The organism is Allobosea vaviloviae (assembly GCF_001298265.1).
GTDB lineage: Bacteria > Pseudomonadota > Alphaproteobacteria > Rhizobiales > Beijerinckiaceae > Allobosea > Allobosea vaviloviae_B.
Genome location: NZ_LGSZ01000031.1, coordinates 167,890 through 213,612, shown reverse-complemented (window position 1 = coordinate 213,612; position 45,723 = coordinate 167,890). Strand labels below are relative to the sequence as shown.

General features: G+C 66.9%; 49 protein-coding genes, 1 tRNA gene and 2 pseudogenes. 35 read left to right on the top strand and 17 right to left on the bottom strand.

Annotation, left to right across the window (positions count from 1 at the left end):
- Positions 1–804: tripartite tricarboxylate transporter substrate-binding protein (locus tag AE618_RS09850; protein WP_082365147.1), on the top strand; the 804-nt coding region annotated here is incomplete at its 5' end.
- Positions 805–820: 16 nt separating this feature from the next.
- On the opposite strand, the gene AE618_RS09845 is transcribed toward AE618_RS09850, so the two are convergent.
- The gene (locus AE618_RS09845) at positions 821–1,240 is read right to left on the bottom strand and encodes a BLUF domain-containing protein (protein WP_054208867.1); all 420 of its coding nucleotides are present in this window, start codon (positions 1,238–1,240) and stop codon (positions 821–823) included.
- Between the two features lie 156 nt (positions 1,241–1,396).
- On the opposite strand from AE618_RS09845, the gene AE618_RS09840 reads away from it, so the two are divergent.
- From AE618_RS09840 to AE618_RS09830, 3 genes are all read left to right on the top strand, one after another.
- Complete coding sequence (locus tag AE618_RS09840; RefSeq protein WP_054208901.1) at positions 1,397–2,815, top strand: DegQ family serine endoprotease; 1,419 nt, start codon at positions 1,397–1,399, stop codon at positions 2,813–2,815.
- Between the two features lie 154 nt (positions 2,816–2,969).
- A complete protein-coding gene (locus tag AE618_RS09835) occupies positions 2,970–4,280 on the top strand; it encodes a replication-associated recombination protein A (protein WP_054208866.1) in 1,311 nt (436 codons plus the stop codon).
- A 99-nt stretch (positions 4,281–4,379) separates the two neighbouring features.
- Complete coding sequence (locus AE618_RS09830) at positions 4,380–4,562, top strand: hypothetical protein (RefSeq protein ID WP_054208865.1); 183 nt, start codon at positions 4,380–4,382, stop codon at positions 4,560–4,562.
- Positions 4,563–4,585: 23 nt separating this feature from the next.
- On the opposite strand, the gene AE618_RS09825 is transcribed toward AE618_RS09830, so the two are convergent.
- Positions 4,586–5,851: a hypothetical protein gene (locus tag AE618_RS09825; RefSeq protein ID WP_156330193.1), complete on the bottom strand. Its 1,266-nt coding sequence runs from the start codon at positions 5,849–5,851 to the stop codon at positions 4,586–4,588.
- 164 nt (positions 5,852–6,015) lie between these two features.
- On the opposite strand from AE618_RS09825, the gene crcB reads away from it, so the two are divergent.
- From crcB to AE618_RS09780, 9 genes are all read left to right on the top strand, one after another.
- Complete coding sequence (gene crcB / locus AE618_RS09820) at positions 6,016–6,399, top strand: fluoride efflux transporter CrcB (RefSeq protein ID WP_082365137.1); 384 nt, start codon at positions 6,016–6,018, stop codon at positions 6,397–6,399.
- Complete coding sequence (locus AE618_RS09815) at positions 6,396–7,796, top strand: RluA family pseudouridine synthase (protein ID WP_054208863.1); 1,401 nt, start codon at positions 6,396–6,398, stop codon at positions 7,794–7,796. Before crcB ends, AE618_RS09815 begins: the two co-directional genes overlap by 4 nt.
- Before the next feature lie 152 nt (positions 7,797–7,948).
- Positions 7,949–8,431 carry a hypothetical protein gene (locus AE618_RS09810; RefSeq protein WP_054208862.1) on the top strand — a complete coding sequence of 161 codons (483 nt, stop codon included), beginning with the start codon at positions 7,949–7,951 and terminating at the stop codon, positions 8,429–8,431.
- 49 nt (positions 8,432–8,480) lie between these two features.
- On the top strand, positions 8,481–9,206 hold the full coding sequence (locus AE618_RS09805) for an HAD-IA family hydrolase (protein ID WP_156330192.1): 726 nt from the start codon (positions 8,481–8,483) through the stop codon (positions 9,204–9,206).
- A gap of 334 nt (positions 9,207–9,540) precedes the next feature.
- Positions 9,541–9,939 carry a hypothetical protein gene (locus AE618_RS09800; protein ID WP_156330191.1) on the top strand — a complete coding sequence of 133 codons (399 nt, stop codon included), beginning with the start codon at positions 9,541–9,543 and terminating at the stop codon, positions 9,937–9,939.
- Between the two features lie 274 nt (positions 9,940–10,213).
- Entirely contained in the window at positions 10,214–12,214 is a 2,001-nt protein-coding gene (locus AE618_RS09795; RefSeq protein ID WP_054208860.1) for an acetyl-CoA carboxylase biotin carboxylase subunit, read from the top strand.
- A gap of 82 nt (positions 12,215–12,296) precedes the next feature.
- Positions 12,297–12,917 (top strand): glutathione S-transferase family protein, encoded by a 621-nt coding sequence (locus AE618_RS09790; protein WP_054208859.1) that lies wholly within the window; start codon positions 12,297–12,299, stop codon positions 12,915–12,917.
- Between the two features lie 43 nt (positions 12,918–12,960).
- The gene (locus tag AE618_RS09785; protein ID WP_156330190.1) at positions 12,961–13,482 is read left to right on the top strand and encodes a hypothetical protein; all 522 of its coding nucleotides are present in this window, start codon (positions 12,961–12,963) and stop codon (positions 13,480–13,482) included.
- Between the two features lie 75 nt (positions 13,483–13,557).
- Positions 13,558–14,346: a YdcF family protein gene (locus tag AE618_RS09780; protein WP_054208857.1), complete on the top strand. Its 789-nt coding sequence runs from the start codon at positions 13,558–13,560 to the stop codon at positions 14,344–14,346.
- 15 nt (positions 14,347–14,361) lie between these two features.
- On the opposite strand, the gene AE618_RS09775 is transcribed toward AE618_RS09780, so the two are convergent.
- Entirely contained in the window at positions 14,362–14,631 is a 270-nt protein-coding gene (locus AE618_RS09775; protein WP_054208856.1) for a DUF3253 domain-containing protein, read from the bottom strand.
- Positions 14,628–15,347: a DUF599 domain-containing protein gene (locus tag AE618_RS09770; RefSeq protein WP_432704496.1), complete on the bottom strand. Its 720-nt coding sequence runs from the start codon at positions 15,345–15,347 to the stop codon at positions 14,628–14,630. The genes AE618_RS09775 and AE618_RS09770 overlap by 4 nt, the downstream gene beginning before the upstream one ends.
- A 165-nt stretch (positions 15,348–15,512) precedes the next feature.
- On the opposite strand from AE618_RS09770, the gene AE618_RS27915 reads away from it, so the two are divergent.
- Together AE618_RS27915 and AE618_RS09765 are read left to right on the top strand one after the other, a co-directional pair.
- Complete coding sequence (locus AE618_RS27915; protein WP_156330189.1) at positions 15,513–15,686, top strand: hypothetical protein; 174 nt, start codon at positions 15,513–15,515, stop codon at positions 15,684–15,686.
- Between the two features lie 353 nt (positions 15,687–16,039).
- Positions 16,040–17,836 (top strand): ABC transporter ATP-binding protein, encoded by a 1,797-nt coding sequence (locus AE618_RS09765; protein ID WP_054208855.1) that lies wholly within the window; start codon positions 16,040–16,042, stop codon positions 17,834–17,836.
- A gap of 122 nt (positions 17,837–17,958) precedes the next feature.
- Here the strand turns inward: AE618_RS09765 and AE618_RS09760 are convergent, their stop codons facing one another.
- Positions 17,959–18,474: a gamma-glutamylcyclotransferase family protein gene (locus AE618_RS09760; RefSeq protein WP_082365146.1), complete on the bottom strand. Its 516-nt coding sequence runs from the start codon at positions 18,472–18,474 to the stop codon at positions 17,959–17,961.
- 163 nt (positions 18,475–18,637) lie between these two features.
- Positions 18,638–19,810, bottom strand: coding sequence for an isovaleryl-CoA dehydrogenase (locus AE618_RS09755; protein WP_054208854.1), 1,173 nt, complete (start codon positions 19,808–19,810; stop codon positions 18,638–18,640).
- 279 nt (positions 19,811–20,089) lie between these two features.
- Between AE618_RS09755 and AE618_RS09750 the strand changes: the two genes are divergently transcribed.
- Together AE618_RS09750 and AE618_RS09745 are read left to right on the top strand one after the other, a co-directional pair.
- Positions 20,090–20,344, top strand: a complete 255-nt coding sequence (locus AE618_RS09750; RefSeq protein ID WP_248310810.1) for a metal-sensing transcriptional repressor — start codon at positions 20,090–20,092, stop codon at positions 20,342–20,344.
- A gap of 7 nt (positions 20,345–20,351) precedes the next feature.
- Positions 20,352–21,269 carry a nickel/cobalt efflux transporter gene (locus AE618_RS09745; protein ID WP_054208852.1) on the top strand — a complete coding sequence of 306 codons (918 nt, stop codon included), beginning with the start codon at positions 20,352–20,354 and terminating at the stop codon, positions 21,267–21,269.
- 6 nt (positions 21,270–21,275) lie between these two features.
- Here AE618_RS09745 and AE618_RS09740 read toward each other — a convergent pair whose 3' ends face one another.
- The 6 genes from AE618_RS09740 to AE618_RS09715 all read right to left on the bottom strand — a co-directional run bounded on the left by AE618_RS09740 (position 21,276) and on the right by AE618_RS09715 (position 26,536).
- Positions 21,276–22,286, bottom strand: a complete 1,011-nt coding sequence (locus AE618_RS09740; protein ID WP_082365136.1) for a CorA family divalent cation transporter — start codon at positions 22,284–22,286, stop codon at positions 21,276–21,278.
- A gap of 84 nt (positions 22,287–22,370) precedes the next feature.
- Positions 22,371–23,315, bottom strand: coding sequence for a glycoside hydrolase family 25 protein (locus tag AE618_RS09735; protein ID WP_248310809.1), 945 nt, complete (start codon positions 23,313–23,315; stop codon positions 22,371–22,373).
- A gap of 134 nt (positions 23,316–23,449) precedes the next feature.
- Complete coding sequence (locus AE618_RS09730) at positions 23,450–24,394, bottom strand: glycoside hydrolase family 25 protein (protein ID WP_082365135.1); 945 nt, start codon at positions 24,392–24,394, stop codon at positions 23,450–23,452.
- Positions 24,395–24,485: 91 nt separating this feature from the next.
- Positions 24,486–25,892, bottom strand: a complete 1,407-nt coding sequence (mgtE, locus tag AE618_RS09725) for a magnesium transporter (RefSeq protein WP_054208849.1) — start codon at positions 25,890–25,892, stop codon at positions 24,486–24,488.
- 189 nt (positions 25,893–26,081) lie between these two features.
- Positions 26,082–26,166: transfer RNA gene (locus tag AE618_RS09720), tRNA-Leu, on the bottom strand.
- 100 nt (positions 26,167–26,266) lie between these two features.
- The gene (locus AE618_RS09715; protein ID WP_054208848.1) at positions 26,267–26,536 is read right to left on the bottom strand and encodes a FliM/FliN family flagellar motor switch protein; all 270 of its coding nucleotides are present in this window, start codon (positions 26,534–26,536) and stop codon (positions 26,267–26,269) included.
- Positions 26,537–26,658: 122 nt separating this feature from the next.
- Between AE618_RS09715 and lipB the strand changes: the two genes are divergently transcribed.
- From lipB to AE618_RS09700, 3 genes are all read left to right on the top strand, one after another.
- Positions 26,659–27,375 (top strand): lipoyl(octanoyl) transferase LipB, encoded by a 717-nt coding sequence (gene lipB / locus AE618_RS09710; RefSeq protein WP_054208847.1) that lies wholly within the window; start codon positions 26,659–26,661, stop codon positions 27,373–27,375.
- A gap of 86 nt (positions 27,376–27,461) precedes the next feature.
- On the top strand, positions 27,462–27,662 hold the full coding sequence (locus AE618_RS09705; RefSeq protein ID WP_054208846.1) for a hypothetical protein: 201 nt from the start codon (positions 27,462–27,464) through the stop codon (positions 27,660–27,662).
- 115 nt (positions 27,663–27,777) lie between these two features.
- On the top strand, positions 27,778–29,385 hold the full coding sequence (locus tag AE618_RS09700) for a carboxyl transferase domain-containing protein (protein WP_054208845.1): 1,608 nt from the start codon (positions 27,778–27,780) through the stop codon (positions 29,383–29,385).
- 56 nt (positions 29,386–29,441) lie between these two features.
- On the opposite strand, the gene AE618_RS09695 is transcribed toward AE618_RS09700, so the two are convergent.
- Positions 29,442–29,846, bottom strand: a complete 405-nt coding sequence (locus AE618_RS09695; RefSeq protein ID WP_054208844.1) for a DUF2177 family protein — start codon at positions 29,844–29,846, stop codon at positions 29,442–29,444.
- Positions 29,847–29,976: 130 nt separating this feature from the next.
- Here AE618_RS09695 and AE618_RS09690 point away from each other — a divergent pair, with 130 nt between their 5' ends.
- The 4 genes from AE618_RS09690 to AE618_RS27270 all read left to right on the top strand — a co-directional run bounded on the left by AE618_RS09690 (position 29,977) and on the right by AE618_RS27270 (position 33,768).
- A complete protein-coding gene (locus AE618_RS09690) occupies positions 29,977–30,399 on the top strand; it encodes a DUF2147 domain-containing protein (protein WP_082365133.1) in 423 nt (140 codons plus the stop codon).
- A 528-nt stretch (positions 30,400–30,927) separates the two neighbouring features.
- Entirely contained in the window at positions 30,928–31,719 is a 792-nt protein-coding gene (locus tag AE618_RS09685; protein ID WP_054208843.1) for a helix-turn-helix domain-containing protein, read from the top strand.
- A complete protein-coding gene (locus AE618_RS09680; protein WP_054208842.1) occupies positions 31,694–33,229 on the top strand; it encodes a GNAT family N-acetyltransferase in 1,536 nt (511 codons plus the stop codon). Before AE618_RS09685 ends, AE618_RS09680 begins: the two co-directional genes overlap by 26 nt.
- Entirely contained in the window at positions 33,226–33,768 is a 543-nt protein-coding gene (locus tag AE618_RS27270; RefSeq protein WP_197280736.1) for an ATP-binding protein, read from the top strand. The genes AE618_RS09680 and AE618_RS27270 overlap by 4 nt, the downstream gene beginning before the upstream one ends.
- A 117-nt stretch (positions 33,769–33,885) precedes the next feature.
- Here the strand turns inward: AE618_RS27270 and AE618_RS27265 are convergent.
- A pseudogene (locus tag AE618_RS27265) lies at positions 33,886–34,307 on the bottom strand (excinuclease ABC subunit UvrA); the annotation flags it as partial.
- A 143-nt stretch (positions 34,308–34,450) separates the two neighbouring features.
- Here AE618_RS27265 and AE618_RS09665 point away from each other — a divergent pair.
- From AE618_RS09665 to AE618_RS27260, 4 genes are all read left to right on the top strand, one after another.
- Positions 34,451–35,227 carry an SDR family oxidoreductase gene (locus tag AE618_RS09665; protein ID WP_054208839.1) on the top strand — a complete coding sequence of 259 codons (777 nt, stop codon included), beginning with the start codon at positions 34,451–34,453 and terminating at the stop codon, positions 35,225–35,227.
- Between the two features lie 111 nt (positions 35,228–35,338).
- On the top strand, positions 35,339–35,986 hold the full coding sequence (locus AE618_RS09660) for a cation transporter (RefSeq protein WP_054208838.1): 648 nt from the start codon (positions 35,339–35,341) through the stop codon (positions 35,984–35,986).
- Positions 35,987–36,015: 29 nt separating this feature from the next.
- On the top strand, positions 36,016–38,001 hold the full coding sequence (locus AE618_RS09655) for an acetyl/propionyl/methylcrotonyl-CoA carboxylase subunit alpha (protein WP_054208837.1): 1,986 nt from the start codon (positions 36,016–36,018) through the stop codon (positions 37,999–38,001).
- Between the two features lie 3 nt (positions 38,002–38,004).
- Positions 38,005–38,463, top strand: a complete 459-nt coding sequence (locus AE618_RS27260) for a DUF4279 domain-containing protein (RefSeq protein ID WP_082365131.1) — start codon at positions 38,005–38,007, stop codon at positions 38,461–38,463.
- On the opposite strand, the gene AE618_RS09645 is transcribed toward AE618_RS27260, so the two are convergent.
- Positions 38,464–39,231: an SDR family NAD(P)-dependent oxidoreductase gene (locus tag AE618_RS09645; RefSeq protein WP_054208835.1), complete on the bottom strand. Its 768-nt coding sequence runs from the start codon at positions 39,229–39,231 to the stop codon at positions 38,464–38,466.
- Between the two features lie 33 nt (positions 39,232–39,264).
- On the opposite strand from AE618_RS09645, the gene AE618_RS09640 reads away from it, so the two are divergent.
- The 4 genes and pseudogenes from AE618_RS09640 to AE618_RS27255 all read left to right on the top strand — a co-directional run bounded on the left by AE618_RS09640 (position 39,265) and on the right by AE618_RS27255 (position 40,728).
- Positions 39,265–39,618, top strand: coding sequence for a VOC family protein (locus tag AE618_RS09640; protein WP_054208834.1), 354 nt, complete (start codon positions 39,265–39,267; stop codon positions 39,616–39,618).
- 69 nt (positions 39,619–39,687) lie between these two features.
- On the top strand, positions 39,688–40,125 hold the full coding sequence (locus AE618_RS09635; RefSeq protein WP_054208833.1) for a DUF1489 family protein: 438 nt from the start codon (positions 39,688–39,690) through the stop codon (positions 40,123–40,125).
- A gap of 72 nt (positions 40,126–40,197) precedes the next feature.
- Entirely contained in the window at positions 40,198–40,440 is a 243-nt protein-coding gene (locus AE618_RS09630; protein WP_054208832.1) for a type II toxin-antitoxin system ParD family antitoxin, read from the top strand.
- Positions 40,400–40,728: pseudogene (locus tag AE618_RS27255) on the top strand (type II toxin-antitoxin system RelE/ParE family toxin). Before AE618_RS09630 ends, AE618_RS27255 begins: the two are co-directional and overlap by 41 nt.
- Positions 40,729–40,740: 12 nt before the next feature.
- Here AE618_RS27255 and panC read toward each other — a convergent pair.
- Positions 40,741–41,589: a pantoate--beta-alanine ligase gene (panC, locus tag AE618_RS09625; protein ID WP_054208831.1), complete on the bottom strand. Its 849-nt coding sequence runs from the start codon at positions 41,587–41,589 to the stop codon at positions 40,741–40,743.
- Positions 41,590–41,786: 197 nt separating this feature from the next.
- Between panC and AE618_RS09620 the strand changes: the two genes are divergently transcribed.
- Both AE618_RS09620 and AE618_RS09615 read left to right on the top strand, forming a co-directional pair.
- A complete protein-coding gene (locus tag AE618_RS09620) occupies positions 41,787–42,548 on the top strand; it encodes a hypothetical protein (RefSeq protein ID WP_082365130.1) in 762 nt (253 codons plus the stop codon).
- Complete coding sequence (locus tag AE618_RS09615) at positions 42,545–43,258, top strand: DnaJ domain-containing protein (protein WP_054208830.1); 714 nt, start codon at positions 42,545–42,547, stop codon at positions 43,256–43,258. The genes AE618_RS09620 and AE618_RS09615 overlap by 4 nt, the downstream gene beginning before the upstream one ends.
- 63 nt (positions 43,259–43,321) lie before the next feature.
- Here AE618_RS09615 and AE618_RS09610 read toward each other — a convergent pair whose 3' ends face one another.
- On the bottom strand, positions 43,322–44,956 hold the full coding sequence (locus AE618_RS09610; RefSeq protein ID WP_082365144.1) for an SPOR domain-containing protein: 1,635 nt from the start codon (positions 44,954–44,956) through the stop codon (positions 43,322–43,324).
- Between the two features lie 361 nt (positions 44,957–45,317).
- On the opposite strand from AE618_RS09610, the gene AE618_RS09605 reads away from it, so the two are divergent.
- Positions 45,318–45,659: a phasin family protein gene (locus AE618_RS09605; protein ID WP_054208828.1), complete on the top strand. Its 342-nt coding sequence runs from the start codon at positions 45,318–45,320 to the stop codon at positions 45,657–45,659.
- The last annotated feature ends 64 nt before the right edge of the window (positions 45,660–45,723 follow it).

The window sequence follows — 45,723 nt, the reverse complement described above, 5'->3', positions numbered from 1 at the left end:
GGGGGGGGGGGGCACGGGCGGCGCGCCGGGGGGGCGACCGGGGGCGGGGCGGGCGGGGCCACCGCGCTGTCGCGGGCCGCCAAGGCGGAGCCCGACGGCTACACCATCGTGATCGGCAACAGCGGCACGAATGCCGCCTCCTACTCGATCTATCCCGACCTGAAATACACCAACGCCGATTTCGCGCCGGTCGGGCTTGTCGCCAAGACCTCGCCGATGATCGCGCTGAAGCTCGATTTCCCGGCCAAGACGCTGATGGAGTTCGTCGCCTATGCCAAGGCCAATCCGGGCAAGGTCAGCCTCGGCCATGCCGGTGTCGGCTCGTCGAACTATCTGATCTGCCGGACTTTCATCAAGGCGGCTGGCGTGGATGTCGCGCTGGTGAGCTATCGCGGCGCGGGACCGGCGCTGAACGACCTGATGGGGGGGCAGATCGACGGCGTTTGTGACGCGGCGACCTCGTTATCGGGCGCGGTGATGGGCGAGAAGGTCAAACCGCTCGCCGTCGCCACGCCGTCGCGGCTGGCGAGCCTGCCGGAAATCCCGACCTCGACGGAGGCCGGGTTGCCGGGCTTCCAGGCACAGGGTTGGAACGCGATCTTCGTGCCGAAGAACACGCCCGAGCCGATCGTCGCCAAGCTGAACGCGGCGCTGAAGACAGCGCTGGCGAGCCAGAATCTGCAGGGCCGGTTCAAGGACCTGTCATCGGTGGTGCCGACGCCCGAAGAGATGACACCGGCCTTCGTCGCGGCGATGGTTCCCAAAGAGATCGAGAAGTATCGCGTCCTGCTCAGCGACAAGTGATCGACGGCGAAAGCCGTCAGGCGCGCTGGCGCGAGAGCTCGCCGGCCAGATCGACGAGATCCTCGGCCGCGTGCCGGGGCAGGTCGTCCTCGGGCGTCACGCCATAGAGTCCGAAGATGAACATCGTGGTCTCGTCGCGCTCGGCGAGGCCCATCGACCACTGCGGAAATCCGCGCCGGTCGATCGGGTTTTCCGCCAGCAGCCGGACCTGCTCATGGCGGGGATCGGTCACGATCCGGCCATAGGTCTCCGCGACGGTCGCGCGATCACCTTCCAGCACCTGTGCGAAGGCGCTGGTGGTGGCGAGAAGGAAGCCGGTGATGCCGTCGCGGCCGTTGAGGCGGCGGGCGCTTTCGATGATCCTGTCCAACTCGGCTTGACGATTGGCCTCGACGAGCCGGCTTTGGCTGGCATAGACAAGTCGGATCAAGCTCATGGGCCGTCCTTTCGACGCCAGTGACCGGTGATCTTGGGCTGAACCAGACCCTCGGCAGGGAACGGCGACGGGTGGCGTCCATGGATCGATCGTGGAGTTGAAACGTTGCCCCCACGCCTTTGTTTCATCGCGAGGACAGGAATGATCAAACGTTTCATGCGATTCCGGCCCCCCTCGGCCGCCTGCGCCCTCGCGCTGGCGTTTGTGCTCGGGCTTGCTGCAGGCCCTGCGGGTGCGCAGCTCAAGCAGGTGCCCGAGTCGCGCCAGGAGATCTCGCTGTCCTTCTCCCGCGTCGTGAAGAAGAGCGCGGGCGCCGTGGTGAACGTCTATGGCGCGCGGGTCGAGAAGCAGCCGCGCAATCCCTTCATGGACGACCCGTTCTTCCGCCGCTTCTTCGGTGATGGCGGCTTCGGCGTGCCGCAGGAGCGGGTGCAGCGCTCGCTCGGTTCGGGCGTGGTTGTCGATGCGAGCGGGCTCGTCGTCACCAACAACCACGTCATCGAGGGCATGAGCGAGGTCAAGGTCGCCTTCGCCGACAAGCGCGAGGTCGAGGCGACAATCCTGCTGCGCGACCCGCGCACCGATCTCGCGGTGCTCAAGATCAAGCCTGTCAATGATCTGACCGCGATCGAGCTTGCCGATTCCGACAAGGTCGAGATCGGCGACATCGTGCTGGCGATCGGCAACCCCTTCGGCGTCGGCCAGACGGTGACGCAGGGCATCGTCTCGGCGCTCGCCCGCACGCAGATCGGGGTCGGCGACGCACAGTCCTTCATCCAGACTGATGCCGCGATCAATCCCGGCAATTCCGGCGGCGCGCTCGTCGACATGCAGGGCCGTGTCGTCGGCATCAACACCGCGATCTTCTCGCGCTCGGGCGGCAGCGTCGGCATCGGCTTCGCGATTCCATCATCAATGGTGCGCGTCGTGCTGGAAAGCGCCAAGGCCGGCGCCAAGACGGTGCGCAGGCCCTGGTTCGGGGCGCGTCTCCAGGCCCTGACGGCCGACGTCGCCGACGGGCTCGGGCTCGACCGCCCGGCCGGCTCGGTCGTGGCCAGCGTCGTCGAGAAGGGACCTGCGGCCGAAGGTGGCCTGCAGCGCTCCGACGTAATCCTGGCTGTCGACGGTATCGGCGTCGATGATCCAGAATCCTTCGGCTATCGCTTCGCGACCCGGCCTCTGGGCGGCGTGACCACGCTCGGCGTCCTGCGTGGAGGCAAGCGGATTGTCATCCCCGTGAGGCTGATCCCGGCTCCCGAATTGCGGCCGCGCGAGCCGGTGACGCTGTCGGGCCGCTCGCCTCTGGCGGGTCTCACCGTGATGAACCTGTCGCCGGCGCTGGCCGAGGAGCTGTCGATCGATGCCGGCACGGATGGCGTCGTGGTCGCCGAGATCGAGGAGGGCAGCACGGCCGCCCGCGTCGGCTTCCAGAAGGGCGACATCATCCAGGCCCTGAACGGCGAGCGCATGGTCCGGTCGCGCGATGTCGAGGCGGCAATGAAGGAGCGCAAGCGCTCCTGGGAGGTGACGATCTCGCGCGGCGGCCAGAGCGTGACCTCGGTCTTCCCGGGATGAGCAATGATGCTCTGTCATTCCGGGGCTTCGCGCGGCGAAGAACCCGGAACCCACGACCGGGTGAGAGGTGTCGGCGGGCGTTGCCACGGTGTCGCCCGGTCGTGGGTTCCGGGTTCGGACCTTCGGCCCGCCCCGGAATGACAGGCGAGTTGCCATGAGCGATCTCTTCGCCGCCTCGGGGCTGGACAAGTCCGGCCCGCGCCCGCTCGCCGACCGCCTGCGCCCGACGACGCTGGCCGAGGTCGCAGGCCAGGACCATCTGACCGGGCTGGACGGCGCGCTGACGCGGCTGGTGCATTCCGGCTCGCTCGGCAGCCTGATCTTCTGGGGGCCGCCCGGCACCGGCAAGACGACGGTGGCGCGGCTGTTGGCGGGGCAGGTCGATCTCGGTTTCGAACAGATCAGCGCGATCTTCTCCGGCATCGCCGATCTCAAGAAGGTCTTCGAATCGGCGCGCGGGCGCAGGCTCGGCGGCAAGGGCACGCTGCTCTTCGTCGACGAGATCCACCGCTTCAACCGCGCCCAGCTCGACGCTTTCCTCCCCGTGATGGAGGACGGCACGATCACACTGGTGGGCGCCACCACCGAGAATCCGTCCTTCGCGCTGAATGCCGCGCTCCTGTCGCGCGCCCGCGTGCTGACCTTCAAGTCGCTCGACGAGGGCTCGCTTTTGTTCCTGCTCGGCCGTGCCGAATTGCTGGAGAAGCGCGAGCTGCCGCTGACGCCGGAGGCGAGGCTGGCGCTCGCGCGATTCGCCGATGGTGACGGACGCGCCGTGCTGACGCTGGCCGAGGAGCTTTGGCGCGCCGCCAAGCCCGACGAAATCTTCGACGAGGCGGGGCTGGCCGAGGTGATCCAGCGTCGCGCACCGATCTACGACAAGGCGCAGGACGGCCACTACAACCTGATCTCGGCCCTGCACAAGACGATCCGCGGCTCCGATCCCGATGCCGCGCTCTACTACTTCGCCCGCATGCTCGATGCTGGCGAGGATCCGCGTTTCCTGGCACGGCGTCTGGTGCGGATGGCGGTCGAGGATATCGGGCTGGCCGATCCGCAGGCGCTGGTGCATGCGCGCGCCGCCACCGAGACCTATGAGCAGCTCGGCTCGCCGGAAGGCGAACTCGCTCTCGCCAACACCGTGATCTATCTGGCGACCGCGCCGAAATCGAACGCGGCCTACAAGGCCTACAAGGCGGCGCGCAAGGTCGCGGCCGAGCGCGGCTCGCTGATGCCGCCAAAAACCATCCTGAACGCGCCGACCAAGCTGATGAAGCAGGAAGGCTACGGCGCGGACTACTCCTACGACCACGACGCGCCCGACGCCTTCTCCGGCCAGGACTACTGGCCCGACGCGCTCGGCCGCCAGCACTTCTACGACCCGCCCGAGCGCGGCTTCGAACGCGAGATCCGCAAGCGGCTGGAGTACTGGGAGAAGCTGAGGCTGGAGCGGGGGGAGGGCTGAGCGCTCTCCCGCGAGGCTTGATCGATCGCAAAGCGGCGTGATGGCCGCAGCCTAGCTTATGCAGCAGCGTCAGCTACGGGCGCCTCGACCGGAGCGACCATGATCTCCCTCATTGCGCGCCTTCTCCTGATCGTTCCCTCGCTGATCGCGGGCTGGTTCGTGGCCAAAGACGATCCCGCCTATTGGGTCGTCGCCTTTGTGATCGCGCTCGTCTTCATCGTGCTGACCATCGTCTTCGAGCTCTATGTGGCTGCGCTGTTGAGGCGCGGGCCGAAGCCGTAGCCTGCTGACGCGGGCGCCGCCCCTCAGAACGCCCGCTCGATGAAGAGCTGGGCCGAGAGCAGGCGCCCGCCCAGCGACGCCGGCACGACGCGGCTGGCGAGCGCGACGTTGGTCTGGGCGATCGACCCCTCGAGCCCGGCCTTGAAGCCGTCCACCGGCGTCCAGACGAGGTTGGCGGCGATGCGATCGATCCTGAGCTTGCCCTTGCTCTGATCGACGAAGGGCACAGAGATCTGATAGCGGCTGAGATAGATGTTGCTGGCCCATTCGTCGGTCCATTCGCGGCGCGCGGCAATGACGGCCGAAAATCCGCGGGTCGAATCGGCGGGCACGAGGATTTGCCGCGCGATCGCGGCATCGAGGGACGAGCCGATATAGGCCGCGCCCTCGATGGCGCCCGCGATCTGCGCGGTGAGGCTGCCCGGACTGCCGCCGACCTCGACCTCGTAGGTGACGCCGACGATCCCGGCGCGGCCGAAGCCGGAGGCCGAGGCGGGCACGTCGCGCAGCGCGCCAGCGAGATGCAGCGTCAGAGGCCCGTTCACATAGGTGAGGCGGGCGATGCCATCGGGGACGCGGCCGTTCACGGTCGGGATCGTCGCCGTCGTCGCCAGCGTCGGGTCCTCGAGGGAGAGCGCCAGGTTCCAGCGCTCGGTGAGGTCGCGCTCCCAGGCGATCAGGCCGACATTGCGGCCGGGGAGGCGGGCGCTGAAGGCGAATTCGTCGCCGGTCCAGAAACTGAAGCGGGAATCCGCCAGTCCGAAGGTCATCGTCCCGACCGTGACCGTCGCCTCCGAGATCGTCACCGTATCGGGTGCATCCTTGCTCGGAGCCAGCATCATCTCGAACGCGGTGCCGACGCGCAGGCCCGAGGCCAGGTCCTGCGAGGTCGCGATCCGAAAGGAGGCGCTGGTCGGCCATGAATAGGCCGGCCTCGGCGCCGCATCGCCAGCCTTGGGAATGCGGTAGCTGTCATACTGCAATCCGGCATTGACCGTGCCGGAGATCGCCAGGCAGGTCGCCGAGCCCGGCAGCACGAGGCCCGGCACGGCCTCGTCGCCGTCATCCTCATCGTCGTCGTCATCCCCCGCGTCCTTGCTGTCGTCCGTGCCGGCGGTCTCGGGGGCTTCGGCGGATGGGAAGAGCGGGCTGACGTCGGGAGGCTTGATGACGCAGCTGCGGGCCAGCGCGGGAGCCCTTGCGGGCTGCGGCCTCGGCGAGGCGGCCTGTGCGTCCTCCAGCGCCAGCGGGGCTCCCGCCAGGGCCAGAATCAGGGCAAGGCGAGACAAGAGGGGCCGTTGATCGGCCGCGTCGCTTACCCCCTCCCGCATCGTCATCTTCGCCCCCCGGCCCGGATGTCATGAAGCGGGTTTCGAGCGGCGCGAGTCAATCGCGGCCCGGCAACAGGCCGAATTCGTTTGTGCGGAACAAGCGCGCTGGCTATTGCAGAGCCATGATCTCCACTTGTCTCGTTTTTCTGGGCGCCGGTATCGGCGGCACGCTGCGGCATGGCGTCAATCTCCTGGCGCCGCGCTGGTTCGGCATCGGCTTTCCTGCCGGGACGCTGCTGATCAACGTGCTGGGGTCCGCCCTGATGGGGCTGATCGCCGGTTGGCTCGCCTTCAAGACGCAAGCCGGCTGGTCGCAGCATGTCCGGCTGTTCCTGACCACGGGCATCCTCGGTGGCTTCACCACCTTCTCGGCCTTCTCGCTCGATGCAGTGCTCCTGTGGGAGCGCGGCGAGGCCGGGCTGGCCTCGCTCTACGTCATCGGTTCCGTCGTCCTCTCGCTGGTGGCGCTGTGTGCCGGCCTCGCACTCGTCCGGAGCCTGTCATGAGAACTGGTGGCAAGGGCGTGGGCGGCAACGGGGCTGGCGGGAAGGGGCCAGGCGGCAGGAGCGCTGGCCCGAAGCGTGGCGGCAGGCCAGCGGCAGCAGGCGCGCCCCGCGGCCCTGGTGGCAAGGCCAAGCGGCCGAGCCACGATGCGCGCCGCTCGGCGCGAGCTGTTGCGCGGCCGCGTCCGGAGCGCGAGGAGGCCGAGATCCGCACCGAGCCGACGCGCAATCCGGCGCCGCACCATCCCGTCCCGCGCGCTGCCGGGCCGAGAAAGCCTGCAGCCCAGCCGGCAACGCCGTCCGCATCGAAACCTTCAGCCAGGTCCGCGCCCACGCGCAAGGCGCCGGTGAGCGACGCGCCGACGCGTGCCGAGGTCAAGGCCGAAACCGCGCAGGTGCTCGCCACCGGTGTGCAGCAGCTCGTCGTCACCGCCGACGAGAACGAGATGCGGATCGACCGCTTCCTCGAAAGCCGCTTCCCGCAGCTCTCCTTCAGCCATATCCAGCGCATCGTCCGCAAGGGCGAACTGCGCGTCAACGGCAAGCGCGCCGACAGCAAGGACCGGCTCGAAGAGGGCCAGACGGTGCGCATCCCGCCGCTCAAGCTCGAGCCGCAGGAGAGCCGGCCGCGCTCGCTCAAGGCCGATGACGACACGCTCGGCTTCCTGCGCTCGATCACCCTCTACGAGGACGACGACGTCATCGTCCTCAACAAGCCGGCGGGGTTGGCGGTGCAGGGCGGCTCGGGCACGACGCGCCATGTCGACCAGATGCTCGACGTGCTGACCGACAAGAGCGGGCAGAAGCCGCGCCTCGTCCACCGGCTCGACAAGGATACGGCAGGCTGCCTCGTCATCGCCAAATCGCGCTTTGCGGCTGCGACGCTCGCCAAGACCTTCCGCTCGCGCTCCGCCCGCAAGGTCTATTGGGCGCTGGTGGCGGGCGTGCCCCGCGTGCGCCAGGGGCGGGTCTCGACCTATCTCGCCCGCGAGGAGGCCTATGACGGCGACCAGCGCATGGCGGTCGCCCAGCATGGCGACGACGGAGCGATGCATGCCGTGACCTATTACGCCGTGGTCGAGACCGCGGCGCAGAAGCTCGCCTGGCTGTCGCTGAAGCCGGTCACTGGGCGCACGCATCAGCTGCGCGCCCATGCCGCCCATATCGGCCATCCGATCGTCGGCGATCCCAAGTATTTCAACATCAAGAACTGGGAATTGCCTGGCGGCATCCAGAACAAGCTGCACCTGCTGGCACGTCGCATCGTGCTGCCGCATCCGCGCGGCAAGGGCACGATCGACGTCAGCGCGCCGCTGCCGCCGCATATGCGCCAGTCCTGGAACCTGCTCGGCTTCGAGGACGCGCCTTACGATCCGATCGTGGACGCGCCGGACGAGTGATGTCGCGTCATGCTCGGGCTTGCCCGGGCCTCTCCTGATCGCGATTCTCGGATCTGCGCTTCGCGTCGTCCGAGAATCGCGAAGAGAACGATTGCGGAACAAACGAGATTATGTTCTCATTGTGTTCCCATCAATCTGACGCAGGTGTTCCGATGATCCGTTTCGCCTTCCTGCTTGCCGGCCTCGTTCTCACCGCCTCCTTTCCCGCCGTCGCGCAAAGCCCCGCCGCGCCTGCTGCTGCCTCCGCTGACGAGCCCGTGCCGCGTGCCGAGCGAGCCAAGGCCCGGCAGGATTGTCTGGCCGAGCATGTCGCGCTGTCCGGTGAAGATCTGCGCGCGGCCATGCGCGACTGTATCCAGGCGAAGTTCCCCGGCGTGCAGCTCTATGCCCGCGACGGCGTGACCCGCGACGGCAAGCCGACTGCGGTGGCGACGCGCGCCGCCTGCAAGGAGGAGGTCGACGGCCGCAATCTTACGGGCTCGACCCGCACAGCCGCGCTCGTGGCCTGTTTCAATGCGAAGCGTCCCGACCTCGCCCAGCGGGCCGAATGCCGCAAAGAGGCGCGCGGCAAGGGCCTCGATGGCGACGATCTGCGCAAGGCGATCGATGCCTGCGCCCGCGAAGCGCGCTCGTGAGTGAGCGTTGCCGCCGGGCCTGAGGAGGGTGTGCCATGACCGCTGCGCAGTGGATCGCACCGGCGATCCGGGCTACAGCGCCGCCATGGACCTCATCATCTTCGATCTCGACGGCACGCTGATCAACTCGGAGGCGATCCTCCTTGCAGCGCAGGTTGAGACCTTCGGACGGCATGGACTCGTCCATCCCGGTCGCGAGGCCGGGCTGGGCGTCGTCGGATTGACGCTGAACGTCGCGCTGATGCGGCTTGCCGGTCTCGACCAGCCTGACGAAATTCTGACCGAGACTTATCGCGAGGTCTTCGGCGCGATGCGGCGGCAGGCCGAGACGGATGCCGCGCTGGACGAGCCGCTGTTTGCCGGCGTCGCGGAGACGCTGGCGCTGCTGGCGCGGAGGCAGGGGCTCTCGCTCGGCATCGCGACGGGGAAATCCCGCCGTGGCGCCGACTACATCATCGAGCGTCATGGCTGGCAGGGCCTGTTCGCCACGATCCAGACGGCCGATGACGCGCCCTCGAAGCCGCATCCCGGCATGATCCTGCGGGCGATGGCGGAGACGGGTGCCGCACCGGAGCGCACCGCGATGGTCGGCGACAGTTCCTTCGACATCGAGATGGCGGTCGCTGCCGGCGTCGCGCCGGTCGCGGTCTCCTGGGGGTTCCAGCCGGTCGGGAGCCTGGTCGCGCTGGGCGCGCGGCATGTGCTCGACGACTTCGCAGCGCTGCCGGGCGTGCTGGGTCTGCAGAATTCCGTCGCTGTTGGTGAGCCGGTCTGACGTGCGACGTCATGCTCGGGCTTGACCCGAGCATCTCGGAAACCAGTGTTCTTCTGTCATGAGATTCTCGGGTCTGCGCTTCTCTGCGCCCGAGAATGACGGCTCCACGTCGCGGGCCGGTACCGGCTTGGGCTGCCCGAATAGTAACGTCCTCGCAACCACGTCCGCTCAGGCCCGTTTAACCTGAACACGCGTTCAGATTTGGCCGTTAACCACCTGATGGCGAGCGTCGATCCATGGTGTTCCTACAGCAGGAACGTACCGGCACAAAACAACGCCGGACAGGGGTCGAACAATGATTGGTCATGAGCTTCGTGAATTCGTCGATCGCGTGATGGATTGTCGCGCGATCGACGATGAAGACGTCAAGTTTCTTCAGCGCGATATTCTGGTCGACGGCGCGTTGACGCGCGATGAGGTCGATGTGCTGGTCGCGCTCGACCGGGCGGTGCCGGAGCGCTGCGCAGCGTTCGGTGACTATCTGGTGGCGCTGGTCGTCGATTTCGCGGTCTGGCAGAACCGTCCGACTGGCGTCATTGAGCGCGACAAGGCGCACTGGCTCGTGACGACGCTCTCGGCCGGCGAGGGGCCGACGGAAACGGCGCGGCGCATCGCCTTCGAGATCGTCCGCGAGGCCGAGCGCTGCGACGAGGCCCTGATCGGCTTCGCGCTCAGCAAGGGGCTGGCCACGCCGGCCCGCTTCTGCCCCGAGCGCGTGTTGCTGGCGAGCTGATCGCCCGCGCCGTATCCGTACGAGCGCTCGGCCGATAGCCGACTTTCGCATCAGTGGACGCCGCGCGCGGCGTCCCATAAACCCAGTCCCGGACCGACGTGCCAGCCGGGCGCGGCGGTCCGGATTTTGCTGTTGGGGCTGTGCGAAAAACCGGTAGCCGGTTTTGTCCGACATGCTCTAACTGAGCATCCAGAGCATGTCGCCGGAAAGTGGGTACCGGTTTTCGGACGACGACATGCTCCGGGCTGATCAACGGCCGGGGGAGACGCCACGCATGTTCACGAAGATCCTGATCGCGAACCGTGGCGAGATCGCCTGCCGGGTCATCAAGACGGCGCGGCGCATGGGCATCAAGACCGTCGCGGTCTATTCGGATGCGGACCGCGACGCGCTGCATGTCGAGATGGCGGACGAGGCGGTGCATATCGGGCCGCCCGAGGCGTCGAAGTCATATCTCGTGATCGAGAAGATCATCGACGCCTGCAAGGCGACGGGCGCGCAGGCCGTTCATCCAGGCTACGGTTTCCTGTCCGAGCGCGAGGCCTTCGCCCAGGCGTTGAAGGACAACGGCATCGTTTTCATCGGCCCCAATCCCGGCGCCATCGCGGCGATGGGCGACAAGATCGAATCGAAGAAGGCCGCAGCCGCGGCCAATGTCTCGACCGTTCCCGGCCATCTCGGCATCATCGAGAGCCCCGAGCACGCGGTCACCATCGCCGATGCGATCGGCTATCCGGTGATGATCAAGGCCTCGGCCGGCGGCGGCGGCAAGGGCATGCGCATCGCCCATTCCGCCGGGGAGGTCGCCGAGGGCTTCGCGCGGGCGAAGTCGGAAGCCGCCTCGTCCTTCGGCGACGACCGCGTCTTCGTCGAGAAGTTCATCGTCGATCCCCGCCATATCGAGATCCAGGTGCTGGGCGACAAGCACGGCAACGTCATCTATCTCGGCGAGCGCGAATGCTCGATCCAGCGCCGCAACCAGAAGGTCGTCGAGGAGGCGCCGTCGCCGCTGCTCGACGAGGCGACGCGCCGCAAGATGGGCGAGCAGGCCGTCGCGCTGGCCAAGGCGGTGAACTACGACTCGGCCGGCACGGTCGAATTCGTCGCGGGCCAGGACAAGTCGTTCTATTTTCTCGAGATGAACACGCGGCTCCAGGTCGAGCATCCGGTCACCGAGATGATCACCGGGATCGATCTGGTCGAGCAGATGATCCGCGTCGCTTATGGCGAGAAGCTCGCCCTGACCCAGGATGAGGTGAAGCTGAACGGCTGGGCGGTCGAATCCCGCGTCTATGCCGAGGACCCGACGCGCGGCTTCCTGCCCTCGACGGGGCGGCTGGTGACTTATCGGCCTCCCGTGGAGGGGCCCGATGGCGACGCGATGGTGCGCAACGATACAGGCGTGTTCGAGGGCGGCGAGATCTCGATCTATTACGACCCGATGATCGCCAAGCTGGTGACGCATGCGCCGACGCGCGAAGCCGCGATCGAGGCGCAGGCTCGCGCGCTCGACGCCTTCGCGATCGAGGGCATCCGCCACAACATTCCCTTCGTCTCGGCGCTGATGCATCATCCGCGCTGGATCGCGGGCGAACTCTCGACCGGCTTCATCGCCGAGGAATTCCCCGAGGGCTTCTCTTTGCCGGCGCCGGCTGGCGAGATCGCGTTGCGGATGGCTGCGATCGCCATTGCCTGCGACCACAAGCTCAACCAGCGCAAGCGCCATGTCAGCGCGCAGATGGAGGGCTGGCGCAAAGTCGCCTTCGAACGCACGCGCGTCGTCGTGCTGGGTGGGGAGCGGTTCGAGGGGCAGGTGAGCGAGCAGGGCGAGGCGGTGGTGATCGGCTTCGGTTCCCGCAGCCTCGCTGTTGTCAGCGACTGGCGTCCGGGCGAGCCTGTCTGGCGCGGCACGCTCGACGGCGTCGCGGTGGCGGCGCAGGTGCGCTCGATCCTGAACGGTTTTTCGCTCGGCCATGCCGGCGCTTACGCCAATGCCCATGTCCACACCCCGCGGGAGGCGCAGCTCGCGGCGCTGATGCCGACGAAGGTGGCGGCCGATACCGGCAAATTCCTGCTCTGTCCGATGCCCGGTGTGGTCAAGGCGATCTCGGTGACAGTCGGCCAGGAGGTCAAGGCCGGCGAGGCCCTGTGCATGGTCGAGGCGATGAAGATGGAAAACGTGCTGCTGGCCGAGAAAGATGCCACCATCGCCAAAATCCTGGCGAAGCAGGGCGATTCGCTTGCCGTGGATGCCGTTATCATCGAGTTCAAGTAAGCGCGAGAACATCGATGCCGCCTTGCCAAATGAGCGGGGCGCGGGGACAAGTCAGACGACGATCACGAGGGTCACGCCGCGCATGTTGACGATCTGGGGGCGGATCAGCTCCATCAATGTCCAGAAGGCCGTCTGGGCGGCCGGTGAGGTCGGGCAGAGTTTCGAGCGCATCGATTGCGGCGGCGCTTTCGGCGGCCTGCGGGAGCCCGTGTTCCTGGCCAAGAATCCCAACGCCCAGATTCCGGTGCTCGAGGATGGCGAGGTCTGTATCTGGGAGTCGAACAGCATCGTGCGCTATCTCGCGGCGCGCTACGGTTCGGGCTGGATCTGGGAGGAGGACCCGGCGCTGCGTGCCGATGCCGATCGGTGGATGGACTGGATACAGTCGGAGCTGCAGCCGGCGCTGACACCGGTGCTCTGGGGCGTGGTGCGCAAGGTGCCCGGATATGTCGATCCGGAGAGGATCGCGGCCAGCGCAGCCAAGGCCGAGAAGCTGATGGGGATCCTGGACGCGCATCTGGCGACGCGCAGCTTCCTCGCCGGCGAGCGCTTCGGCATGGCCGATATCACAGTGGGGTGTGGCGCCCATCGCTGGCTGAACATGCCCGTCGAGCAGGCCGACCACCCGCATGTCCGGCGCTGGTACGATACGATCTCCACCCGCCCGGCCGCCAAGCCGGCGCTGCTCTTGCCTGTTGCCTGAGGTGACGCCCTCGCGCCCCGATCCAACCGCGATGGGCGTGGGGATGGCCGCCGCACTCTTCGTCGCAATCTTGGGCGGGCTCGCCCTGTCGTCGCTGGCATTGGGCACGTCGCCCGCTCTGGCCCAGGCGAGCGCGACGCTCGGCACGGACCGGGCACAACTCGCGGCCTGCCTGCGCGAGAACCGGTCAGCCGCGCCGTCCTGCATCGGCGCCATTGCCGTCGGCTGTCTGGGCTCCGCCGGTACCGACCGGCGCGCGGCCGAGGTCAGTTGCGCGCGGCGCGAGGAGACGGTTTGGCGCGAGCGCCTGACGCAGGCGCTGCAGGTGAGCGGCCGCACGCTCGATGCCGGGCAGCGCAGCCGCCTTGCGGCGTTGCATCTGAGCTGGGAGGGCTTCATCGCCCAGAAATGCGCCTTTTACGGCTCGATCCAGCGCGAGGGCTGGCAGCTCGGCCGACAGGCGGGCTGCGAACTGCGCGAAGTCGCCCTGCGCGCGCTGGAGCTCGAACGCGCCGCGCCGTCGCAGACGCGCCGTCCGCAATCGCCGCCGCAAATCTTCCGCTGAGCTCAGGCATCATCGCCCTGTCAGCTTTCGCAGGCTAGGAAGGGCTCGGATTATCCGCCAGCCCGGAGGCAGAGCATGTTCTTCACCCTGTCCAAGCTGGTCTGGTTCGTCTTCTCGCCGGTGAATTTCGTGATCCTGCTCGTCGGGTTCTGCGCGATGTTGTCGTTCACGCGCTTCGCGCGAGCCGCGCACTGGCTCGGTGCGGCGGCGGCGCTCGGCCTCGTGCTGATGGCCTTCAGCCCGGTGGGGCGTATCGTCGTGCGGCCGCTGGAAGACCGGTTTCCGCAGCAGGATGCGGCCAGGGGGCCGGTCGCCGGCATCGTGGTGCTGGGCGGGCCGATCGGGATCGCGCGGGACGATGTCGTGCTGCTCTCGGCCGGGGCACGCATCACCAAGGCTGTCGAGCTCGCCAGGCTGCACCCGGAGGCAAAGGTCGTCTTCGCCGGTGGCGCCGCCAATCTGATCTCGCCGGTGACCCATACCGAGGCCGAGGGGGCGCGGCTGATGTTCACCGGGCTGGGGCTGGCGCCCGACCGCCTCGTCCTCGAGGACAAATCGCGCAATACGCTGGAGAATGCTGTCTTTGCCCGCAGGCTGGTCGATCCCAAGCCCGGCGAGCGCTGGCTTTTGGTGACCTCGGCCTGGCACATGCCGCGCTCGATGGGCGTGTTCCGCAAGGCGGGCTTTCCGGTCGAGGCCTTCCCGGTCGACTATCTCTCGGAAGGCGAGCCGGCAGATTTCGTCCGGCCCTATGGCAGGGGCGCACGTGGCCTCGTCATTTCCGAAGACGGCATCAAGGAATGGATCGGGCTGCTGGCCTACTGGCTGGCAGGCTATACCGACGCGCTGTTTCCGGGACCCTGAGGCGGCGAGGGCGCGCTATTCGTCCTCCGGCAGCCGCAGCCTGTAGACGCCGCGAAAATCATCCGGATCGACGGGGCGGCCCTTACGGGTGATGACGATCCGGCCCTGCTTCATCAATCTGACGGCGACGCGGCGGATCGGCTGCATCAGCGGCCCCCAGCCCTCGGGATGATCGCCGCCGATGGCGCGCGCGGCTTCGGACGGACAAATCGTGCGGCCTTGCCCGCGTTGGCCGGCCAGTTTCAAAATCGTCGCCTCAAGCTCGGTTTCGTCAGGCTGGGTCATGACTCTGGCGGTCGCCTTGTGGGGTCGGGATAGCGGAAGACGCGGGCGGCGTCGGAGGCGAACTGCCTCCGGTACATCGCCACCAGCACGGCACCTGTAAAGAGGATGAAGGTCGTCGGCCCCAGGAACCAGCCCATATAGGCGAGCGCGAAGAAGAAGGCGCGCTGGCCGCGGTTGAAATGCCGGCCTCCGGCGACGTTCATCTCGGTCGCCTCATGAACGGCGCGCTCGGCGTCGGCCGGCTCGTGGTTCTTGGCCGGGGGGAGCGAGCCGAGCAGGATGACGCAGTAGTTGAACAGCCGGTAGCTCCAGGCGAATTTGAAGAAGGCATAGCCGAAGATCAGCGCCAGGCCGATGACCTTCATCTCCCAGGCGGCGCGGGTCGGCGCCGTGCCGAAGGGAAAATCCGAAAACAACGCCACGACGCGGTCGGTCGATTGCAGCAGGGTCAGCGTGCCGCCGATGGCGATCAGCGAGGTCGAGGCGAAGAAGGCCGTGCCGTTCTGCAGGCCGTTCATGATCTGCGTATCGACGATGCGGTTGTCGCGCGCCATCGATTCGCGGATCCAGCGGGCGCGGCGCAGGTTCATCCGCATGTTCAGGCTCTTGCCAGCATGCGGCCCCATCTCGACCGCGAAATGGTAGCCGATCCAGGAGGCTGCGAAAAACGCCGCGCCGATGATGTCGAGCGTCTCGAATCCGATCATGCCGGTCATGCCAATCCTCTGGGGGGGCAGATTGCGTGGTCCGTCGTTGCTTGCCAAGGCGCCGCTGGATTCGAAGCCGTGCTCCGCATTGACCTGCTTCGCGCGAGCCGACAAGGGTGTCGGATATGAAGGCGGGGTTGATCCGCCACGTCCTGAACGGTTCGAGCCGCCTCCTTGTCCCACATCCTGATCGTCCTGGCCGTCGTCGCCTTCCTGTTCCGCAAGCCGCTGGGGCGGATCTTCGCACGCCAGTTCCCGAACCGGGCGAAGCGCCAGCAGGTGCTCGCAATAGTCATCGCCGGATTCCTCATCGTGATCGCGATCAGGCTGCTGGCGCTGTTTTGGTAATGGACGGCGAGGGCGGCGGTGTCGGGCCGGCCGCGAGCCCATCTGTTGCCGCGAAGCCTCATCCCGCCGGCGACACGCGCCAGCCGTCTTGCCAGCGTCGTCTACCTGCGGCATCTTGTGCGCATCGCTCACACGCAACAGGGAGGGCTGAATGAAATTCACAATCATCGTCAGCTCTCCGCGCAAGTTTGACTTGCCGCGAATGTCCCGCCGCTAGGCCGGTTTCGCCCGTGGCCCGCCAGAGGCGGCGCCTGAGCATCTTCCATCGCTTTCCTGCCCTTCGCTGAAGATCGGCGCTCGTCGCCGTCTGCAGCATGATCCGGAGTCGGCTCTCCTGCGAGCCGAAGACACCCATGTCCCGACCCGATCGCACCGGGCGGCCCGAGCCGTTCCGGGCTGTTCTCGGCTTCACCTTCCGCCATTGGGCCCGCCGGCCCGGACCCGTCGGCTTCGTCGGCGGCTCGATGATGGCTGCCACCGTGGCCGACTTGTTCATGCCTGTTTATGCCGGCCGTCTCGTCGATGCGGTCGCGGGCGAGGGCGCGTCGGCGCTGGATGCCGCGCTGTGGGCGCTCGCCGCCATGCTGGCGCTCGGCGCGGCCGGCGTGGTCTTCCGCCATCTCGGTTTCATCGGCATCACCGGCATGACGTTGCGCACCATGGGCGACACGGCTAGCGAGGCCTTCGCGCGGCTGCAGCGCTTCTCGACCGACTGGCACGCCAACAATTTCGCCGGCTCGACCGTGCGCAAGATCACGCGCGGCATGTGGGCGCTCGACCTGCTCACCGACACGATCCTGATCGCGCTGCTGCCCTCGGTCGTGGTTCTGGTTGGCTCGACCGTGCTGCTGGCCTGGCACTGGCCGGCGATGGGGCTCGTCGTGCTGGCGGGTGCGCTCATCTATGTCGGCGTCACCGTCGCGCTTTCGCTGAATTATGTCGCGCCGGCCGCGCGTCTCGCCAACAGCTGGGACACTCGCCTCGGCGGGTCGCTGGCCGATGCGATCTCCTGCAACCCCGTGGTCAAGGCCTATGGCGCCGAGCTGCGCGAGGATTCACGGGCCGCCGAGGTGCTGGCCAAGTGGGCGCTGCGGACGCGGCGGACCTGGGTACGCGGCACGACCTCGGGCACGGCGCAGCAGCTGGTGCTGCTCGCCCTGCGCGCCGCCGTCATCGGCCTGGTGATCTGGCTCTGGGCCAATGGGCAAGCCACGCCCGGCGACGTCGCCTTCGTGCTGACGAGCTATGCGGTGGTGCATGGCTATCTCCGCGATGTCGGCCAGCACGTGCACAACCTGCAACGCTCGGTGAACGACATGGAGGAGCTGGTCGCGATGCACGACCAGCCCTATGGCGTGGCCGACGTTCGGGGAGCCACCGCGATGGCAGTGACGGCGGGCGAGATCGCTTTCGAGGACGTGACCTTCCACTATGGCGGGCATGTCCAGCCGCTTTACCGCGACTTCTCTCTGACGATCGCGGCCGGCGAGAAGGTCGGGCTCGTTGGGCGCTCGGGCTCGGGCAAGACGACCTTCGTCAAGCTGATCCAGCGGCTCTACGACGTCACCTCGGGACGCATCGCCGTCGACGGGCAGGACATCGCGGCCGTGACGCAGGTGTCCTTGCGCGCGCAGATCGCGATCGTGCAGCAGGAGCCGGTGCTGTTCCACCGCTCGCTGGCCGAGAACATCGCCTATGGCCGGCCCGGTGCTTCGCTCGCGCAGATCGAGCAGGCAGCGCGGCTTGCCAACGCGCATGAGTTCATCATGCGGCTGCCGAAGGGCTATGCCACGCTGGTCGGCGAGCGCGGCGTCAAGCTCTCCGGAGGCGAGCGCCAGCGCGTCGCGATCGCGCGCGCCTTCCTCGCCGATGCGCCGATCCTGATCCTGGACGAGGCGACCTCGAGCCTCGATTCGGAATCGGAGGCGCTGATCCAGGAGGCGATGGAACGGTTGATGCTGGGCCGGACGACAATCGTCGTGGCGCACCGGCTCTCGACGGTGCGCGCAATGGACCGGATCATCGTTTTCGACCGCGGCGTCGTGGTCGAGGAGGGGCCCCATGAAGCCCTGCTCCAGCGCGAGAACGGCGCCTATCGTGGGCTGTTCGAGAAGCAGGTCAGCGAGTTGGCGAAAGGGCTGGCGGTGTAGCCAGGCGTCATTCTCGGGCCGCGCCTTGCGCGGACCCGAGAATCTCGTGACGAAAGGGCGCTCATGCCGCGCCCTTTTTGGCTGGAGATGCTCGGGTCCAGCCCGAGCATGACGGCTGGTCGTCACTTCGGCGCCAGCGCCCTTGGTCGCACGCCCTTCACCGGGCCGGGCGGCAGGTCGCTCATGTGCGGGCTCAGCGCCTTCACATCCAGATTCGGCTTGCTCAGAAACCGATTCAAGCCGGCTACATAACTCTCTGGCAGCGCCCAATGTTTGGCGCTGGCGATCACCGTTTCCATGTAGCCAGGCTTGGGCCTGCCGGGATCGCCGGAGCGGCCGATATAGACCAGCGCGCGCTTGGCCCCGCCCTCGACGATCACCGGCTGGCTGATCTTGACGTAGAGCCCGCTCGCCAGCTCCTCGAACTTGTCGAGCGTGCGGATGTCGCCGAGCGCGCAGTCCCAGAGCACACCGTGGACCTCTTCACGCGGGTCGCGGACGACCGAGGCATAGCCATCGCGGGTGATCATGAAGCGGTGGCGCGGCAGACGGGCGAGCCCAAGCGCGCGCGAGCGCGGGCAGCGCTGCGCCATGCCGGCGGGGTCCATGTTGAGGCCGTAGGCGAAGTAGAGGGGCATGGTCGGCTCGGCCTTTTGCGCGATGGTCTGATCAAACGCGTCGTCATCCCGGGCGGAGCGAAGCGGAGACCCGGGATCCATGCCTGAACCGTTCCGGCATGGATCCCGGATCGGCGCGGCTTCGCCGCTTGTCCGGGATGACGGCGAGGTTGTGTTTCTCCTCCTACCTCGTCTTCGCAAACAGCTCCCGTCCGATCAGCATCCGCCTGATCTCGCTCGTGCCCGCGCCGATCTCGTAGAGCTTGGCGTCGCGCAGCAGGCGCCCCGTGGGATAGTCGTTGATGTAGCCGTTGCCGCCCAGGAGCTGGATCGCGTCCAGCGCGATCTGGGTCGCCTTCTCGGCCGAAATCAGGATCGCGCCGGCGGCGTCCTCGCGGGTGGTCTCGCCGCGGTCGCAGGCCTTGGCGACGGCATACACATAGGCCTTGCAGGCGTTCATCATCACATACATGTCGGCGAGCTTGCCCTGGACGAGCTGGAACTGGCCGATCGACTGGCCGAACTGCTTGCGCTCATGGACATAGGGCATGACCACATCGAGCGCCGCCTGCATGATGCCGAGCGGCCCGGCCGAGAGCACGACGCGCTCGTAGTCGAGGCCCGACATCAGGACGTTGACGCCGCGTCCGACGCTGCCCAGCACGTTCTCCTCGGGCACCTCGCAATCCTCGAAGACGAGTTCGCAGGTGTCGGAGCCGCGCATGCCGAGCTTGTCGAGCTTCTGGTGGGTCGAGAAGCCCTTCATGCCCTTCTCGATCAGGAAGGCCGTGATGCCCTTCGAGCCGGCCTCGGGATCGGTCTTAGCATAGACCACCAGCGTCTCGGCGATCGGCCCGTTGGTGATCCACATCTTGTTGCCGGTCAGGACATAGCGGTCGCCGGTCTTGATCGCCTTCGTCTTCATCGAGACGACGTCGGAGCCTGCTCCGGGCTCCGACATGGCGAGCGCCCCGACATGTTCGCCCGAGATCAGTTTGGGCAGGTATTTCGCCTTCTGGGCCGCATTGCCGTTGCGGGCGATCTGGTTGATGCAGAGATTTGAGTGGGCGCCGTAGGAGAGGCCGACCGAGGCCGAGGCGCGGCTGATCTCCTCGATCGCCACGACATGTTCGAGATAGCCCAGCCCCGCGCCGCCATCCTCCTCCTTCACGGTGATGCCGTGCAGGCCGAGCGCACCCATCTGCGGCCAGAGATCGCGCGGGAACTGGTTGGTCGCGTCGATCTCCTGCGCGCGTGGCGCGATCTTGTCCTGAGCGAAGGCGTGGACGGTGTCGCGGATCGCATCGGCGGTCTCGCCGAGGTCGAAATTGAAGGGGCGCGGCGCGTTGGCCAGCATGATGAACCTCCCGTTGGGCCGGCGCGGCGACGGCGCGCGCCGTTTCCCGACTTATAGCGCGGATGGCGCCCAAGTCAGTGCGCGCGGGCGCGAACAGGGTTTAGGCATCGACGCCGTGCCGCGCCTTTCCGTCATGGTCGGGCTTGTCCCGGCCATCCACGTTGTCCTTCGGCGCGTGCGGTGGTCAAGGCGTGGAGGCTCGCCACTAGGGCGAGCATGACGGTATAGACGCTTGCCTATCCTATCCAGGGGGATAGGATAGGCGTTATGAGCCACGGGATGAACCCTGACATCATCAAGCGCCTGCGCCGGGCGCAGGGGCATCTCGGCACCGTCGTCGGGATGGTCGAGACGGGGCGCGACGTGCCCGATGTCGTGCAGCAGCTCCAGGCGGTCGAGAAGGCGCTGGAGAAGGTCAAGGAGCTGCTGATCTTCGACCATATCGAGCATCACCTGTTCGACCATGGGCAGGCGGCGACGCCCGAGATGCGGCGCACCATCGACGGGCTCAAGGCCCTGACCAAATATCTGTGAGGCGCCGATGCCGTCTTTCGCCGAACTGATCCAGCAGGGGGCCGGGCAGGCCTGGCTGTTCGTTCCCAGCGCGATCCTGCTCGGTGCGCTGCACGGGCTGGAGCCCGGCCACTCCAAGACGATGATGGCGGCTTTCATCATCGCGATCCGAGGGACGGTGACGCAGGCCGTGTTGCTCGGGCTGGCGGCTACGGCGTCGCACACGCTCGTCGTCTGGGGTATCGCGCTGGGCGGCCTCTATCTCTGGCGCGATGTCGCGTCGGAGACGTTCGAGCCCTATTTCCAGCTGGCCTCGGCGGGCGTGATCATCGCGCTGGCGCTGTGGATGCTGTGGCGCACCTGGCGCGACCAGCATCCGGCGACGGAGGCGCGACATCAGTCGCATGATCACGGTCACCACCATGATTATCATCATGATCACGACCATGCGCGCGACCACGGGCACGGCGCCCACCACAATTACCACCATCACGATGGACCTCGCGATGCGGTGCCGTTCGGCTCTGCGGGAGGGACCATCCTGGCCGAAGCCGACGGCCATCAGGATGCGCATGAGCGGGCGCATGCGGAGGATATCCGCCGCCGCTTCACGGGCCGGGAGGCGACCACCTGGCAGATCGTGCTCTTCGGCCTGACCGGCGGACTGATTCCCTGCCCGGCGGCGATCACGGTGCTGCTGCTCTGCCTGCAGCTGAAGGAACTGACACTGGGCTTCGCGCTGGTGCTGTGCTTCTCCATCGGCTTGGCGATCACGCTGGTCGCCGTCGGCGCTGCGGCTGCGCTCAGCGTCCGGCATGCGACGCGACGCTGGTCATGGTTCGGGGAATTCGCTCGGAGGGCGCCCTATCTATCAGGCGGCCTCATCATCCTCGTCGGGCTTTATGTCGGCTATCACGGCTGGGCGGGACTGTCGGCGGGCGGATAGCCGCGTTCAACCGCCGATGATGCCCCTGCGCCGCAGCAGGATCAGCGTCAGCAGGGCGGCGCCGATGCAGGTGAGTGCGACGAAAAACGCGCCGAGATCGTGCTCCATCCAGGGCAGGCCCTTCACATTGATCCCGAACAGGCCGGTGATGAAGGTTGCCGGCATGAACAGAGCCGTCAGGATCGACAGCACATAGAGCTGCCTGTTGGTCTGGCTTGCGGTGCGCGCCGTCGTCTCGTCCTGCAGCAGCCTCGCCCGATCCTGCACCGACTGGACGTCGTGATGCAGTCCGTCGATGCGTTGGAGCAGGCGGGCGGCGGCGGCCTTGACCTCTTCGGGCGCTTGGCGGCCGGAATGGGTCCGGGGGAGGCGGCAAAACAGCAGATGCACCCCGCCGATCTGGCGGTGCAGGAGCACCGCCATGCGCCTGACAGCGCCGACGCGGGCCGGAGCGTCGTCAAACCGATCGGCCAAAACATGGTCCTCGACGCTGTCGGTCTCGTCCATCAGCCGGACAACCGCCCGGGTAACGTCGTCGATGATGTATTCGATGATCTGCTCGAACAGGGCTACCGGGCCCTCGACCGCTTCGCCGCGGTTGAGCGCATCGGCTGCAAGCCTGATCGACTGCAGGGCATCGCGCCGGCCGGTGACCAGCAGCCGCTCGCCGACGATCCAGTACAACGCGCCGACCAGATCGGAATCGGAGGCGATGTCGCGGACGAGGTCGTGGGCAATGCCCCAGGCGAGCTCGGAGGAATGGTCGAGCCGCTGATGGCTTTCCGGCGAAACGAACATGTCCTCGGCGGCTGCCGGCAGCCAGGACTGCTCGGTGATCCAGGCCTTGGCGCGGCTATGGACGAGGTCGAGATGGATCCAGACGAAACCCTCTGACGGATCGACGCCGGGCACGGCCTCGCGCGCGATCAGCGTCGGCACGCCATCGGCATCGAAGCGATAGGCCCAGATGATGCCCATGCTGGACTGCGCGTCGGCAATAGCGGTCGGGGAGGGCATCGTGATGGTGATCGGCGAGCTCGCTGGCAGGAGCGAGACCCCTGCGCCCGGGCCATGACAGTTCGATGACGCTGCCTGCCTGCCTCAGTCGTTGTGGGCGGTTCGCTGCGGGATCTTCGCCGGCGGGGCGATGCGCAGCGCCGTGCCGCCGGCCGCCTTGGGCGCACGCGAACCCGCCGAGGTTGCCGGCGCCTTGCCTCTTGCGACCTTCGGCTCGCCGCCACGCCATGTGCGGGCACCGATGTCGAAGCGGCCCTCGCGCCAGGCGGTGAACTCATGCTCGGAGCCGAAAAAGGCATTGCGGTCGACGTCGCCGGTGATGCCCGGCACGCGGCCAGTCGTGGTGAACTGCCAGAATTCCCATTTTTCGCGGTTGTAGCGATGCTTCAGCGGCGCTGCGGTCGAGCGCAGCCAGTAGGGATAGTCGTTGAGCTCGCCCTCGAGGATGTCCTCGTGGAAGTTGATGTCGGTGTAAATGATCGGCTTCTTGCCGGTGTGCGCCTGCAAGGCCGCGAGCATGATGCGCATCTTTTCAAGGGCATCCTCGCGCGAGACCTTGCGGTCGCATTGCGAGCCGTTCTGCCATTCGACGTCGAGCACGGGCGGCAGCGCGTCGGGGTCGCGCGGGATGTGGCGCTTCATCCAGCGGACCTGGTCCTTCGCCGGGCGGCACCACCAGACGAAGTGGTAGGCGCCGCGTGCGATGCCGGCCTTCTTCGCCTCGGACCAGTTGCGGCGGAAATTCGGATCGAGATGGTCGCCGCCCTCGGTGGCCTTGATGAAGGCGAAGCGCGTGCCGGCGTCCTTGACCTTGTCCCAGTCGATCTCGCCCTGCCAGCGCGAGACGTCGATGCCCTGGATGGCCTGTCGACGTGCCTCGCGGACGCCGTGATGCGGCGCGGAATCGCTCTTCTTGGGGTAAAGCGCAGCGGCGGGCGTCGACAGCAACGTCAGCAGGCCGCCGAGCGCGATGGCGCCGTATCGCGTCCGCCCCAGAATCGTCGTCCGCTCCAAGAACCGAGATGGCACCGGCAACTCCTTGTCCCGCTTCGTCCTTCGAGATGCGGATGCGACGGTTAAGAGCCGGTTAGATTTGGATCAAACGCGCCGGGCTTGTTTCAGCTTTGGTTAACCCGGCAGGCCATGGCCGCCGCCGCAGGCGCTCAATCGGCCTGCGCTGTCTCGTCGTCGGGCGGCTGGAACGACGACGCGATCGGCGCGATGCTGCCCGGAATCCGCGCGGTGGCAGGAGTCGGTGCCGCAGGTCGCTCGGGACCCGGGCTCGGCTGCGGCGGCACGGGCTTGGGCTTGTCCCAGCGGCGCGTGCCGATGTCGAACTCGCCCTGGCGCCAGCCGTCGAACTGGCCCTCATTGCCGAAGAAGGCGTTGCGATCGACATCGCCCTTGATGCCGGGCACGCGGCCGGTGGTGGTGAACTGCCAGAAGGCCCAGGGCCGCTCGGTGTAGCGGGCCTCGGGCAGGGCGGCGGTCGAGCGGATCCAGTAGGGGTAGTTGTTGAACTGGCCCTCCAGCACGTCCTTGTGGAAGGTGATGTCGGTATAGATGATCGGCTTCTTGCCGGTGAGCTGTTCGAGCTCGGTCAGCATCAGCTGGATCTTCTCCAGCGCCAGCGAGCGGTCGATCTTCTGCGGGCAGGTCTTCGAATGGCCGTTCCATTCGACGTCGAGCACAGGTGGCAAGGCGTCGGGATCGTTGGGAATCTGCTGCTTGAACCAGAGCGCCTGTTCATGGGCCGGACGGCACCAGAAAACGAAGTGATAGGCGCCGCGCGGGATGCCGGCGCGGCGCGCGCCCTCCCAGTTGCGCTGAAAGGCCGGATCGATGTGGTCGCCGCCCTCGGTCGCTTTCATGTAGACGAAACGGGTTCCAGCGCCTTTGACGGCGGTCCAGTCGATCTCGCCCTGCCAGCGCGAGATGTCGATCCCGTGAATCGGGTAGGTGTGCGCCTGCGCGACGCCGGGATGCGGGCGTGCATCGCCCTTGGCCGGATAGTTGCCCTCCAGCGCGACGCAACCGCCGAGGACCGCGAAAGCCGCAGCGGCGAGGAGGGACAAGGGCTGGACGATTTTCATGCGGCGGGACGTCATGTCGCGCAAGATCGTGGAGAAAACTTGACGGCGGGTTTACGTTACCGAAATCGGTCCAGCCGGGAGGGCTGCTGCGTCAGCATGCCTCGCGTCAGCGATGCGCGAGCCAGATCGCTGCGACGCCCAGGAACGAGAAGAAGCCGACGACGTCCGTGACGGTCGTGACAAAGGTCCCGGACGCTATCGCCGGGTCGACTTCATAGCGGTCGAGCACGACGGGGATGACGACGCCAGCGATCGCTGCCGCGAGCAGGTTGACCACCATGGCGATGGCGATGACGACGCCGAGGCCCTGGCTGCCGAACCAGAGGGCAGCGACCACGCCGGTGATCAGCGCGAAGCCCACGCCGTTGATCAGCCCGACGATCATCTCGCGAGTGAAGAAGCGGCGCATGTTCCAGGCGCCGAGTTCCTGCGTCGCCAGCGCCCGCACCGCGACCGTCATCGTCTGCGTGGCGGCGTTGCCGCCCTGGCTCGCCACCACCGGCGCCAGGATCGCGAGCGCCACGACCTGGGAGAGCTGTGCTTCGAACAGGCTCATCACGGCCGCGGCGAGAAACGAGGTCACCAGGTTGATGAAGAGCCAGCTGAAGCGGCTGCGGGCGATCAGCGGCACCGGGTCGGAGAGCTCTTCGTCGGCGCGCACGCCGCCGAGCTGCTTGACGTCGTCGTCGGCCGCTTCCTCGATCACGTCGACGATGTCGTCGATGGTGATCACGCCGACCAGACGCCCGGCGTCGTCGACGACGGGCGTCGCGATCAGGTTGTAGCGCTGGAACATGCGCGCCACGTCCTCGATGTCGTCCGTCGCCTTCACGGCGCGGCTGTCCTCGTCGACAAGGGTCGAGATCGCCACAGGGCGCTTGTTGCGCAGCAGCCGGTCGAGCGGCACCGAGCCGACGAAGTGATGGGCCGGGTCGGCGACCAGGATCTCGAAGAACCGCTCGGGCAGATTGTCGGTCTGGCGCAGATGGTCGATCGTCTGGCCGACGTTCCAGAAGGCGGGCACGGCGAGGATTTCGCTCTGCATGCGCCGGCCGGCGCTGTCCTCGGGATAATCCAGGCCCTGCTGCAGGACGATGCGCTCAGCCGGCGTCAGCCGGTCGAGGACCTCCTTCTTGTCGGCGTCGTCGAGGTCCTCGAGGATGTAGACGGCATCGTCGGTGTCGAGGTCGCGCACGCCCTCGGCCACGGTCTGCGCCGAGAGCTCCTCGAGAATCTCCTCACGGACCGAATCGTCGACCTCGGTCAGGGCGGTGAAGTCGAAGTCGGCGCCGAGCAGAGAGATCAGCCGCGGCCGCTCTTCGGTATCCAGCGCCTCGAGCAGCGCGCCGAGATCCGCCTCGTGCATATCGGCGACGACGGCGCGCAGCGTCGTCAGGTCCGACAGCAGCAGCGCCTGCGAAACCTGTTCGACCAGTGCGGAATCGATTGCCCCATCCTCGTCGCGGATTGGGCGTTCGAGCGTGTCGCCGGAAGCCTTGTGGGTGTCCGTCATCGGCCCGCTCCGCCATTCGAGTGTCGATCAGAGGTGGATTCGGCGAGAGGTGCCGGTCGCTCTTGTGTCAGCGACCCCGCGCTGTTGCAACGCAGCAAGGCGGAATCGCGGCGAAAACCATGCGGCGAGGGCCCGAAACGCGAACGGCGACCCTTGCGGATCGCCGTTCGCCGGGCTGGTGCCCCAATCTGGTGCGGTCAAGAGGACTCGAACCTCCACGGGTCTCCCCGCTACCACCTCAAGGTAGTGCGTCTACCAATTCCGCCATGACCGCGACGGCTCCGGCAATCCGCACTGAGGCGGTGAACTCCGGAGCGGCGCGGGTCTAGCAAATCGAATCCCTCGCCACAAGGGCATTGCGAAGGAAAAGGCGATCAGGCGGCCGCAGCGACGCTCTGAAGGGTGTAGACCGTCGGCCGTTTCAGCATCTGCGTGATCTCGACGGAGATGCGCGAGCCGCTGACGACGACGATTCCCTTGGCGAAGGGGTGATTGTTGGCGAGAATCTGGACCTCGTCGGTCTCGCTGGCATTGAGTTCGATGATCGCGCCACGGCCCATGCGCAGCAATTTGTAGATCGGCATCCGGGCGGAGCCGAGCACGACGGTGAGTTCGACAGGTACGAGATCGAGATCGGCCTTCAAGTCCTGCCTCCGGAACACCACTTGAGAATCGCTACAACGAAACTTGCCTGCTGCCCTTTCAGGGAGCATGAGGCTGGCCGCCGCTTCGATGTCGAGGTTGGGCCAAACAGGGTTAATGCGCAGTGAAGACGCGCGAGGCGCTTGCCGAATTGTTCCTCAGCTCTGCCGGCTCCGCGCCGGTCGAATGGGTCGTGGCAGAGGGCCTCGTCGGCTATGACGACGCCGTCGCCGAGATGGAGATGCGGGCCGGGCTGATCGCCGACGGGCTGGCCCGCGAGCGGGTCTGGCTGGTCGAGCACCCGCCGCTCTACACCGCCGGCACCTCGGCCAGGGACGAGGATTTGATCGCGCCGGACCGATTCCCGGTGCATCGCAGCGGCCGGGGCGGGCAGTTTACCTATCACGGGCCGGGCCAGCGCGTGGCCTATGTCATGCTCGATCTGAAGCGGCGGGAGCCCGATCTCCGGCGATTCGTCGCGGCGCTCGAATCCTGGCTGATCGCCACGCTCGACGGCTTCAACATCCGGGGCGAGCGGCGCGAGCACCGCGTCGGCGTCTGGGTGCGCCGGCCGGAGAAGGCGGCTGGACCATCAGGAGCATCCGCCGAGGACAAGATCGCCGCGATCGGCATTCGCGTGCGGCGCTGGGTCTCGTTCCACGGCATTTCACTCAATGTTGAGCCTGATCTGTCGCATTTCGACGGCATCGTACCCTGCGGCGTCAGCGAGCATGGCGTGACCTCGCTCGTCGACCTCGGGCTGCCGCTGACGATGGCGGATGTCGATGCCGAGTTGCGTGCGCAGTTCGAGCGCATCTTCGGGCCGACAATCGTTCCCTGAGCGGCGCGAAACGCCCAGTTTACCTCCCGTTGACCAAGCCCGCCCATCCTGCCCGTCACGGACAGACGGAGAGGGAAGGGACGATCATGACCAAATTCATGCTCGCGGCCGCCGTTGCGGCGTGCCTTGGGGCCTGCACCAATACCGACCAGCGCATCGCCGGCGCGGCGGCGGGGGCCGGGGCCGGCGCGATCGTGCTGGGGCCGATCGGGGCGGTTGCAGGCGGCGCGATCGGGGCCGTGGCGGGGCCGAGCGTGACCGGCTCGATCAACAAGGCCAGAGAATAGCCCCCCGGACGGCATTGCGGATTTTCGCTTGCCCCTGTGAGCATCCGCGCCGGTTGGCGTTTGCGCCGCGCCGCGCCATAACCCGGCAAGAACAATTCGCCTGGGAGCGCGCGCCGTGCCGGTCATCGAGAGCAAGGTCGATCTGAATTCGGCCGAGACGCGCGCCAACGCCCAGGCCTGGGCGGTTTTGCGGTCCGAACTCGAGGAGCGGCGCACTGCGGCCGCGCTCGGCGGCAATGCCAGGTCGCGCGAGCGCCACACGGCGCGCGGCAAGCTTTTACCGCGGGAGCGCGTGCTGCGCCTGCTCGATCCGGGCTCTGCCTTCCTCGAGATCGGAACGCTTGCCGCCTTCGGGATGTATGAGGGCGATGTCCATGGCGCCGGCATGATCGCCGGCATCGGCCGCGTCGCGGGCCGCGAATGCATGGTCGTCTGCAACGATGCCACCATCAAGGGCGGCACCTATTACCCGATGACGGTGAAGAAGCATCTCCGCGCCCAGGAGATCGCGGCCGAGAACCGCTTGCCCTGCATCTATCTGGTCGATTCCGGCGGCGCCAACCTGCCGCACCAGACCGAGGTCTTTCCGGATCGCGAGCATTTCGGCCGGATCTTCTACAACCAGGCCAATCTCTCGGCGCAAGGCATTCCGCAGGTCGCGGTGGTAATGGGCTCCTGTACCGCCGGCGGCGCCTATGTCCCGGCGATGTCGGACGAGACGATCATCGTCAGGAAGCAGGGCACGATTTTTCTCGGCGGGCCGCCCTTGGTGAAGGCCGCGACCGGCGAGGTCGTCTCGGCCGAGGATCTCGGCGGCGCCGATGTCCATGCGCGCCTGTCGGGCGTCGCCGATCATTATGCCGGCGACGATACCCATGCGCTGGCGATCGCGCGGCGCATCGCCGGCAATCTCAACAGCGTCAAGCGGCCCGATCTCGACATCGCCGAGTCGGTCGAGCCGTTGTACCCGGTCGAAGAGCTCGAAGCGGTTGTGCCTACCGATCTCAAGAAGCAGTACGACATCCGCGAGGTCATCGCGCGGCTGGTCGACGGCTCCGAGTTCGACGAGTTCAAGAAGCTCTACGGCACCACGCTGATCACCGGCTTTGCCCGCATCCACGGCATTCCCGTCGGCATCATCGCCAATAACGGCATCCTGTTCTCCGAAAGCGCGCTGAAGGGCGCGCATTTCATCGAACTGTGCTGCCAGCGGAGGATCCCGCTGCTGTTCCTGCAGAACATCACCGGCTTCATGGTCGGGCGGGACTTCGAGACGCGCGGCATCGCCAAGGACGGGGCGAAGCTCGTCACCGCCGTCGCCTCGGCGCGGGTGCCCAAGATCACCGTTCTGGTCGGCGGCTCATTCGGGGCGGGCAATTACGGCATGTGCGGCCGGGCCTACAGCCCGCGCTTCCTGTTCACCTGGCCCAATTCCCGGATCTCGGTGATGGGCGGCGAGCAGGCGGCGAGCGTGCTCGCCACCGTCCGCCGCGACAATCTCGAGGCCGAGGGCAAGGCCTGGTCGGCTGCCGAGGAGGAGGCCTTCAAGGCGCCGATCCGCGAGAGCTACGAGGCGGAAGGCTCGCCCTATCACGCCACCGCCCGGCTCTGGGACGACGGCATCATCCTGCCCTCCGAAACCCGCCGCGTGCTGGCGCTGGCCTTCTCCGCCTGCCTCAACGCGCCGGTGCCGGAGACGAAGTTCGGCGTGTTCCGGATGTAGGCCGTCAGTGCCGGCGCAATGACGGGAGAGGCGTGACCTGATCGCGCGCCGTGCCCTCAGCCCGCGACGCGGCGCGCGGCCGCGTAGCCGACCGCCGAGGCGGTCGCCGTCAGCAGCGTGCCCCAGATCAGGTCGGCAATGGTGACGATCGCGGGCCAGTTCCGCAATGTCGCCTGGTTGGTCAGGTCGTAGGTTGCATAGGCCACGAAGCCGAGCGCGGCGCCGTTGAGCACCGCCTTGCGGAACAGCTGCGCCTCGAGCGCCGGCAGGATCGCGAAGAAGACGATGCCGCCGACATAGATGACATAAAACAGCACGGCGGGCGCCAGCGCGAAGCTGGGGCTGAGCATGTCGCCCAGCAGCGGGCGATACAGCAGGTTTGCCATGGTCGAGAGCCAGACCGCGTCGATCGCGAGAAAGGCGATTGCGGTGGCGGCATAGGCCGTCAGGACGGTTTTCACGGCGTGTCTCCGGTTGGGGTCTGCCAACTCTACGCCGGTGTGCTGCGCGAGGATCACATTGCGTGTGATCGCTGAAACCGCTTGCCGTTCCCGTGCGTATCGGCACTCCAGACACAGTGGAGGCCTATCCATGCATCTGACGTCCGCCTCTCTCAAGTCCGTGCATCTGAAGCCCGCGGCGTCGGCCACCGGCGCGGTCGTCCTGCTGCTTGCGGCGGCGCTCCCGCTTCCCTTGCTCGCCAACGGGGTCGACCCCAGCGGGGTCTGGCTGCGCGACGACGGCAATGCCCGTGTCCGGATCGCGCCCTGCGGCGGCGACATCTGCGCGACCAATCTCTGGATCAAGGACACCAGCGGTGGCGAGGAGGTCGGCGACAAGCTCGTGATGACGCTCAAGCCCGAGGCCGACGGCACGCTGAGCGGCACGGCCTTCGACGCCAAGCGCGACCGCCGCTACGGCATGACGCTGACGGTCAAGCCCGACGGCCTCTCGACACGCGGCTGCATCGCCAGGGTGCTGTGCAAGACGGTGAACTGGACCCCGGCTCAGTAGGGGCGCGCCAGAGCCCGCCCGCGCGCTGGCGCAGACGTATCGAAGCAGAGGCTGGCGGAGCGCCGCGAGGCGCGAGAACAAATCCGCATCCGTTGAGCCAGGATGCGGCGCGGCGGGATTGAGCCACCCGTCGCACGCCCCGTGGCGCTCCGCCTTCGGCGATTTCGGACCTCGGGCCGCGCTTATCGGGTCGGTTGCCGCCGGCACCCTTGGGTCCATGTGACGCCAGTTCGGCTCATCGCCTCGTCGCGTCGAACCCGGCACCGGCGTTGTCGCCGCCGACCGTTCCAGCGAGCTCCTCGCACAGGGACCGTAGTGTCCCCAGGGCGGTGCCCCGAAGCCTCCCGAGTCTGGCGTGTGAGACCAGCCGCAGGCGCCGACCCTCACCCGACCTCTGGCACACCTCCGGATGGCCGCCCCGTTTGGGTGATGGGCGAGGAGAGTATGGGGTGAGGTTTGGAGGGCGGGGATAAGGTTGGCGCCGATATGCCTTTCACGTAATACTGATTCTCGAAGGATGAGTTCGTGATGAAGCTGGAAGGCAAGATTTTCGAAGCACGTCTGGATGCGCAGTCGCAGGGCGACGAGCATATCGGCGCGCGCTTGCGCGAGATCCGCAATCTGGCGGGGATAACTCAAGCCGACCTCGCCGCCCGGCTAAACATCAGCCAGGGCGTCGTCTCCCGCGTTGAGGGTCGCAAGGACATCCTAGTTTCGACCCTGCGCGATTACCTCGCCGCCCTTGGTGCCACATTGCGGATTGACGCGCAGTTCAGCGATGCGGCTGCGCTGGTGACCAGCATGCGCGAGACTTCCTTCCAGTTCGATGCTGTCGACGAGAACCAGCTGCTTCTGCCAATCATCGGCGAGACCCCCTATCCACTGCGGCGGGACGTGGTGTTCAGCATCAAGCCTGAATATTGCGAAGCGATCATTGAGGGCCGAAAGACCATCGAACTGCGCCGCCGATTTCCTGTGACTGCGCCGGTTGGAGCCACGGCGTTCATTTATGCCACCAGCCCTACCCGCGCTCTGCTAGGCCTAGCTGAGATCGGCGAGGTGCACTGTCGCACGCCGCGCGACATCTGGGACCGCTTCTCTGATCGCGCCTGCATAGCGCGCGAAAACTTTGACCGTTATTTCGAGGGCGTTGACAGTGGCGTCGCCATCGAACTCAAGCATGCCCGCCGCCTGCGCCGCCCGCTCGACCTGAGCGAGTTGCGCGAGCGATTTAGTTTCGAACCTCCGCAGTCCTACCTCTACGCGACACCCAAGATGCGGGAAGCGCTACAATATGAGTGCTCCCAAATACCTCATTGATACGAATGTCTTCATCGGCCTCGAGGATCACGCCGAGGTCGTGCCCGTCTTCGCCGCTCTTCAACAGGAGGCGGCACGGTATGGCGTCGGCATCTGCGTCCACGCTGCATCCGTGGACGACATCCAGCGCGACAAGGACGTTGCCCGCCGCCGCGTCTCGCTGAGCAAGATCCAGAAATTCCCGGTCATCGCCAGGGTGATCGGCCTCGACAAAGTAACTCTGGAAGCGCGCTACGGTGCGCTGCGCAAACCCAACGACATCGTCGACGCCACCCTGCTGCACGCCCTGGATATTGGGGTCGTCGACTTCCTGGTCACTCAAGACCAGGGTCTGCACGACCGGGCGCTCCGAGCTTCGGCGGCCTTGGCCAGCCGAGTGCTGCACGTCGCCGACGCCGTCTCCCTGCTGCGCAGTACCTATGCGACTGTCAACGTCAGTCTCCCCGCGGTGCGGGAGGTTGACGCCCACACCATCCCCATCGATGACCCGATCTTTGCGAGCTTGCGCGCCGATTATCCGCTGTTCGACGCATGGTGGCGCGACAAGTGCGTCAGGCCGATGCGAAAGTGCTGGGTCGTGTTGGACGAAGGCCGCATCGCCGGCCTTGTTGTGCGTAAGGACGAAGGGCCGAGCGACACCGACGCCCGGCTCCCGGGCGGCAAGATCCTCAAGGTCTGCACCTTCAAGGTTCGCACCGAGAGCCGCGGAGTGAAACTTGGGGAACTGCTGCTAAAGCAGGTACTCTGGTACGCCCAGTCGAACAAGCACGACGTCGTCTATCTGACGACCTACTCCAGCCAGACGACTCTGATTGGCCTTCTCGAATACTATGGCTTCGCCTATACCTATGACAAACCCAACGGTGAACGGGTTTATGAGAAGGCCCTGCCGCGCGAAAAGCTGGAGGTTACCGACGGCGGATCGCTATTCGACCTCGCTCGGCTAAACTACCCGCGGTTCGCCGCCGGCGCGGGCGTCGACGCTTACGCCATTCCGATAAAGGAAGATTTCCATCGGGTGCTGTTCCCGGAGTTGTTCGAGCAGTCGCAGATGAACCTATTCCCGACATCGGCCGACATCGGTCTTCATCGGCCGGGCAACACCATCCGCAAGGTCTACCTCTGCCGGGCCCAGGCCTGGATCGCCAAGCCCGGTGCTCTGCTATTCTTCTATAAGGGTAAGGCCGCTCTGCCACCGTCGCAGGCGATCACCACCGTTGGCGTATTCGAGGAGATGACCCTCGCGCGTTCAACCGAGGACTTGCGGCGACTGGCCGGGGGGCGATCGGTCTACACCGATGCCCAATTGACGCGCATGGACGCCTCTGCCGACAGGCCGGTGAAGGTCATCAACTTCCTTCTCGCCGGGCATTTCGAGCCGCCGGTCGGACTGGCAGCACTGAAGCGCGATAAGGTTTTCGCTGGGCACCCGCCGCAGTCAATCATGCACCTTGAGCCCCACCAGTTGGCATCGGTTCTCAAGCAGGTGGATCTAGGGTTCGCAGTGTGACGCGCCGGGTAGCACTGCTCGGGCTTTCGGGAGTTGGCAAATCGACGCTCATCGGCCAAGTAGCGGTTCACACACCGCTACTCCACCTACAGGCAAGTAGTCTGATCAAAGCTGAGCAGCAACATCGCACGCAAGCGCCTGACTCCTCCGAAGCCCTACGCACCGGACCAGTGCTCGACAACCAGGCCCTGATGATCGCCTCCTTCGAACGGCTGACCCGGACGACCATCCTGCCGGTTGTGTTTGACGGGCACAGTCTCATAGACAGCTGCGATGGCGTGCTCGAAATCCCAAGCACGGTGTTCGCCGCCCTGAGCCTAGACGCCATCGCTTTCCTGGCCGCCGATCCCGCTAATATCTTCGAGCGTCGCCGTCTCGACGCTGGACGCGAACGCCCTGCTCGGGACTTGGTGACCCTCGCCCAGCACCAGAGCCTCGCCGAAACCGCTGCGCGGCGGATCGCCAACGACATCGGCCGGCCGTTTCATCTGCTCGATTGCGATCCGACAGAGCGCCTTGCTGAGTTACTCGCCGGTTAGTCGGCTGGATTAGCTCAACTTGCTTCGCTATCCGAGTGCCGTGTGTTGACCGTGCGGTCTGTGCCGAGAACCAATCGGCCATTGATGGCGCGAGCAGGATCGACCTGTTGGGTTCGGTCATGTCCGATGTCGGCAACAGCCCGAATGACCGCTCGCCACGCTACTCCGCCGCCTCCTCTGTACCTTCGCCCCCTTGATCGGCCGGCGCTCCAGCACCTCCCTTGAGGAACCGCGCGGTATGCCCCCTTCCCAACCCGCACGATCTCTTCCGGCGTCCTTTGCGCCATGCCCATGCCGCCGCCTTCGCCGCCTTCCGGCCCTAAGTCGATCACCCAGTCGGCCGTCTTCACCACGTCGAGGTTGTGCTCGATCACCGCGACGGAATTGCCCTGCTCGACCAGTTCGTGCAGCAACTCCATCAGCTTGGCGACGTCGTGGACATGCAGGCCGTGGCCGGCTCGTCCAGGCTGTCGGGGGCGGCGGCCGGTGGCTCGCTTGGAGAGCTCCTTGGAGAGCTTGAGGCGCTGGGCCTCGCCGCCGACGCCGTGCTGGCGCGCGACGCCTTCGCCATATGTCACGCACAACACCCACCCCACGAAAGCCTGTTCCGCCGCGCGCCGCCGCTGCTATGCTCCGACCTTCATTCAATCGGTTGAAGCCGAAGAAACGACGAGGATACGCCATGCCTTCCGCCAGCAGTCCTGCTCACAACAAGGTCGCCATCATCACCGGAGCCGGATCGGGCGTCGGCCGCTCCGTGGCGCTCGCCTTCCTGAAAGACGGCTACCGCACCGTGCTGGCCGGCCGCCGGCTCGATGCGCTGGAGGAGACGATTTCGCTGTCGGGCGTGCCCGCATCGCAGGCGCTCGCCGTCTCGACCGACGTCACCGATCCGGCCTCCGTGCAGGCGCTGTTTGCCGCGACCAAGCAGGCCTTCGGCCGGGTCGACGTGCTGTTCAACAATGCCGGCGTCAATGCGCCCGGCGGGATCATGCTGGAGGATCTCTCGCTGGCGGACTGGCAGAAGGTCGTCGACACCAACCTGACAGGGCCTTTCCTGTGCACGCAGGCCGCCTTCAAGGCGATGCGGGACCAGCAGCCGCAGGGCGGGCGCATCATCAACAACGGCTCGATCTCGGCCCATGCGCCGCGGCCCAATTCCGTCGCCTATACCGCGACCAAGCACGCCATCACCGGCCTGACCAAGACCGCCGCGCTGGACGGGCGCAAATACGGCATCGCGGTCGGCCAGGTCGATATCGGCAATGCGCTGACCGAGATGGCGCGCAAGATGACCACCGGCGTGCCGCAGGCCGACGGCTCGATCAAGGTCGAGCCGGTGATGGATGTCGACAATGTCGCCACCACCGTGCTGCACATGGCGAGCCTGCCGCCGGAGGCCAACGTGCTGTTCGTCACGGTGATGGCGACGAACGCGCCGTTCGTCGGGCGCGGGTGAGGGGGCTGCTGGGCGCGGACGTCATGCTCGGGCTTGACCCGAGCATCTCTTCGACGAGATTCTCGGGTCTGCGCTTCGCTACGCCCGAGAATGACGGCTTGGTAGCCCCGCATGAGTGAGCATCTTCCCGTCTCGCCGCGCGTCGCCCGTGCCTACACCCTCACCATCTGGGGGATTGCGCTGTCGATCCTCGTCTTCGCGGTCGGGGTCGTCGTCTGGGCTCTTGTCGTCGGCAATGCGCAGCTGTTCAAGGACGGCGTCGACTGGGTCTATGACGTCGCGCTCTACGGTATCGCGGCCGTGGTCTTCGGCCGCGATCCGCGGGCCGAAAAACTCGCGGCGCTCGCCATCGGCGCCGTGATGGCGGTGGCGGGGCTGCACACGCTCTATGACCTCTGGGACAAGATCGCCGTGCCGCGCCCCATCGAGATCTGGACGCTGGGGTTTTCGGCGGCGAGCGCGGTCGTCGTAGCGGTTGCGATCGTCGGCGTGCTCTGGCGCTTCCGGGCCGAGGGCAATCCGGTGATCAAGGCAACCTGGCTGTCCTCGCGCAACGACGTGATCTCGACGACGGGCTTCGCGCTGGTCGGGTTGTTGGCCCGCGTCGCGCCGGTGCGCTGGCCGGAATATCTCTTCGATGTCGTCGTCGCCGGCATCTGCTTCCAGGCGACATGGGCGATCTGGCGCTCGCTGAAGACGGCGCCTGCCGATCCGGCTGTGCAGAACAAGGCCGCGACAGGGCAGGTGGGCGGGCTATAAAGGCGGCACGCCTTGTCAGGACATTGCCCATGTCGATCGCCGAAAAGCTGCCCTCCATCCTGATCGCCAATCGCGGCGAGATCGCCTGTCGCGTGATCCGCACCGCGAGCCGGCTGGGCCTGCGCACCATCGCGGTCTATTCGGAGGCCGATGCGGAGGCGCTGTTCGTGCAGATGGCCGACGAGGCCTATCCGATCGGCCCCGCACCGGCCCGCGAGAGCTATCTCGACGCCGGCAAGATCCTGGCAGTGGCGAAGCAGGCGGGCGCCGCCTGCATCCATCCGGGCTATGGCTTCCTCTCCGAGAATGCCGATTTCGCCGAGGCCTGTGCGCAGGCCGGCATCGTCTTCGTCGGCCCGCCAGCCTCGGCGATCCGCGCGATGGGATTGAAGGACGCCGCCAAGGCCTTGGTCGAACAGGCGAATGTGCCGGTGGTGCCGGGCTATCACGGCGCCGAGCAGGGCGTCGATTTCCTCAGCAAGGAGGCGCAGCGTATCGGCTATCCCGTGCTGATCAAGGCGGTCGCGGGCGGCGGCGGCAAGGGCATGAGACGCGTCGATCGGCCCGAGGATTTCGCCGATGCGCTGACCAGCGCCCAGCGCGAGGGACAAAGCGCGTTTGGCGATGCGCGCGTGCTGGTCGAGAAATATGTGCTCTCGCCGCGCCATGTCGAAATCCAGGTCTTCGGCGACAGCCATGGCAATGTCGTCCATCTCTATGAGCGCGACTGCTCGCTGCAGCGCCGCCACCAGAAGGTGATCGAGGAGGCGCCGGCGCCGGGCATGATCGACGAGGTCCGCGCCGCCATGGGCAAGGCCGCGACGGAGGCCGCCAAGGCGGTCGGCTATGTCGGCGCCGGCACGGTCGAGTTCATCGCCGACGGGCGAGACGGGCTGAGACCCGACGGCTTCTGGTTCATGGAGATGAACACGCGCCTCCAGGTCGAGCATCCCGTGACGGAGGCGATCACCGGGCTCGATCTGGTCGAGCTGCAGCTGCAGGTCGCGGCCGGGGAGCCCCTGGGTTTCTCGCAAGCGGATGTGAAAGCCACAGGCCATGCCGTCGAGGCCAGGCTCTATGCCGAGGATCCTGAGAAGGGCTTCCTGCCCTCCACCGGCAAGCTCTGGGCGCTGCAGTTTCCCGAAAGCGAAGGCATCCGGATCGATACCGGGGTCGAGGCCGGCGATATGGTGACGCCGTTCTACGATCCGATGATCGCCAAGATCATCGCCCATGGCGCGACGCGGACCGAGGCGCTCGACCGGCTCGGCGCGGCGCTCGGCGACACCGTGGTGGCCGGCCCACGCACCAATCTCGCCTTCCTGAAGAGGCTGACGGAGGCGCAAGGCTTTCGCGAGGGTCCCTTCGACACTGGCTTCATCGAGCGCAATAGCGCGGCGCTGGGGGCGCAGCCGCAGCCACTCGATGCGGCGGCGGTGGCGGCCGCTGCGCTCCAGCTCGAGGAGGAGCGTCAGCTTGCCGGCCTGATGCAGGCGGCGGAGCGGGCCGATGGCGAGGCGCGCTCGCCCTGGCTCGATGCGGACGCGTTTTCGCTGATGCCGCGTCCGGCGCTGGGCCTGCCGCTGCTGGTCGATGGCGTGCGGGTCGAGGCGCAGATCGAATGGCATGAGGAGGGCGCCCGCGTCAGCCTGCCCGGCCATGAGATCGACGAGGGCGAGCACGAGATCGCACTGGCGCAGGCGGAGCGTGGCACCTGGCTGGCGCTGCATCGCGGCCGGCAGACATCCGTTGCGCTGTTCGATCCGTTTAGTGTCGATCTCGATGCGGCCGCGGGGTCGGGCGGCATCATCAAGGCGCCTATGCATGGCAAGCTGATCGCGCTCTTCGTGTCCGCCGGAGATGCGGTGGTGAAGGGCCAACGGCTCGCCATCGTCGAGGCGATGAAGATGGAGCATGTGCTGGTGGCGCCGCGCGACGGCACCGTCAGCGAGGTCGCGGGCGAGCCGGGTGCGCAAGTGGCTGAGGGTGCGAAGGTGGTTGTGCTGGGGGAGTGAGGTGTGATCGATCATGATCTGAGCGAACGCATCGCTGTCAGCCTGCGATTCAGCGGCGACGAACTCAATCCTGACGAGGTCAGCACCGTGATCGGCAGCCAGCCGACGCGAGCGTATCGGAAAGGTGACCCGAGAACCTCGCCGAACGGGACGTGCTTGGGTTTGGCTCGGTTTGGATTGTGGTCGCTATCGATAAGCCAAGATCAGCCCGGCGATCTTGAAGCGAAGATTGTGGCGCTGCTTGGCGCGACGACGCAGGATCTGTCGCGGTGGCACGTTTTGACGGGCCGCTTTCGAGCGGAGCTGTTCTGCGGGGTGTTCATGCCGGGCATGAACTGGGGCATCAATCTCAGCCCGGCGATACAGGCAGCGATCGGCCAGCGCGGGCTGGAACTCGATCTCGATATCTACGCCGCCGACGTCGATGACTCGCTTCCGCCGCAGGATCAGGGATTGGCCTGATTACAGCCGCCCCACGACCGGAAACTGCTCGACCTCGTAGACCTGGCCGGACACCGGGGCGCTTTCGTCGGAGAGCCAGAAGGCGGTATGCGCGGCGATCTCCTCGGGCTGCATAATCCGGCCGCTCGGAGCCTGGCGGACCGGGACTTGCGTTTCCCAGCCGGGCTTGCGGCCTTCGCGCTGCTGGGTCGCGTCCTCATTGGCGGTGAAGGTCCAGCCGACATTCAGCTGGTTGACCCGGATGCGCTCCGGGCCGATCGCATCCGCCAGGTTGCGCGTCATCGTCATCAACGCGCCTTTGGACATTGAGTAGACGGTCAGGTTCGACGCCCCGCACCAGGCGTTCAGCGAGCCTACCGTGACGATGGCGCCGCCCGATTTCTGTAGGCGGAAGGCCCGGATCGCGGCCTCGGCGCAGAGCAGCGGCGCGCGGGTGTTGACGGCGAACATATGGTCGAAGAACTCGGCGGTGGTCTCGCCGATGGCGCCGCGCGGATAGATGCCGGCATTGTTGACCAGCCCATCGATGCGGCCAAAGGCCTTGACCGTGGCATCGACGATCGCTTGCGCCGTGGCGGGATCGGCGAGGTCGCCTGCCATGCCCTGCGTGGCAGAGCCCAGATGGCGGCAGGCGGCGTCGATCTCGGCCTGGTCGCGGCCATGGATCAGGACCTTGGTGCCATCAGCCACGAGGCGCTGGGCCATGGCATAGCCGATGCCGTTCGACGAACCGGTGACGAGGATGGCCTTGCCTGCAAGTCCGCGCATGAGGAAGCTCCGTTACATGCCAAGGAGGGGTGTATGGTCGTGACTCGGATCGTTGCCAATATAGCGACCGAAGAGCCGGAGAGGGCGAGCCAGTTCTATGGCGACATCCTCGGATTGAAACGGGTGATGGACCATGGCTGGATCCTCACCCTCGCCGGCGAGGGGGCGTCGGCGCCACAGATCAGCTTTGCCCGCCACGGCGGTGGCGGGGCACCGGTGCCCGACATTTCGATTGAAGTCGACGATCTCGATATCATCCACCAGCGCGTCCTTGCCGCCGGCTTCCCGGTCGAATACGGCCCCGCAGACGAGGAATGGGGCGTGCGGCGATTTTTCGTACGCGATCCGTTCGGCAAGTTGCTCAATATTCTCGCTCATCGGCGCTGATCATCTCCGGCTGTGGAGAAACGCCACAGGTGCTGGCCCGGTCGCCTTACCCCCACTAGATTGCCGCCCATGCCTCTCCACCTGCTCAAGCTCTGCGTCGGCGCCGAATCGATCAGCGATCTCGAGGAGTGGATCGAGGAGCGCATGACGCTGGAGCGGCGGCTCGGCCGTCCGCAGGAGCAGATCCACACGACGCGGATGGTGCCCAAGCGCGTCGAGGAGATCGTCGCGGGCGGATCGCTGTACTGGGTGATCAAGGGCCAGATCTGCGCCCGCCAGCGCCTGATCGCGATCCGCCCCTTCACCGATGGCGACGGCATCGGCCGCTGCCATCTCGTGCTGGAGCCGGTGGTGGTGCCGCTGGAGCCGCGCCCCTGCCGGCCGTTCCAGGGCTGGCGCTATCTCACTGAGACGGACGCGCCGCGCGACATCGACGGCCGCAGCGGCGACCTCGGCGCGATGCCGGAGGCGCTGCGGCGGGAGCTCGCGGAGATGGGGCTGCTTTAGGCGCTCCGTGCCGTCGGTTGGCGATGACCATCGATTTTGCTAATCTGTGGGCATCGTCCGGAGAACGTTGCCATGTCGAAGACCACTCCGATCGTGCTGGATGATCATTTCGACCATTTTGTCGGCGCGCAGGTGAAGGCCGGCAGGTTTGGCTCGCCCAGCGACGTGGTGAAGGCCGGTCTGCAACTGCTTGAAGAGCATGAGGCCAAGGTCCAGGCGCTTCAGGATGCGTTGATCGCCGGAGAGCAGTCTGGCCCTCCGATCGCCTTCGACAATGATGCGTTCCTGGCGCGGATGCGCGCCAGGCATGGCTGAGGCGGGTCGCTACCGGCTTTCCCCGCTGGCGCAGGCCGATCTCGAAGACATCTGGTCCTATACAGCCCTGCGCTGGTCGCCGATTCAGGCCGAAAGCTACCACGCCACGATCATTGGAGCCTTTGAAGGACTGGCTGCCGGCAGGAAGCAAGGCCGTTCCGCCGATATTCGGGCCGGCTATCTCAATATCGGGTTGGATCGCACGTCGTCTTCTACCGCCTCTCCGAAGCGGGCATCGACATCATGCGCGTGCTCCACGAAAGGATGGATGTGAGCCGCCATTTTTAAGCGGCTTGGTTTTCACACCGCGATATTGTCGATCAGCCGCGTCGCGCCGATCCGTGCCGCGACCAGCAGCCGGATCGGCCCGTCCGCCAGCGAGGTCACCGGCGCCAGCGTCTGCGCGTGACGGGCCTCCAGATAGTCGAGCTCGAAGCCGGCCGCGATGATCTCGCCTTGCGCCTCCGCGACCGCCCTGAACAGCTCGTCGCGGTTGCGGATGCGGGTCGCCAGCGCCTGCATGACCTGGTGCAGCAAGGGCGCCAGCGCGCGATGCTCGGGCGAGAGGTAGCGGTTGCGCGAGGACATGGCGAGACCATCGGGCTCGCGGAAGGTCGCCAGCGGCACGATCTCGATGCCGAGGTCGAGATCGGCGGCCATCCGCGTCACCACCTTCAGCTGCTGGTAGTCCTTCTCGCCGAAAACGGCGAAATCGGCCTGGCTTTGCGTGAAGAGCTTGCAGCAGACCGTGGCGACACCCTCGAAATGCGTCGGCCGGAAACGGTCGTCGAGCCCCACCGCCGCCGGTCCCAGCAGCAGGACGCGGGTGGCGAAGCCGGCCGGATACATCTCCTCGACCGGCGGGAAGAACACCGCGTCGGCACCGGCTGCGACGAGCTGGGCGCAGTCGTCGTCGAAGGTGCGCGGATACTTCTTGAAATCCTCATGCGGCGCGAACTGCGTCGGATTGACGAAGATCGAGACGATCACCCGCCTGGCATGGCGCTGCGCCTCCCTGACCAGCGCGATATGGCCCTCATGTAGCGCGCCCATGGTCGGCACGAGCCCGACCTTTTCGCCGGCGGCATGCCATCCCGCCACGGCCGCACGCATCGCGGCGACGGTTTCGAAGATCGCGATCTGGGTCATCGAGTTGGCTCCCTGCTCAATCCACACACAGCCCTCATCCTGAGGAGCCGCGTTTGCGGCGTCTCGAAGGATGTTTCAGGAGGCTCCGGAGATCGCTGGAGCATCCTTCGAGACGCGCTCTGCGAGCGCTCCTCAGGATGAGGGCTGTGTGGACGGGCTCCTGCCGTCGCTGCGCACGGGTAGCAAATGCGCCGCCGATGGCCAATATCAGGGACATGACAGAGAAGACCGATAGGGCGCTCGACAAGACCACCAGCACGGGCGTGAGTCCGGGCCGTTCGGCGCCGGGCGAGATCGACCGTTTCCTCGGCGCGGCCAAGCAGCTCGCGCCACTGGCGACCGGGCAGGCGGGCCGGCTGGTCTTCGCGCTCGACGCGACGATGAGCCGCCAGCCGACCTGGGACCTCGCCTGCTCGCTCCAGGCGCGGATGTTCGAGGTCGCCGCGACCAGCGGCGGGCTGGCTGTGCAGCTGGTCTATTTCCGGGGCTTGGGCGAATGCCGGGCCTCGGGCTGGGTCGGCGAACCGCGCCGCCTCAACGGGCTGATGGGGGCGATCGCCTGCCAGGGCGGCCAGACCCAGATCGCGCGCGTCCTCAAGCATATCCGCGACGAGGCGAAGTCCGTGCCGATCCGCGCCTTCGTGCTCGTCGGCGACGCGATGGAGGAGGATGTCGATGCCCTGGCCGCGCTCGCTGGTGAGCTGGGACTGCGCGGCATCCGCGGCTTCCTGTTTCAGGAGGGGCATGATCCGGCGGCGAGCGCAGCCTTTGCCACGATGGCGCGGCTGACCGGCGGGGCGCATGCGCGCTTCGACGTGAATGCGCCCGATTCTCTGCTCGATCTGCTGCGCGGCGCCGCGGCCTATGCGGCGGGCGGGCGCGAGGCGATGCTGAAGCTCGCCGGCGGCAGCCCGGCCGTGCGCGGCCTGCTCGGCGCGATGGATGGAGGCCGCCGGTGACGCTGCTCTACGGCCTCGCCGCCGTCCTGCTGTTCTGGTGGGTCTCGAAGCTCTTCGCCAGCACCAATCCGAGGCTTCTCGCCAAGGCGATGAAGAGCGGCGGCGGCGTGCTTTCACTGGGGGTCGCCGGCCTCCTGATGATGCGCGGGCGGATGGACATGGCGCTGTTCGTCGGCGGCATCGGCGCCTGGCTGCTCGGCTGGAGCGCGACCGGGCCGGGCGGCATACGCTTTCCGTGGAGCACCGGATCGAGCGAGACGCCCGGCGCGCGCTCGAAGGTCGCCTCGGTGCTGCTGTCGATGGAGCTCGACCATGACAGCGGCGGCATGACCGGAACGGTCAGCGGCGGCAGCTTCGCCGGACGCAGCCTCGACGATCTGTCGCTGGCCGAGATCAGCGCGCTGATGCGCGAGTGCCTCGCTCGGGATCCCGAAGGAGCCCGGCTGCTAGAGGCATATCTCGACCGCCGGTCGCCCGGCTGGCGTGAAGACGCTGATCGTGACCGCGACGCGGGGCAGGGCCGCGCGACGGGCACGGGCGCGATGTCGCAGCAGGAGGCCTACGAGATCCTGGGGCTTCAGCCGGGGGCGGGCGAGGAGGCGATCCGCGAGGCCCATCGCGGGCTGATGAAGCGCATCCATCCGGATGCCGGGGGCACCAGCGGACTTGCCGCTCGCGTCAACCAGGCCAAGGACGTCCTTCTGAAGTGAGGTGCCGGCCGGGAAAGGGTAGGTCTGGTACGACATCGTCAGCGTTCCTTGTCCCTTGTCCGTTCAACCGCGGGTGGCGAAGCAGGCGAAGCCGTCGCGCTTGAGCCTGGCGCAGGCCTTCTCGGCATCCTTGGAGTCGTCGAAGCCGGCGAAGCGGGCGCGAAACAGCGTCGAGCCGCCCTTCTCGACCTTCTCGGTCAGGGCCGTGGCATCGGCGAGCGGGCCGGAAGCCTTGGCGCGGGCGCGGGCCAGGATGTCCTTGGCCTTGGCCTCGTCATCGGTCGCGCCGAGCTGGATGATCCATTTGCCGGCTGTCGCGACGGCGGGGCGGACCTCAGCTGTCCTGGCCGGCTCGGGCGCCTTTTCGGCGAGCTTGGCGACCGTGGTGGTGCCGGCCTCATGCTTCTTCTCGGTCGGGGCGGGCGCCAGGGCGGCCACTTTGAGCGCGGGCTTCTCCTCGGGCTCGGCGACCTTGGCGATCGACGAGGTGACGTCGACATTCGCCGGCGGGCGCATGACCTTGCCGTCGGCGGCGGGAGCGCCGATCGACCAGCGCATGGCCGAGGGCGTCGTCGTCGCGGCGACCGGGCGCATGCCGGAGATCTGCAACTGCTGGGCGGCGCCGATGTTGACGGGGCGCGGCGGGGCGATCGGGGTCGTCGTCGCGACCGGCGCATAGGCGCGGGCGGCGGCGGGAAGCGGGCTTTCCGTCTCGATGCGCGGACGCGGAACCGGCAGCGGCGCGGGCTCGGACGCCGCGGCGGTTACGACCGGAGCGCTGGGGCGCTGGCGCTCGGGAGCGCGTTCCTGGACACGCTCCGGCTGCCGCTCCTCGGGCTCGGGCGCCTCGGCGACGGCGGTGGCGCGGCCGCTGGTTGCGGCGCGCGGCAAGGTCTGCGCCACGAGGTCGGCCATGATCTTGTCGCGCGCGTTGCCGGAGCGGCCGCCGAGCACGACGGAGACGATGTGCCGGCCTTCCGACTTGGCCGAGGTCATCAGGTTGAAGCCGGAGAGATTGGTGTAGCCGGTCTTGATGCCGTCCACGCCCTCGACCCGTCCGAGCAGCTTGTTGTGGTTGCGATAGGCGCCGCCGGCATAGTTGAACACGCGCGTCGAGAACATCGGATAGTAGCGCGGGAAGCGCTCCTGGATGGCGCGGGCCAGGATGGTGAGGTCGCGCGCCGTGGTGATGTTGGGTGGGCTGTGGGGCAGGCCGTGCGGGTTGTAGAACGCCGAGCGGCTCATGCCGATCGAGCGGGCGCGGGCCGTCATCATCTGCGCGAATTCGTCCTCGGAGCCGCCGACATTCTCGGCGACCGCCATGGCGACGTCGTTGGCCGACTTGGTCACCAGGGCCAGAATCGCATCACGCACGGAGATCGTCTCTCCAGGCGCGAAGCCGATCTTGGAGGGCGCCTGCCGCGCGGCGTTGGCGGAGACCGTCAGCTCCGAATCCATCCTGAAGCGGCCGCGCTCGAGCTGCTCGAACAGCAGATAGAGCGTCATGACCTTGGTGATGGAGGCCGGGATGCGCGGGGCATCCTCGTTGACGGCGTGCAGGGTACGGCCGGACTTCACGTCGACGACCATCGCCGCATAAGGCGGCGCATAGCCGCCGCCGACATGGCGCCGCTTCTTGCGGGCCGCCTCGGCCGGAGACGCCACCGTCGCCACCGCGATCGCGACGATACCGATCATTCCGACGAGCGTGCGAAAGCGCACGCGCCGGGACCCAACGCAACTGAAAGCCATGCAACCCGCCTCAACCAGAACTCACGTCCCCGGTCCCGGCCACGTCCTGCGACGTGGCATAAGGGACACAGTTGAGGAGGTTAGGACGATGCGGTTACGGAGCCGTTAAAAGGCTAACGATCTCGATGCGTGATGCGCGACAGGCGGCCTGCGTCTGATGCATTGCAGCATGTCCTTGACATTCATGTTGCGCTGCACAATATGCAGTCAGTCCCGGTGATGAACGCTTTCATCTGACCTAGGGGCGCAGAAACCCGGGCCTTCGGGCTCGTCAGCAAGAGGCGGCATTCGTGCCGAGGGAAGAAACATGATCCAGCAGTTCGAGACCATCCAGAAGGCTTCCAAAGAGAACGTCGACGCGGCCCTGAAGGCTTTCGGCGCTACCTCCAAGAGCGTGCAGACGATCGCCGTCGAGGCAACCGACTACGCCAAGAAGTCCTTCGAGACCGGCACCGCCGCGATCGAGAAGCTGGCCGGCGTCAAGACGCTCGAGAAGGCCATCGAGATCCAGACCGACTACGTCAAGACCGCCTTCGAGGGCGCGATTGCCCAGATGACCAAGATGGGCGAGCTCTACTCCTCGCTGGCCAAGGACGCCTACAAGCCGTTCGAGGGCATCGTCGCCAAGGCCGTTCCGGCCAGCAAGTGATGTGATGCCGTGCTGCCCGCGAGGGCGGCGCCGGTTCCCTGACACGCTATCGAACCCGGCCGCG

Coding starts and splice junctions, on each gene's coding strand:
- AE618_RS09845 (WP_054208867.1), bottom strand. CDS start 1,240: ATGAGCTTGATCCGACTTGTCTATGCCAGCCAAAGCCGGCTCGTCGAG.
- AE618_RS09840 (WP_054208901.1), top strand. CDS start 1,397: ATGCGATTCCGGCCCCCCTCGGCCGCCTGCGCCCTCGCGCTGGCGTTT.
- AE618_RS09835 (WP_054208866.1), top strand. CDS start 2,970: ATGAGCGATCTCTTCGCCGCCTCGGGGCTGGACAAGTCCGGCCCGCGC.
- AE618_RS09830 (WP_054208865.1), top strand. CDS start 4,380: ATGATCTCCCTCATTGCGCGCCTTCTCCTGATCGTTCCCTCGCTGATC.
- crcB (WP_082365137.1), top strand. CDS start 6,016: ATGATCTCCACTTGTCTCGTTTTTCTGGGCGCCGGTATCGGCGGCACG.
- AE618_RS09815 (WP_054208863.1), top strand. CDS start 6,396: ATGAGAACTGGTGGCAAGGGCGTGGGCGGCAACGGGGCTGGCGGGAAG.
- AE618_RS09810 (WP_054208862.1), top strand. CDS start 7,949: ATGATCCGTTTCGCCTTCCTGCTTGCCGGCCTCGTTCTCACCGCCTCC.
- AE618_RS09800 (WP_156330191.1), top strand. CDS start 9,541: ATGGATTGTCGCGCGATCGACGATGAAGACGTCAAGTTTCTTCAGCGC.
- AE618_RS09795 (WP_054208860.1), top strand. CDS start 10,214: ATGTTCACGAAGATCCTGATCGCGAACCGTGGCGAGATCGCCTGCCGG.
- AE618_RS09790 (WP_054208859.1), top strand. CDS start 12,297: ATGTTGACGATCTGGGGGCGGATCAGCTCCATCAATGTCCAGAAGGCC.
- AE618_RS09785 (WP_156330190.1), top strand. CDS start 12,961: ATGGCCGCCGCACTCTTCGTCGCAATCTTGGGCGGGCTCGCCCTGTCG.
- AE618_RS09780 (WP_054208857.1), top strand. CDS start 13,558: ATGTTCTTCACCCTGTCCAAGCTGGTCTGGTTCGTCTTCTCGCCGGTG.
- AE618_RS09775 (WP_054208856.1), bottom strand. CDS start 14,631: ATGACCCAGCCTGACGAAACCGAGCTTGAGGCGACGATTTTGAAACTG.
- AE618_RS09770 (WP_432704496.1), bottom strand. CDS start 15,347: ATGACCGGCATGATCGGATTCGAGACGCTCGACATCATCGGCGCGGCG.
- AE618_RS09765 (WP_054208855.1), top strand. CDS start 16,040: ATGTCCCGACCCGATCGCACCGGGCGGCCCGAGCCGTTCCGGGCTGTT.
- AE618_RS09760 (WP_082365146.1), bottom strand. CDS start 18,474: ATGCCCCTCTACTTCGCCTACGGCCTCAACATGGACCCCGCCGGCATG.
- AE618_RS09755 (WP_054208854.1), bottom strand. CDS start 19,810: ATGCTGGCCAACGCGCCGCGCCCCTTCAATTTCGACCTCGGCGAGACC.
- AE618_RS09750 (WP_248310810.1), top strand. CDS start 20,090: ATGAACCCTGACATCATCAAGCGCCTGCGCCGGGCGCAGGGGCATCTC.
- AE618_RS09745 (WP_054208852.1), top strand. CDS start 20,352: ATGCCGTCTTTCGCCGAACTGATCCAGCAGGGGGCCGGGCAGGCCTGG.
- AE618_RS09740 (WP_082365136.1), bottom strand. CDS start 22,286: ATGCCCTCCCCGACCGCTATTGCCGACGCGCAGTCCAGCATGGGCATC.
- AE618_RS09730 (WP_082365135.1), bottom strand. CDS start 24,394: ATGACGTCCCGCCGCATGAAAATCGTCCAGCCCTTGTCCCTCCTCGCC.
- mgtE (WP_054208849.1), bottom strand. CDS start 25,892: ATGACGGACACCCACAAGGCTTCCGGCGACACGCTCGAACGCCCAATC.
- AE618_RS09705 (WP_054208846.1), top strand. CDS start 27,462: ATGACCAAATTCATGCTCGCGGCCGCCGTTGCGGCGTGCCTTGGGGCC.
- AE618_RS09690 (WP_082365133.1), top strand. CDS start 29,977: ATGCATCTGACGTCCGCCTCTCTCAAGTCCGTGCATCTGAAGCCCGCG.
- AE618_RS09685 (WP_054208843.1), top strand. CDS start 30,928: ATGAAGCTGGAAGGCAAGATTTTCGAAGCACGTCTGGATGCGCAGTCG.
- AE618_RS09680 (WP_054208842.1), top strand. CDS start 31,694: ATGAGTGCTCCCAAATACCTCATTGATACGAATGTCTTCATCGGCCTC.
- AE618_RS09665 (WP_054208839.1), top strand. CDS start 34,451: ATGCCTTCCGCCAGCAGTCCTGCTCACAACAAGGTCGCCATCATCACC.
- AE618_RS09660 (WP_054208838.1), top strand. CDS start 35,339: ATGAGTGAGCATCTTCCCGTCTCGCCGCGCGTCGCCCGTGCCTACACC.
- AE618_RS09655 (WP_054208837.1), top strand. CDS start 36,016: ATGTCGATCGCCGAAAAGCTGCCCTCCATCCTGATCGCCAATCGCGGC.
- AE618_RS09645 (WP_054208835.1), bottom strand. CDS start 39,231: ATGCGCGGACTTGCAGGCAAGGCCATCCTCGTCACCGGTTCGTCGAAC.
- AE618_RS09640 (WP_054208834.1), top strand. CDS start 39,265: ATGGTCGTGACTCGGATCGTTGCCAATATAGCGACCGAAGAGCCGGAG.
- AE618_RS09635 (WP_054208833.1), top strand. CDS start 39,688: ATGCCTCTCCACCTGCTCAAGCTCTGCGTCGGCGCCGAATCGATCAGC.
- AE618_RS09630 (WP_054208832.1), top strand. CDS start 40,198: ATGTCGAAGACCACTCCGATCGTGCTGGATGATCATTTCGACCATTTT.
- panC (WP_054208831.1), bottom strand. CDS start 41,589: ATGACCCAGATCGCGATCTTCGAAACCGTCGCCGCGATGCGTGCGGCC.
- AE618_RS09620 (WP_082365130.1), top strand. CDS start 41,787: ATGGCCAATATCAGGGACATGACAGAGAAGACCGATAGGGCGCTCGAC.
- AE618_RS09610 (WP_082365144.1), bottom strand. CDS start 44,956: ATGATCGGTATCGTCGCGATCGCGGTGGCGACGGTGGCGTCTCCGGCC.
- AE618_RS09605 (WP_054208828.1), top strand. CDS start 45,318: ATGATCCAGCAGTTCGAGACCATCCAGAAGGCTTCCAAAGAGAACGTC.